This is a genomic window from Microbacterium sp. 22195 (assembly GCF_052056515.1).
Classification (GTDB): Bacteria; Actinomycetota; Actinomycetes; order Actinomycetales; family Microbacteriaceae; genus Microbacterium.
Genome location: NZ_JBQEPE010000001.1, coordinates 1,313,402 through 1,370,413, shown reverse-complemented (window position 1 = coordinate 1,370,413; position 57,012 = coordinate 1,313,402). Strand labels below are relative to the sequence as shown.

The 57,012-nt window shown below is 70.7% G+C and carries 47 protein-coding genes and 1 riboswitch (2 of these 48 only partly in view); of the genes, 21 read left to right on the top strand and 26 right to left on the bottom strand.

Annotated features, from left to right (window positions below; genetic code table 11):
* From ACTJJ4_RS06675 to ACTJJ4_RS06635, 9 genes are all read left to right on the top strand, one after another.
* Nucleotides 1-486, top strand: the 3' portion of a protein-coding gene (locus tag ACTJJ4_RS06675; RefSeq protein ID WP_440942550.1) for a methylated-DNA--[protein]-cysteine S-methyltransferase. It extends 18 nt beyond the left edge of the window; only the last 486 of its 504 coding nucleotides appear in the window; its start codon lies beyond the left edge, outside the window; it ends in the stop codon at nucleotides 484-486.
* Between the two features lie 102 nt (nucleotides 487-588).
* Entirely contained in the window at nucleotides 589-1,989 is a 1,401-nt protein-coding gene (locus tag ACTJJ4_RS06670) for a serine hydrolase domain-containing protein (RefSeq protein WP_440942549.1), read from the top strand.
* Nucleotides 1,986-3,026, top strand: a complete 1,041-nt coding sequence (locus ACTJJ4_RS06665; RefSeq protein ID WP_440942548.1) for a dipeptidase — start codon at nucleotides 1,986-1,988, stop codon at nucleotides 3,024-3,026. The genes ACTJJ4_RS06670 and ACTJJ4_RS06665 overlap by 4 nt, the downstream gene beginning before the upstream one ends.
* Nucleotides 3,027-3,166: 140 nt before the next feature.
* A complete protein-coding gene (locus ACTJJ4_RS06660; RefSeq protein ID WP_440942547.1) occupies nucleotides 3,167-5,221 on the top strand; it encodes a dipeptide ABC transporter ATP-binding protein in 2,055 nt (684 codons plus the stop codon).
* Nucleotides 5,221-6,168 (top strand): ABC transporter permease, encoded by a 948-nt coding sequence (locus ACTJJ4_RS06655; RefSeq protein ID WP_440942546.1) that lies wholly within the window; start codon nucleotides 5,221-5,223, stop codon nucleotides 6,166-6,168. The genes ACTJJ4_RS06660 and ACTJJ4_RS06655 overlap by 1 nt, the downstream gene beginning before the upstream one ends.
* Nucleotides 6,165-7,064 carry an ABC transporter permease gene (locus ACTJJ4_RS06650; protein ID WP_440942545.1) on the top strand — a complete coding sequence of 300 codons (900 nt, stop codon included), beginning with the start codon at nucleotides 6,165-6,167 and terminating at the stop codon, nucleotides 7,062-7,064. The genes ACTJJ4_RS06655 and ACTJJ4_RS06650 overlap by 4 nt, the downstream gene beginning before the upstream one ends.
* Before the next feature lie 186 nt (nucleotides 7,065-7,250).
* Nucleotides 7,251-9,107 carry an ABC transporter substrate-binding protein gene (locus tag ACTJJ4_RS06645; RefSeq protein WP_440942544.1) on the top strand — a complete coding sequence of 619 codons (1,857 nt, stop codon included), beginning with the start codon at nucleotides 7,251-7,253 and terminating at the stop codon, nucleotides 9,105-9,107.
* 10 nt (nucleotides 9,108-9,117) lie between these two features.
* Complete coding sequence (locus tag ACTJJ4_RS06640) at nucleotides 9,118-10,326, top strand: erythromycin esterase family protein (protein ID WP_440942543.1); 1,209 nt, start codon at nucleotides 9,118-9,120, stop codon at nucleotides 10,324-10,326.
* Nucleotides 10,323-12,404 (top strand): prolyl oligopeptidase family serine peptidase, encoded by a 2,082-nt coding sequence (locus ACTJJ4_RS06635; RefSeq protein WP_440942542.1) that lies wholly within the window; start codon nucleotides 10,323-10,325, stop codon nucleotides 12,402-12,404. Before ACTJJ4_RS06640 ends, ACTJJ4_RS06635 begins: the two co-directional genes overlap by 4 nt.
* On the opposite strand, the gene ACTJJ4_RS06630 is transcribed toward ACTJJ4_RS06635, so the two are convergent.
* Genes ACTJJ4_RS06630 through ACTJJ4_RS06615 form a run of 4 tightly spaced genes read right to left on the bottom strand, consistent with a single transcriptional unit; the run spans nucleotide 12,388 to nucleotide 17,159 of the window.
* Complete coding sequence (locus tag ACTJJ4_RS06630) at nucleotides 12,388-14,010, bottom strand: PucR family transcriptional regulator (protein WP_440942541.1); 1,623 nt, start codon at nucleotides 14,008-14,010, stop codon at nucleotides 12,388-12,390. The two genes, ACTJJ4_RS06635 and ACTJJ4_RS06630, sit on opposite strands and share 17 nt — an antisense overlap.
* A 43-nt stretch (nucleotides 14,011-14,053) precedes the next feature.
* Nucleotides 14,054-15,160 (bottom strand): o-succinylbenzoate synthase, encoded by a 1,107-nt coding sequence (gene menC / locus ACTJJ4_RS06625; protein ID WP_440942540.1) that lies wholly within the window; start codon nucleotides 15,158-15,160, stop codon nucleotides 14,054-14,056.
* Entirely contained in the window at nucleotides 15,157-16,020 is an 864-nt protein-coding gene (locus ACTJJ4_RS06620; RefSeq protein ID WP_440942539.1) for a GNAT family N-acetyltransferase, read from the bottom strand. The genes menC and ACTJJ4_RS06620 overlap by 4 nt, the downstream gene beginning before the upstream one ends.
* Nucleotides 16,017-17,159, bottom strand: coding sequence for a M20 family metallopeptidase (locus ACTJJ4_RS06615; RefSeq protein WP_440942538.1), 1,143 nt, complete (start codon nucleotides 17,157-17,159; stop codon nucleotides 16,017-16,019). The genes ACTJJ4_RS06620 and ACTJJ4_RS06615 overlap by 4 nt, the downstream gene beginning before the upstream one ends.
* Nucleotides 17,160-17,578: 419 nt before the next feature.
* Here ACTJJ4_RS06615 and ACTJJ4_RS06610 point away from each other — a divergent pair, with 419 nt between their 5' ends.
* The 3 genes from ACTJJ4_RS06610 to ACTJJ4_RS06600 all read left to right on the top strand — a co-directional run bounded on the left by ACTJJ4_RS06610 (nucleotide 17,579) and on the right by ACTJJ4_RS06600 (nucleotide 22,189).
* Entirely contained in the window at nucleotides 17,579-19,525 is a 1,947-nt protein-coding gene (locus ACTJJ4_RS06610) for an ABC transporter ATP-binding protein (RefSeq protein WP_440942537.1), read from the top strand.
* Nucleotides 19,522-21,330 (top strand): ABC transporter ATP-binding protein, encoded by a 1,809-nt coding sequence (locus ACTJJ4_RS06605; protein WP_440942536.1) that lies wholly within the window; start codon nucleotides 19,522-19,524, stop codon nucleotides 21,328-21,330. The genes ACTJJ4_RS06610 and ACTJJ4_RS06605 overlap by 4 nt, the downstream gene beginning before the upstream one ends.
* Before the next feature lie 67 nt (nucleotides 21,331-21,397).
* Nucleotides 21,398-22,189 carry a hypothetical protein gene (locus ACTJJ4_RS06600; protein ID WP_440942535.1) on the top strand — a complete coding sequence of 264 codons (792 nt, stop codon included), beginning with the start codon at nucleotides 21,398-21,400 and terminating at the stop codon, nucleotides 22,187-22,189.
* Nucleotides 22,190-22,410: 221 nt separating this feature from the next.
* Here the strand turns inward: ACTJJ4_RS06600 and ACTJJ4_RS06595 are convergent, their stop codons facing one another.
* Nucleotides 22,411-22,869 (bottom strand): GNAT family N-acetyltransferase, encoded by a 459-nt coding sequence (locus tag ACTJJ4_RS06595; protein WP_292700664.1) that lies wholly within the window; start codon nucleotides 22,867-22,869, stop codon nucleotides 22,411-22,413.
* A gap of 137 nt (nucleotides 22,870-23,006) precedes the next feature.
* Between ACTJJ4_RS06595 and ACTJJ4_RS06590 the strand changes: the two genes are divergently transcribed.
* Nucleotides 23,007-25,226 (top strand): NADP-dependent isocitrate dehydrogenase, encoded by a 2,220-nt coding sequence (locus ACTJJ4_RS06590; RefSeq protein WP_440942534.1) that lies wholly within the window; start codon nucleotides 23,007-23,009, stop codon nucleotides 25,224-25,226.
* Between the two features lie 137 nt (nucleotides 25,227-25,363).
* Here the strand turns inward: ACTJJ4_RS06590 and ACTJJ4_RS06585 are convergent, their stop codons facing one another.
* The gene (locus ACTJJ4_RS06585; protein ID WP_440942533.1) at nucleotides 25,364-26,815 is read right to left on the bottom strand and encodes a L,D-transpeptidase; all 1,452 of its coding nucleotides are present in this window, start codon (nucleotides 26,813-26,815) and stop codon (nucleotides 25,364-25,366) included.
* A 176-nt stretch (nucleotides 26,816-26,991) separates the two neighbouring features.
* Here ACTJJ4_RS06585 and ACTJJ4_RS06580 point away from each other — a divergent pair, with 176 nt between their 5' ends.
* The 3 genes from ACTJJ4_RS06580 to nagB are packed head-to-tail and all read left to right on the top strand — an operon-like array spanning nucleotide 26,992 to nucleotide 29,883.
* Nucleotides 26,992-28,164 carry an ROK family transcriptional regulator gene (locus ACTJJ4_RS06580; RefSeq protein WP_440942532.1) on the top strand — a complete coding sequence of 391 codons (1,173 nt, stop codon included), beginning with the start codon at nucleotides 26,992-26,994 and terminating at the stop codon, nucleotides 28,162-28,164.
* Nucleotides 28,161-29,111, top strand: a complete 951-nt coding sequence (locus ACTJJ4_RS06575) for an ROK family protein (protein WP_440942531.1) — start codon at nucleotides 28,161-28,163, stop codon at nucleotides 29,109-29,111. The genes ACTJJ4_RS06580 and ACTJJ4_RS06575 overlap by 4 nt, the downstream gene beginning before the upstream one ends.
* Nucleotides 29,104-29,883 (top strand): glucosamine-6-phosphate deaminase, encoded by a 780-nt coding sequence (nagB, locus tag ACTJJ4_RS06570; RefSeq protein ID WP_292700678.1) that lies wholly within the window; start codon nucleotides 29,104-29,106, stop codon nucleotides 29,881-29,883. Before ACTJJ4_RS06575 ends, nagB begins: the two co-directional genes overlap by 8 nt.
* A gap of 79 nt (nucleotides 29,884-29,962) precedes the next feature.
* On the opposite strand, the gene ACTJJ4_RS06565 is transcribed toward nagB, so the two are convergent.
* The 6 genes from ACTJJ4_RS06565 to ACTJJ4_RS06540 all read right to left on the bottom strand — a co-directional run bounded on the left by ACTJJ4_RS06565 (nucleotide 29,963) and on the right by ACTJJ4_RS06540 (nucleotide 37,035).
* A complete protein-coding gene (locus tag ACTJJ4_RS06565) occupies nucleotides 29,963-30,358 on the bottom strand; it encodes an NUDIX hydrolase (RefSeq protein WP_440942530.1) in 396 nt (131 codons plus the stop codon).
* A complete protein-coding gene (locus ACTJJ4_RS06560) occupies nucleotides 30,351-31,712 on the bottom strand; it encodes an FAD-binding oxidoreductase (RefSeq protein WP_440942529.1) in 1,362 nt (453 codons plus the stop codon). Before ACTJJ4_RS06560 ends, ACTJJ4_RS06565 begins: the two co-directional genes overlap by 8 nt.
* Nucleotides 31,709-32,080, bottom strand: coding sequence for a YrdB family protein (locus ACTJJ4_RS06555; RefSeq protein WP_440942528.1), 372 nt, complete (start codon nucleotides 32,078-32,080; stop codon nucleotides 31,709-31,711). Before ACTJJ4_RS06555 ends, ACTJJ4_RS06560 begins: the two co-directional genes overlap by 4 nt.
* A 10-nt stretch (nucleotides 32,081-32,090) precedes the next feature.
* Nucleotides 32,091-33,830 (bottom strand): sigma-70 family RNA polymerase sigma factor, encoded by a 1,740-nt coding sequence (locus ACTJJ4_RS06550; protein ID WP_440942833.1) that lies wholly within the window; start codon nucleotides 33,828-33,830, stop codon nucleotides 32,091-32,093.
* A 512-nt stretch (nucleotides 33,831-34,342) separates the two neighbouring features.
* Nucleotides 34,343-35,518 carry an N-acetylglucosamine-6-phosphate deacetylase gene (locus tag ACTJJ4_RS06545; protein ID WP_440942527.1) on the bottom strand — a complete coding sequence of 392 codons (1,176 nt, stop codon included), beginning with the start codon at nucleotides 35,516-35,518 and terminating at the stop codon, nucleotides 34,343-34,345.
* On the bottom strand, nucleotides 35,515-37,035 hold the full coding sequence (locus ACTJJ4_RS06540; RefSeq protein ID WP_440942526.1) for a family 20 glycosylhydrolase: 1,521 nt from the start codon (nucleotides 37,033-37,035) through the stop codon (nucleotides 35,515-35,517). The genes ACTJJ4_RS06545 and ACTJJ4_RS06540 overlap by 4 nt, the downstream gene beginning before the upstream one ends.
* Nucleotides 37,036-37,107: 72 nt before the next feature.
* Nucleotides 37,108-37,189, top strand: a riboswitch (ZMP/ZTP riboswitch).
* Nucleotides 37,190-37,226: 37 nt separating this feature from the next.
* On the opposite strand from ACTJJ4_RS06540, the gene glyA reads away from it, so the two are divergent.
* Entirely contained in the window at nucleotides 37,227-38,501 is a 1,275-nt protein-coding gene (glyA, locus tag ACTJJ4_RS06535) for a serine hydroxymethyltransferase (protein WP_440942525.1), read from the top strand.
* Entirely contained in the window at nucleotides 38,498-39,379 is an 882-nt protein-coding gene (locus ACTJJ4_RS06530; protein WP_440942524.1) for a bifunctional methylenetetrahydrofolate dehydrogenase/methenyltetrahydrofolate cyclohydrolase, read from the top strand. Before glyA ends, ACTJJ4_RS06530 begins: the two co-directional genes overlap by 4 nt.
* Nucleotides 39,380-39,481: 102 nt before the next feature.
* Here the strand turns inward: ACTJJ4_RS06530 and ACTJJ4_RS06525 are convergent, their stop codons facing one another.
* Complete coding sequence (locus tag ACTJJ4_RS06525; protein ID WP_440942523.1) at nucleotides 39,482-40,039, bottom strand: TetR/AcrR family transcriptional regulator; 558 nt, start codon at nucleotides 40,037-40,039, stop codon at nucleotides 39,482-39,484.
* Nucleotides 40,040-40,103: 64 nt separating this feature from the next.
* Here ACTJJ4_RS06525 and ACTJJ4_RS06520 point away from each other — a divergent pair, with 64 nt between their 5' ends.
* Nucleotides 40,104-40,580: a DUF4188 domain-containing protein gene (locus ACTJJ4_RS06520; RefSeq protein WP_440942522.1), complete on the top strand. Its 477-nt coding sequence runs from the start codon at nucleotides 40,104-40,106 to the stop codon at nucleotides 40,578-40,580.
* A 19-nt stretch (nucleotides 40,581-40,599) separates the two neighbouring features.
* On the opposite strand, the gene ACTJJ4_RS06515 is transcribed toward ACTJJ4_RS06520, so the two are convergent.
* From ACTJJ4_RS06515 to ACTJJ4_RS06480, 8 genes are all read right to left on the bottom strand, one after another.
* A complete protein-coding gene (locus ACTJJ4_RS06515; RefSeq protein ID WP_440942521.1) occupies nucleotides 40,600-41,331 on the bottom strand; it encodes a DUF6882 domain-containing protein in 732 nt (243 codons plus the stop codon).
* A gap of 30 nt (nucleotides 41,332-41,361) precedes the next feature.
* Nucleotides 41,362-42,591, bottom strand: a complete 1,230-nt coding sequence (locus tag ACTJJ4_RS06510; protein ID WP_440942520.1) for an MFS transporter — start codon at nucleotides 42,589-42,591, stop codon at nucleotides 41,362-41,364.
* Nucleotides 42,592-42,725: 134 nt separating this feature from the next.
* On the bottom strand, nucleotides 42,726-43,529 hold the full coding sequence (locus ACTJJ4_RS06505; RefSeq protein WP_440942519.1) for an HpcH/HpaI aldolase family protein: 804 nt from the start codon (nucleotides 43,527-43,529) through the stop codon (nucleotides 42,726-42,728).
* On the bottom strand, nucleotides 43,514-44,302 hold the full coding sequence (locus ACTJJ4_RS06500; RefSeq protein ID WP_440942518.1) for a fumarylacetoacetate hydrolase family protein: 789 nt from the start codon (nucleotides 44,300-44,302) through the stop codon (nucleotides 43,514-43,516). Before ACTJJ4_RS06500 ends, ACTJJ4_RS06505 begins: the two co-directional genes overlap by 16 nt.
* Nucleotides 44,299-45,480, bottom strand: a complete 1,182-nt coding sequence (gene hpaD / locus ACTJJ4_RS06495; protein ID WP_440942517.1) for a 3,4-dihydroxyphenylacetate 2,3-dioxygenase — start codon at nucleotides 45,478-45,480, stop codon at nucleotides 44,299-44,301. Before hpaD ends, ACTJJ4_RS06500 begins: the two co-directional genes overlap by 4 nt.
* A gap of 36 nt (nucleotides 45,481-45,516) precedes the next feature.
* Nucleotides 45,517-47,037, bottom strand: a complete 1,521-nt coding sequence (gene hpaE / locus ACTJJ4_RS06490) for a 5-carboxymethyl-2-hydroxymuconate semialdehyde dehydrogenase (RefSeq protein ID WP_440942516.1) — start codon at nucleotides 47,035-47,037, stop codon at nucleotides 45,517-45,519.
* Nucleotides 47,037-47,717: a GntR family transcriptional regulator gene (locus tag ACTJJ4_RS06485; RefSeq protein ID WP_440942515.1), complete on the bottom strand. Its 681-nt coding sequence runs from the start codon at nucleotides 47,715-47,717 to the stop codon at nucleotides 47,037-47,039. The genes hpaE and ACTJJ4_RS06485 overlap by 1 nt, the downstream gene beginning before the upstream one ends.
* Nucleotides 47,714-49,183, bottom strand: a complete 1,470-nt coding sequence (locus tag ACTJJ4_RS06480) for a fumarylacetoacetate hydrolase family protein (RefSeq protein ID WP_440942514.1) — start codon at nucleotides 49,181-49,183, stop codon at nucleotides 47,714-47,716. Before ACTJJ4_RS06480 ends, ACTJJ4_RS06485 begins: the two co-directional genes overlap by 4 nt.
* A gap of 129 nt (nucleotides 49,184-49,312) precedes the next feature.
* Here ACTJJ4_RS06480 and ACTJJ4_RS06475 point away from each other — a divergent pair, with 129 nt between their 5' ends.
* Entirely contained in the window at nucleotides 49,313-50,728 is a 1,416-nt protein-coding gene (locus ACTJJ4_RS06475) for an MFS transporter (protein WP_440942513.1), read from the top strand.
* A gap of 114 nt (nucleotides 50,729-50,842) precedes the next feature.
* Here ACTJJ4_RS06475 and ACTJJ4_RS06470 read toward each other — a convergent pair whose 3' ends face one another.
* The 4 genes from ACTJJ4_RS06470 to ACTJJ4_RS06455 form a co-directional block, all read right to left on the bottom strand.
* Entirely contained in the window at nucleotides 50,843-52,264 is a 1,422-nt protein-coding gene (locus ACTJJ4_RS06470; protein ID WP_440942512.1) for an aldehyde dehydrogenase family protein, read from the bottom strand.
* The gene (locus ACTJJ4_RS06465; protein WP_440942511.1) at nucleotides 52,248-53,276 is read right to left on the bottom strand and encodes a helix-turn-helix domain-containing protein; all 1,029 of its coding nucleotides are present in this window, start codon (nucleotides 53,274-53,276) and stop codon (nucleotides 52,248-52,250) included. The genes ACTJJ4_RS06470 and ACTJJ4_RS06465 overlap by 17 nt, the downstream gene beginning before the upstream one ends.
* 11 nt (nucleotides 53,277-53,287) lie before the next feature.
* A complete protein-coding gene (locus ACTJJ4_RS06460; protein WP_440942510.1) occupies nucleotides 53,288-54,619 on the bottom strand; it encodes an NAD(P)/FAD-dependent oxidoreductase in 1,332 nt (443 codons plus the stop codon).
* 79 nt (nucleotides 54,620-54,698) lie between these two features.
* Entirely contained in the window at nucleotides 54,699-55,247 is a 549-nt protein-coding gene (locus ACTJJ4_RS06455; protein WP_440942509.1) for a TetR/AcrR family transcriptional regulator, read from the bottom strand.
* Between the two features lie 135 nt (nucleotides 55,248-55,382).
* Here ACTJJ4_RS06455 and ACTJJ4_RS06450 point away from each other — a divergent pair, with 135 nt between their 5' ends.
* Nucleotides 55,383-56,879 carry an APC family permease gene (locus tag ACTJJ4_RS06450; RefSeq protein WP_440942508.1) on the top strand — a complete coding sequence of 499 codons (1,497 nt, stop codon included), beginning with the start codon at nucleotides 55,383-55,385 and terminating at the stop codon, nucleotides 56,877-56,879.
* Nucleotides 56,880-56,978: 99 nt separating this feature from the next.
* Here the strand turns inward: ACTJJ4_RS06450 and ACTJJ4_RS06445 are convergent, their stop codons facing one another.
* Nucleotides 56,979-57,012: the 3' end of an IclR family transcriptional regulator gene (locus ACTJJ4_RS06445; RefSeq protein ID WP_440942507.1), read on the bottom strand. Its footprint extends 707 nt past the window's final position; 34 of the gene's 741 nt are visible here — the last part of the coding sequence; the start codon falls outside the window, past its right edge — the gene reads right to left on this strand; it ends in the stop codon at nucleotides 56,979-56,981.

Here is a 57,012-nt window from a genome sequence, read left to right as displayed (position 1 = left end):
ACCATCGACACCCCGGACGGCGCCCTCACGATCCTCGCCGATGAGACGCAGCGCGTGCTCGCCTCCGGCTGGAGCGACGGCCACGCCGCGATCATCGGGCGGGTGCACGCCTCGTTGCGCCCCGACAGCATCGCGGAGGGGAGGACGGATGCCGCCGACGCCGCGCGGGCGTACTACGCCGGCGACCTGGATGCCATCACCACGGTCGCGGTGCATCAGCGCGGCACCGAGATGCAGCGGGTCGGCTGGGAGGCGCTGCGGCGCATCACCCCGGGGCAGCCGCTCACCTACACCGAGTTCGCCATCGAGCTCGGCAGCCCGCAGGCGGTGCGCGCCGCGGCGTCCGTCTGCGCCCGCAACGCGCCCGCCCTGTTCGTGCCCTGCCATCGAGTGCTGCGCTCGGACGGGAGCCTCGGCGGTTTCGCGTGGGGCCTCGACGTCAAGCGGAGCCTGCTCGAGCGAGAGGCCGCCGGCGCCGCTCGCTGAGCGATCTCGACAACTGGGACGGCCCGCAGTCGTCCTGCCGGACGAAACTCCGGCGGGACGACGCCCCTAGGCTCGAGACGTCTCAGTCATCGAGGAGGGCGCATGCCGGAGCTGGCACGGATCCGCGAGTGGGCCGAAGAGCGGTTGCCGGGGCTGCTCGCCGAGCATCGCGTGCCCGCGCTGTCGCTGGCCGTCGCCGCGGGAGACGAGACCTACGAGTACGCCACGGGCGTGCTCAGCACCACGACCGGTGTGACCGCCGACACCGACTCCGTCTTCCAGATCGGCTCCGTCACGAAGGTGCTGACCGCCACGCTCGCCATGCAGCTGGTCGAGGACGGGACCCTCGATCTCGATGCCCCCGTGCGCGATGTGCTTCCGGCGTTCCGCGTGACGGATGCCGCGGCATCCGAGGTGATCACGGTCCGCCACCTGCTGACCCACACCTCCGGGTTCGAGGGCGATGTGTTCGTCGACACCGGTGCCGGCGACGACTGCCTGGAGCGGTACGTCGAGGTTCTCGCCGGCACGCCCCAGCTGTTCGCGCCGGGGGAGATGTTCTCGTACAACAACGCGGGATTCTCGACGCTCGGGCGCATCATCGAGGTGCTCCGCGGCGAGCCCTACGAGCGCGTGCTGCGCCGGAGGCTGCTCGATCCGCTCGGCCTGCGGCACGCATCGGTCGATGCGGACGAGGCGATCCTGCACCGCGCCGCCGTCGGCCACCTCGTCTCCTCCGGGGGCGCGATCGAGCCGACCGCGGTGTGGTCGATGGAGCGCTCGGGCAGTCCGGCCGGATCGAGGCTCGCGATGACGGCGCGCGATCTGCTCGCCTTCGGACGCATGCACCTCGCGGGCGGCGCCGCCGACGACGGGACGCGCCTGCTCTCGGAGGAGTCGGTCTCGCTCATGCGCACCGAGCAGGTGCGGTTGCCCGACATCCACCAGGGCACCGGCTGGGGGCTCGGCTGGGAGCTGTTCGAACGTCCCGGGGCGACGGTCGTCGGGCACGACGGGAGCACGATCGGCCAGTCGGCACGACTGCGCCTGCTGCCCGCGGAGGGAGTCGCGATCGCCATCCTCGCCAACGGCGGCGAGACGCACGCCGTGTTCGCGCAGATCATCGACCGGATGCTGCTCGAGCTGGCGGGCCTGCCCCCGGAGCCGCCGCTCGCACCCACCGGCCCCGCCCCGCAGGACGCGACGCGCTTCCTGGGGCGCTACGAGTCGAGCACGGCCATCACCACCGTCAGCCGGACCGATGACGGCAGGGTGTGGCTGGACCGCGAACCGCGCGGCGTCGTGGCGGAGCTCGGCGATCAGCCCTTCCGCACCGAGCTGCTCGGCTGGCACGAGGACGTGCTCCTCCCCGTCGAGGCCGAGGGCGGAATCCGCCAGCCGGTCGCCTTCCTGGGCGACGACGGCACCGGCCGCGCATCGCACCTGCACACCGGACGTGCCGACAGAAGGACCGCCGGTGGGGAGACAGGATGGGAGGCATGATGAAGGATCTGCATCGCCGGGCCGTCGTCGCCGACGCGCACAACGACCTGCTCTGCGCCGTCGCGACCCGCCCGCCGGAGGAGTGGGCGTCGTTCTTCCGGACCCGCTGGCTGCCGCAGCTGCAGGCCGGCGGTGTCGATCTGCAGGTGCTCCCCGTGTTCATCGACGACCCGTACCGGCCCGAAGGCGCTCTGCGGCGCACACTGCGCATGATCGAGGCGGCGCACCGCCTGGCCGAGGGGAACGCGGATGCCGTCGCGCTCTGCCTCACCGGCGGGGACGTGGATCGCGCCATCGCCGGCGGACGCATCGCGCTCGTGCTCGCGCTGGAGGGGATGCCGGGCATCGGGGAGGACGTCGAGCTGCTGCAGACCGTGCACCGTCTCGGCGTGCGCATCGGTTCGATCGCGCACTTCGGACGGGCGGCGTTCGGCGACGGCAGCGGGGAGGACGCGGCCGGCAGCAGGCTCACCCGCGCGGGCGTGCGGGCCGTGGCGGAGATGGAGCGGCTCGGGATGCTGTTCGACGTCAGTCATCTGGGTGCCGGCGGCGTCGACCACGTGCTCGAGCTCGCCACGCGTCCGGTGATGGCCACCCACTCGTCCGCACGGGCGCTGCGCGACCATCACCGCAACCTCAGCGACGAGCAGATCCGCGGGATCGCCGCCACCGGCGGTGTCGTCTGCGTGAACTTCTTCGCACCCTTCCTGCACGAGAGCGAGTACACGCTCGACGTGCTCGTCGACCACCTCGAACACGTCGCCGCGGTGGCCGGCGTCGATCGGGTGGGACTCGGGCCGGACTTCGTGCGCGAGGTGCTCGACGACACCACACCGCCCTGCTGCGTGGTGGACACGGTCGAGGGCGTGCCCGCGAACGCGTACCTCCCCGGGCTCGAGGGCCCCGAGGGGCTGCCGCTCGTCACGGATGCCCTGCTGCGCCGCGGCTGGGCGGAGCCCGACGTCCTGGCCGTGCTCGGCGGCAATCTGCAGCGGCTGCTGCGCGTCGAACTCGGCGCCCCGGGCGACGGCGCCTGATTCGTCGAGCTCGACGAACGGACCCGACGTCGTTCGCAGGCGCGGACGAACGCGTCGCCTGCCCGTTGCCGCAGTATCGAAGAGTCGCAGCACCGGTCCGCACGTCCGGGGGCTGCAGGGAGTCGCAAGGGAGCGCGCGCATGCTGACGATTCGGGACCTGTCGGTCGAGATCACGCACGGCGACCGCATCGTGCGCCCCGTCACCGGCGTCGACCTCGAGCTGCATCGCGGCGAGACCCTCGGCATCGTCGGCGAGACGGGTTCCGGCAAGTCCATGACCGGGCTCGCGGTCATGGGCATGCTGCCCGGCGGCGGCCGCGTGGTGAGCGGATCCATCGACCTCGACGGCACGGAGCTCGTCGGCCTCGGCGAAGCCTCCTACCGGCGCATCCGCGGCAACGACATCTCCATGGTCTTCCAGGACTCGATGACCTCGCTCAACCCGACGCGCAGCATCGGCGACCAGGTCGCCGAGCCGCTGCAGCTGCACCGCGGCATGTCGCTGCGGGCCGCCCGCCGCAGCGCCGCCGAGATGCTCGCTCTGGTGGGCATCCCGCGCCCGCAGGAGCGCATGGGCGACTTCCCGCACCAGCTGTCCGGCGGCATGCGCCAGCGGGTGATGATCGCGATGGCGCTGATCTGCGAACCGCGCGTGCTCATCGCCGACGAGCCGACCACCGCGCTGGACGTGACGATCCAGGCCGAGATCCTGGAGCTGCTGGGCGAGCTGAAGCAGCAGCTCGGGATGGCCATGATCCTGGTCACGCACGACATGGGCGTGGTGGTCCGGCATGCCGACCGCGTCGGCGTCATGTACGGCGGCCGCCTGGTCGAGACCGGCCGCACGCCCGATCTGTTCCGCAGCACGCGGCATCAGTACACGCACGCGCTGCTGTCGTCCATCCCGACGCTCGCCCAGGACAAGGACGTCGAGCTGTTCAGCATCCCCGGATCGCCGCCGGATCCGGCCGACCCGCAGACCGGATGCCGTTTCGCCCCGCGCTGCGCGGCGGCGACCGAGCGGTGCCGGACCGAGACTCCTCAGCCGGTGGCCGGCCCCGGGGAAGGCCACCTGTTCGCCTGCTGGAACCCGGTGGACGAGAGGCAGGCGAAGCGCGAGGTCCGTCGCTTCGACGCATCGGAGCGCGCGGCATCCGAGAACGACGCGCAGCGGGTGCGCCTCAGCGTCGTCGACCTGCGCAAGGAGCATCCGGTCTCCGCGAAGGGCGTCTTCGGACGCCGCCGCTCGGTCAAGGCCGTCGCAGGCGTGAGCTTCGAGGTGCGCGCGGGAGAGGCGTTCGGGCTCGTCGGCGAGTCCGGCTGCGGCAAGTCCTCGCTCGGGCGGATGCTGGTCGCCCTCGACGCGCCCACCTCGGGCGAGGTGCTGCTGGACGGCCACCGGGTGTCGGGGCTCAGCCCGCGGCGGCTGGGTGCACGACGCGCGAAGCTGCAGATGATGTTCCAGGACTCGCATGCGTCGCTGGACCCCAAGATGCGCATCGACGCGATCCTGTGCGAGCCGATGGTCATCCAGGGCATCGGCACCGCGGAGGAGCGCACCGAGAAGGCCAGAGCCATGCTCGCCTGCGTCGGCCTCGGGGCCTCGATCCTGGAGCGCTATCCGCACGAGCTGTCCGGCGGCCAGCGTCAGCGCATCGGCCTGGCCCGCGCGCTGGCGCTGGACCCCGATGTGCTGGTCGCCGACGAGCCGGTCAGCGCCCTCGACGTGTCCATCCGCTCGCAGGTGCTGAACCTCATGCGGGGCATCCAGCGCGAGCGCGGCCTGTCCAGCGTCGTGATCTCGCACGACCTCGCCGTGGTCCGCTATCTCGTCGACCGGGTGGGCGTGATGTACCTGGGCGCGCTGGTCGAGGTCGGCGCGACCGATGAGGTCTACACACGGCCGGCTCACCCGTACACCGCCGGTCTGCTGGCCGCCGTGCCCGTCGCCGACCCCGACCTGGCCGACGCCCCCGTCGACCGCGTGCACGGCGAGCTGCCCAGCCCGCTGGACCCGCCGAGCGGATGCCGGTTCCGCACGCGGTGCCCGCTGGCCACCGACCTGTGCGCCCGCGTCGAGCCCGCGCTCGAGGACGTCGGCGGCGACCACGCTGTGGCCTGCCACTTCCCGCTGCAGCCGAAGCTCCGCGAGACGACGACGGCCGAGACCCTGACAGCAGGAGAGGTGCGCTGATGTGGTTCCTGCTGAGACGCGTGCTCGTGTCGCTCGTCGTGCTCCTGGGCATCTCCCTGGTCGTGTTCCTGATGCTGAACCTGATCTCCGACAGTCCCGGCCGTGCCGCCCTGGGGCAGCAGGCCTCGCAGGCCGCCGTCGACGCGTTCAACCGCGAGCACGGCTACGACCGGCCGGTGCTGATCCAGTACGTCGACTACCTGCTGCAGCTGCTGCGCGGTGACCTCGGCCGCTCCTACAAGCTCAACGAGGAGGTCGGCACGCTGCTGCTGCAGAACGCCCCGCGCAGCGCGATGCTGTCGCTGGCGGGACTCGTCCTCGCCCTCGTGATCGCCATCCCGCTGGGCATCCTGCAGGCGGTGCGCCGCGGCCGCTTCATCGATCGCGCCGCGACCTCGATCTCGTACCTGCTGTACGCGACCCCCTCGTTCCTGATCGCGCTGGTGCTGATCGGCGTCTTCAGCCAGACCGTCCCGCTGTTCCCCGCCGAGGCGTCCCAATCGAGCTCGCCCTGGGTGGTGTTCACCGATCCGCGCTCCATGGCCCTGCCGCTCATCACCCTCGCCATCACGAACGTCGTCGTGTTCGCGCAGTACCAGCGCTCCGCGGCGCTCGAGCAGCTGGGGATGGACTACATCCGCGTGGCGCGCGCCAAGGGGGCGTCCGAGCGCATCGTGCTCACCCGGCATCTGCTGCGCAACGCGATCACCCCGATCATCACGCTCGTCGGCGTGCTGATCCCCACGCTGCTCGCCGGGAACCTGATCGTCGAGGCGGTCTTCAACTACCCGGGACTCGGCCTGCTGTTCCTGAACAGCCTTCATCGAGAGGACTATCCGGTGCTGCTCGCATACACCCTCATCGGCGGGGCCCTGACCGTCGTCGGGAACCTCGTCGCGGATCTCGTCGTCGCCCGCGCCGACCGGCGGATCGAGCTGGGCCGATGAGCACCGCGCGCGCCGAGGTCGCCGCCGAGGAGCTGCCCGCCCTCGCGACCCGGAACCCGATCTCGCGCTCCGCGGTGCTGAGATCGCTGTGGCGCAGCCGGACCGGCCGCACGGGCGCCGTCCTGCTCGTAGCCCTGGTGCTTTTCTGCTACCTGGGGCCGCTCATCCACCCGACGAACCAGACCGACGTGGACCTGCTGAACGCGGCGCTGCCGCCCGGGGACGGCTTCCCGCTCGGCACCGACAGCAACGGCTTCGACGTGCTCGGCCGGCTCATGCTGGGTGGTCAGGTGTCGCTGCAGATCGGTCTGCTCGCCGCCGTGTTCGCCACCACCCTGGGCACGATCTACGGTGCGGTCGCGGGGCTCGCCGGCGGAGTGGTCGACGGCATCATGATGCGGGTCGTCGACGTGCTGCTGTCGATCCCGTTCCTGTTCTTCGTGCTGATCATCGCCGCGCGCTTCACGGCGACACCGCTGACGCTGAGCCTGGTCATCGGCGGGTTCTCCTGGCTGGTCGCCGCCCGGCTGATCCGCGGCGAGGTGCTGTCGCTGCGGGTGCGCGAGTTCGTCTCGGCGGCTCGGCTGATGGGCGCGAGCAACCGGCGCCTGATCTTCAGCCACCTCATCCCGAACACGTTCGGTGTGATCATCGTGAACCTCACCTTCCAGGTGGCGGACTCGATCATCGTGCTCGCGGCGCTGGGCTATCTGGGCTTCGGTCTGAGCTACCCGGTCACCGACTGGGGCAGCCAGCTCTCCAGCGGGGTGTCGTTCCTGGCGGCCGACTACTGGTGGCTGATCTACCCGGTCGGCGGGTTCATCGTGCTCACCGTGCTCGCGCTCAACCTGCTCGGCGACGCCCTCCGGGACGCCATCGAGCACCGCTCGCTCTGAACCCGGACCCGGTTCTGCGCCCTGTGTCGGACCCGACGGATCCCCGCTCGTGAATCTGTCGGGATCCCTGAACGGGGCGCGATGCGGATGCGCCACGCTCGGAGCATCGGACATCCGCATCACCCGACGGACCACTCCGACCCCCATCCCGAACATCCTGAACATCTCGAACAAGGAGCACAGCTCATGTCGCAGGTTCCGCGGAGGCGAGGACGCCTCCTTCTCGCGCTGGCCACGGCCGGCGTGCTGTTCATCACCGGCTGCACGGCATCCGGTGCGCCGGTCGAACCCGCCCAGTACGACAAGATCCCCGCCGAGAGCGGCACCCCCGTCGACGGCGGCGTGGTGACCATCGCCCTCACACCCGGCCTCACCCCCAACTACATCTACCCGTACCCGCCCGCCGCCACCGGCGGCACGGTGATCGGCTACGACCTGATGTGGCGGGCGCTGTACCGCACGAGCCTGGAGGGCGAGCCCTTCGACGCGGCGACCAGCCTGGCAGAGGAGCCGGTGATCAGCGACGACGGTCACACCGCGACGATCGCCCTGAAGGACCATTCGTGGTCCAACGGCAAGCCGGTCACCGCGGACGACGTCGTCTTCACCTTCGACCTTCTCAAGGCGGCCATCGCGGAGAGCCCGGCGAACTGGGCCTTCTACACGCCCGGCCAGTTCCCGGACGGCGTCACCGTCACCGCGGCGGACGCCCGCACCGCGGTGTTCTCGTTCGAGAAGCCGTACAACCCGTCGTACCTCGTCTCGCTGCTGCAGCTGCTCTACATCATGCCCTCGGCGGACTGGAGCATCGCCGCGACCGGCGGACCCGTGCTCGACTACACGCAGCCCGAGAACGCCACGGCGATCTACCACTACCTGACGGGCCAGTCCGAGGATCAGTCCACGTTCGTGACCAACCCGCTGTGGCAGATCGTGAACGGCCCGTACCAGCTGTCGGCATTCGAGCCGACCACGGGCTCGTTCTCGCTGACCCCGAACAAGAAGTACTCGGGACCGGGCGACTCGCGCATCGAGCGGGTGGACTTCAAGGCCTTCACCTCGCCCTCCGCGGTGTACAACCAGTTCGCCGCAGGCGAGCTGACCACAGGGCGGCTGGATGCCAGCTTCGCCTCGAAGATCGACGACCTGCGCAAGAAGGGCTACAACGTGTACGGCGCGCCGTCGCCGGCGCGCTTCGACGGTCTCGTGATCAACTTCGACAACAAGGTCGACAACTTCGACAAGATCATCGGCCAGCTGTACATCCGCCAGGCGATGCAGCACCTGATCGACCAGCCCGGGTACATCAAGAGCCGTGGCATCCACAGCGGCACCGCGACCGCGAACTACAGCACCGGCGGCCTGAACTCCGCCTACCCGCCCGAGTTCGGCGACAAGGCGACCTACCCCTACGACGTGAAGGCGGCCGAGAAGCTGCTCACCGACCACGGCTGGAAGGTGGACGCCGAGAAGGGGACCACCTGCGTGCGGCCCGGCACCGGCGACGACCAGTGCGGCGAGGGCATCCCGAAGGGGCAGAAGATCACCTTCACGATCGCGTCGGCCAACGACCCCGCCTTCGTCGGCGCCCGGGACCTGGCATTCGTGTCGCAGCTGAAGAAGGTCGGCATCGACGCGAAGGTCGTCACCAAGTCGCTGAACTACATGTACGAGAACTACGGCAACTCCTACGCACCCGACAACGCGGACAAGTGGGCGATGCAGGACTTCGGCGCCTTCGTGCAGACCTCGTACCCGACCAGCAACAACGCCTTCAACACCGGCGGGAGCTTCAACCTGGGCAGCTACAGCAACCCCGAGGCCGACAAGCTCATCGAGGCCAGCACCTTCGGCGCGGACCCGAAGGCGCTGAGCGCGGAGGTCACCATGCTGTCGAAGGATCTGCCTGTGCTCTTCTTCCCGACGCCGGACAACCTGATCGTCTGGAAGAAGGACCTCTCCGGCCCGCCGTCGACGTTCCGGTCCATGCTGAAGTTCGTCTACTCTCCCGAGCAGTGGTACTTCACCGAGAAGCAGAAGTAGGACGCCGTCGATGAGCGCGCAGATCGCGAAGCGGGTCAGGCCGATCCCGACGGTCGACTCCGCACGGCCCGGATTCCCGGCGCCCGAGGCGATCGGCGCGCTCATCGGCGATGCCAGGGTGATCGCGCTGGGCGAGGCCGCGCACAGCGTGGTCGAGTTCACCGCCCTCGGCGATGCGCTGCTGCGCACCCTGGTGCAGGACCACGGCGTCACGGCGTTCGTGATGGAGTCCGGCTTCGCCGAGGGGCTGCTGATCGACGACTGGATCCACGGCAGCCCGGGGGAGGTCGAGGACATCGCCCGCGCGGGCATCACCTACGGGTTCGGCGAATCCGACGGCATCCGCCGGCAGCTCACCTGGATGCGGGAGTGGAACGCGGCCGGCGGCGACGTGCGGTTCTACGGCATGGACCTGCCCGGCTCGTCGACCTCGCCGGGAACGGCCGTGCGCGCCTGCCTCGCGCGCATCGCGCCCGAGCCCGGCGACGAGGAGCTGCTGCGGCGCACCGACCTCGGCGGTCGCACCGATGCGGCGATCGCCTACGCGGAGATGCCGGACGATGCGCGGGCGGAGGTCATCGCCTCTCTGCGGGCCCTCGTGTCGCGCGTCCGCTCCCAGGATGACGAGATCGCCCTGCGGTGCGCGGCCTCGATCGACGCGTTCCTCGCCGAGCTCGACTGGGCGGGCGGCGCAGGACCCTATCCGCGTGAGACGTTCATGGCCGAGACCGTGACATGGATCGCGGAACGCGAGCCCCGCATCCTGGTCTACGCCCACGACACCCACGTGCGCCGTGCGCCTCTGGAAGGGCGCGACTGGATGGGGGCGCTGCTGGCCGACCGGCTCGGTGACGGTCTGCGAGTGATCGGAACGACCTACGGCACCGGCCCGGTCGTGGTCTTCACGCAGCGCTCGCCGCGTCCCTTCGACTGCGATGTCGAGCTGCGGGAGCGCGGCACGGAGCCCGGCACGATCGAGCGGGCGCTCGACACGATGGTCGCGGGAGGAGCCGCGGCACTGATCGACCTGCGCGGACTCGACGCGGATGCCTTCCCGGGGGTCGACGCGATGCTGGTCGGAGGAGGTCGCGAGGCCCTGCCCGATGTCCCCGGCTCCTTCGACGCGCTGATCCACTTCACGCGCGTGCACGCCGCACCGGGGGCGTTCGAACGGCTGAGGGCCGAGTTCGACGCGCCGAATGCGCAGGCGGACCGATGATCCCGTACCCGCCCGCCCGCCTCGACGACGTCGTGGAGCACGTCGCCGGCATCCCGATACCCGACCCGTACCGCTGGCTGGAGGGCGAGACGGAGGAGGTGCGCGCCTGGCAGCGGGCGCAGGCCGAGCTCGCGGCCGAGGTCATCGGGGCCACGGGGAAGACGGATGCCGCTCGCGCACTGATCGCCGAACATGAGCGCGGTGCCAGGCCCGGCCTCCCGCGGCATGGGGGCGGTCGCTGGTTCCGGGTGGAGGTGGACTCCGTCCTGGTCGCCTCCGAGCCCTACGGTGCGGGCCGGACGCTGGTGACCCTCTCGACGTTCGACGAGCCGGGCCGGCCGGCGGTGCTGGCCTGGTTCGCGCCGTCCCCGGACGGACGGGTGCTGGCGCTCGGCGTCTGCACCGACGGCAGCGAGCACAACAGCATCCGCCTCATCGACGTCGACACCGGCCGGATCCGTGACGACGCACCGGGCGAGATCCTGCACAGCGCCTGGGGCGGTGGCGTCTCCTGGCTGCCGGACGGCTCGGGGTTCCTCTTCCTCGCACTCGCCGGGTCGGCCGCCGACTTCCGTCAGGTCGTGTACCGGCGGATGCTGGGGGAGCACGGTTCCTCGGTGGTCGAGGACATCCCCGTGCCGGCGGGATCGCGGGAGTACACCCGCATCCAGTTCTCCCGCGACGGACGATGGGCGGTCGCCAGCCATCGGGTCGGCACTCCCATCCCGGTCGCCGTCCGCGACCTGACCTCGGGCGCCCCTTGGCGGCGCTTCATCCACGACTGCCCCGACATGATCGCCGGACACATCGTCGGCGATTCCTACGTCGCCGTGACCGACCACGGCTCGCCGCGGGGGAGGGTCGTGGCGATCGCCCTCGACGAGCCGCATCCCGACGACCCGAGCACGTGGCGCGTGCTGGTGCCGGAGAGCGACACGGTGCTCCGCTCGCTCACGCCGGTCGGCGGGCACCTGTACCTCAGCGGCTTCGCGGAGACGGCGGCGCGGATCCGCGTGCTGTCCACCGCCCGCGTCGACGACCGCGACCCGGGCGACCGCGGCGCCGGAATCCGGTGCGCGGATGCCGGCGAGGTGCCGCTGCCGGCCGACGGTGCGCTGGGCGCATCCTTCTTCCCCCTGACCGGCCTGAACCCCGACGACGGCAGCGGTGAGTTCCTCTTCGCGTTCTCGACGCTCACCACCTCGTGGAGCGTGCACCGGCATCGGCCGGGTGACGACCACGTCGACGAGCTGATCGCGCCGGCGGTGCGGGTGGCGGCATCCGTCGAGTACCGCTCGGCGACCTCCGCCGACGGCACGGCCGTGCCGTATCACGTGGTGCGGCCCGACGGACTGCCTGCCGGACCGGCACCCGCACTGATCTCGGCGTACGGGGCGGCCGGCATCCCGACCCTCCCCGGATATCAGCCCGACCTGGCCGCCTTCGTCGCGGCCGGCGGCACCCTCGTGCAGGCCCATCTGCGCGGCGGCGGCGAATTCGGGCGCGACTGGTTCCGCGCGGCGGACAGGGAGCGACGTCGTGTGCGCGACGCGGATCTGCTCGCGGTCGCCCGGGACCTGATCGCGCAGGGCATCAGCGAGCCGCGGATGCTGGCGCTCACCGGCGGCTCCGACGGCGGGCTCATGTGCGGCGTCGCCGTGACCGAGCATCCGCAGCTCTGGTGCGCGGTCCTTCCGCGCGCCCCTCTGCTCGACCTCATCGGCGGCATCCGCATCCCCTACCTCGAGTTCGTGATCCGCAAGGCCTGGGGCGATCCCGGCGTTCCCGCCGACATCGAGCGGCTGCGTCGCTCCTCGCCCTACGAACTGGTCTCGCCCGCCGCGTTCCCGCTGGTCTACGTGCAGGCGGGCGACACCGACCCGCGTTGCCCTCCGGCGCAGGCGCGCAAGTTCGTGGCACGGATGCAGGCCGCTCAGCGCGGCGAGCAGCCGATCCTGCTGCACGTGTTCGAGAACGCCGGACACGGTGCCGGCACCAGCGCGGCCGTGCTGCAGGCGCAGGACGCCGAATGGCTGGCCGTCCTGATGGCGGCGCTGGGACTCAGCGGTCGCGTCTGATGTCGATCAGGCGCAGCTGCAGCTGCACGGCGAACCGTGCGCTCGGGTCGTCGAGGTCGAGCCTGCCCACCTCCGCGACGCGGCGCAGCCGGTAGCGGAACGTGTTCTGGTGCACGAACATCGCCGCCGATGCGGCGGTCACGTCGCCCATCGCGTCCAGCCAGGCGCGGAGGGTGTCCACCAGGCTGGCCTGATGCGTCTCGTCGTAGGCCAGCAGGCGCGCCAGCGGACCGGAGGGGACGTCGCGCGCCGCGCCGGTGAGCTCGAGCAGCAGCGACTCGGCGTGCACGTCCTCCAGGCGGGCGACCTGCGTGTCCACGACGTCGGCGCGCAGCACGCGCATCGCGCGGTCGGCGCTGGAGCGCGATCGGGGGAGCTGCGAGATCTCCTGCACCACGCCGCCGATCGTGATGAACAGCCGCTGCGAGGAGCGCACCCGGGTGAGGAACTCGTTCGCCAGCCGGACCGCGCTCTCCTCGGCATCCGGCGTCGTCGCGACCACCGGGAGCACGCCGTAGGCGACGTCGCCGATGAGCCCCACGATCGATCGCGGCTGCGCGAACAGCAGGTGCACCGAGAAGGCGTCGGCGATGCGCTTGCGCTCCGCGGCGACCGCGGCGTGCGGCAGCTGGTCCGTCGCGGGCGCATGCAGCGACAGCGCCAGCACCATGACCGGCTCCTCGCGCAGGCCGAGCCGGTGCGCCGCCTCGGCGGCGCCGGGACCGCCGTCGAGCACGCTGCGCAGCTGGTCCGCGCGCAGGCGCCGTTCGGCATCCGCATCGGTGCGCTGCCACACGAGGTGCATCGCGACGAGCCGCGCGGAATCGCGGAGGGCGCGCATGCCCTCCTCGCTGAGGGGCGTGGGCGAGGCCACCCAGATGGTGCCGAGCATCTCGTCACCGGCGCGCACGGCCATGACCGTCCGGCTGCTGTCCGGATCGTCCAGCGGCGGCACCACGACGGGGGAGTCGCTGCGGTTGATCTCCTGCAGGACACCGGCCTCCTCGAGCAGGCGGGTGTAGTGCTGCGGCAGCTGACGTCCGCGCGTGACGGTCGGAGCGCTGCTCTCCGGGGCGTGCGAGAAGGCCAGCAGCTGCGCGTTGCGGTCCTCGATCGTCACCGGCGCCTCGAGCAGCGCCGCGATGGCGTTGGCCATCGCGAACAGATCACCGGCGAGGATGCCGCCGAAGGTGACCGGTCGTGCGTCGTCGGGGCCGCCAGGGGTCATCAGGGCCCGGAACAGGCCGGCCAGGTGCGCCCAGGTGGTGCCGCGGGACAGGGTGAACAGGACCACCCCGGTCTGCTGCGCCGCGGCCACGAGCTCTTCGTCGGCGGCGAACGGCGCACGCACCACCAGCCCTGCGGCGCCGCTCAGGCCCAGGCGCGTGATCACCTGCAGCACCTCGGCGCTGTTCTCCAGCCCGACCCCGAGCACGATCGCGTTGCGGGGAGCCTCGGGCTCGTCACGCGGATCGTGGATGGCTACCGCCTCGATGAAGCGGTCGGGGGACACCTCGCCGGCGACCACGTCGAGAAGCGTTCCGCCCAGCTCCTCCATGACGTGCACCAGGCTCGCCTGGGGCCGGTGGTTCATCGCGGGGCGCACGTCTGCGAGGCTAGCATCGGGGCCGCGGCCGGGTCGGCCGTGCTCATGACACCGGCACCCATTCGCGGGCGACCGTGTACCGGGCGAGCCTGTCCGGATCCGGCGTGACGCCGATGCCAGGACCGGTGGGCACCTCGAGGTGGCCGTCCACGAGGCGGAACGGCTCGGTGAGATCCTCGTCGAAGTACCGCTCGGACGCCGAGGTGTCGCCAGGCAGCGCGAACCCCGGCAGGGCGGCGAGGGCCACGTTGGCGGCCCGGCCGACGCCGGTCTCCAGCATCCCGCCGCACCAGACCGGCACACCGTGCGCGGCGCACACGTCGTGGATGCGCCGCGACTCCAGGTAGCCGCCCACCCGTCCGGCCTTGATGTTCACGATCCGGCACGCGCCCAGCTCGATGGCGGTCGCCGCCGCGCGGGCCGAGAGGATCGACTCGTCCAGGCAGATCGGGGTCGCCAGGCGCCGGGCGAGCGCCGCGTGGCCGAGCAGGTCGTCCATGGGCAGCGGCTGCTCCACCAGGGAGAGGTCGAAGGCGTCCAGGGCGAGCAGATGGTCGATGTCGGCCCGCTCGTAGGCGGCGTTCGCGTCCACCTGCAGCATGATGTCGCCGAAGCGCTCCCGCACGGCGCGGACCGGCTCCAGGTCCCAGCCCGGCTCGATCTTGAGCTTGATGCGCAGGTATCCGTCCGCGAGGTACCCCTCGACGGTGTCGAGCAGTTCGGGGATGGAGTCCGCGATCCCGACGGAGACGCCGCTGGGCACATGCGAGCGCACCGCGCCGAGCGCGTGCGAGAGGGATTCGCCGCGTTCGCGCAGGTCGGCGTCGAGGACCGCGGTCTCCAGCGCCGCCTTGGCCAGGCGGTTCTCCTTGAACCGCGACAGCGCAGGCGACACCCGATGCCCGTCCAGATCAGGCACTCCGGCGAGTGCGGGGATGAGGTGCCGGCGCAGCACATCGGCGGCGCCCAGCGTGTACTCGCCCGAATACAGCGGCGCCTCGCTGGCACCGCACTCGCCCCAGCCCTCCGCTTGGTCCGTGACGGCCCGCAGCAGCAGCGTCTCGCGTACCGCCTCGGTGCCGAAGGAGGTGCGGAACGCGCCCACGAGCGGCATCGCGATGTGCAGGATCTCCACGCCTCTGAGTCTCATGGCGTCTCCGTTCTGTCGAGGATGTACCAGCCCGTGCGGTCGAATCCGCGCACCACCGCGCCATCGGCAAGGAGCGCGCCCAGTGTCCTCCTGATGGCGAGTCGCCAGGCCGCGGACCGCGCGGGATCCTCGGCGCGCATCGCCTCGATGTCGGCCGGGACCGCGACGAGGACCGTGGCGGCGTCCGCATCCCCGAGCACCGGCCGGCCCTCGGCGTCGGCGCGCAGCGCGACGGCGGCATCCGGCACGTCCGAGGCGGCGCACGGCCGGGGGCGGCCCGCGGCCGCCTCGCACGCTCCGGGGCTCAGCAACGGCCACCGGGCCATGAGGCGGTCGGTGATGTCGTCGCGGTTGATGGCGTCGTCCATCGAGCCGTACAGGTCGGGGAGGTACTCGCCGGCGACGGCGCCGAGCTTGCCGAGATTGAAGTGCGCGTTGCGGCGGATCAGCGGGTCGAAGGTCCAGGTGATGGTCTCGGCGCCGTGCTCCAGCGCCCAGGCGCGCTGGTGCAGCTTCAGCGCGAACCCGATGCCCGTGCCGCGGGTGCGGGGGAGAGCGCCGGCGATGTGACTGTGCAGCCGGCGCTCGCCGGGAGGGGCGAAGAAGCCCAGGCAGGCGGCGGCGAGTCCCTGCGCATCGAAGGCGCCCGCGACGTAGCCGCCCGCCGTGCGCATCGCGGCCAGCATGTCGGCCGTGACCGGAGGGTTGGTGGCGCCCGTGCTCCAGACCTCTTCGATCAGCGCGCGGACGCGGGCGTGATCGTCGATGCGGTCGATCAGCTCGATCCGCATCCCCGTCGAGGCGGCCGCGGCGGCGGCATCCGTCTGCGCGGCCACGACGACGTCCGCCTCGGTGCTCACACCCGCTCCGGCTCGGTCCGGGCCGGAGCCGCGGCGGATTCGGGGGAGACGAGCAGGTCGGCGATGAGCGCGGTCAGCAGGCGCGTGCGACCGGGGAGCTCGGCCACCAGCACGTGCTCGTCCTCGGCGTGCGCGCCGCCGCCGACGGCTCCGAGACCGTCGAGCGTCGGAGTGCCGACACCGGCGGTGAAGTTGCCGTCGGATGCCCCGCCGACCGACATCGCCTGCAGGGGCGGCAGCCCGATGCGCGCGGCGACCCGCTCGGCACGCGCGAACAGCGCGGCGGATGCCTCGGGCTCGAGCGGCGGCCGGTTGATGCCGCCCTCGACGCGCACCGACGCGCCGGTGAGGCGGGGGCGCAGGGCGGTGATGGCGTCGTGCGTGCGGTGCTGCTCGGCCACCGATGCGGCGCGGACGTCGACGCTGAACGAGGCCCGGGCGGGAACCGTGTTCGACGTGGTCCCGCCGTTGGCCGTGGTCGGCGTCACGGTGGTGCCCCGGAGAGGATCGGACAGCGCCGCCACCGCCTGCACCTGGTGGGAGAGCTCGATGGTGGCGTTGACGCCGTTCTCCGGTTCCAGGCCGGCATGAGCCGCACGCCCGTGCACGTGCACCTCGTACCGGGAGACGCCCTTGCGCGCGGTCTTCAGCGCTCCGCCGGGGCCCGCGGCCTCCAGGATCAGTGCCGCCTCGCACCCGCGGGCCTCCTGCTCGATCAGCGCTCGCGAAGTGGGCGATCCGGGCTCCTCGTCGCCGGTCACCAGCACGGTCACGCCATCGCGATCGGGCAGCGCGGCGACCGCGTGCAGGGCCATGACGAGCCCCGCCTTCATGTCGAACGAGCCCGGCCCGCGCAGCTTGCCGTCCACGACTTCCGCCGGGTGCGCCTGAAGCGATCCCACCGGCCACACCGTGTCGTGATGACCGAGGACCAGCACCCGCGCCTCCGCGCCGAACCGCCACCGCAGGTGGGTGCACCCGTCGATCACCACGCGCTCGGGCGCCGCGCCCAGCAGCCGGGTGCCGAGCTCCGCGACGGCATCCGCGCTGCGTCCGACCGCCTCGAGGTCGTGCGAGGGCGACTCGCATCTCACGAGGCGCTGGACGTCCGCGATCAGATCGTCGGCGTTCTCCGGCATCGATGCTCCCTTGCTGTCGCCTGTGCGGTCCCGGAAATCCATCCTGCGGCCCGGCCGCCGCCTGGCGTCTGTCGGAATGACCGAATGCCGGTGCCTGCTTTGGTCGGGCTCGATGAGCGCGCCGAGACGGGAGCGTCGGAAGCCTCGGAAAGGGATTTCCTCTTGCCTTCAGCAGGGACACGGGCATAGGCTCGAAGGCTGTCGCGCCGATCGGTCCGACGAAGCCGAGCCTGAGGAGGACACCATGGAAACGACGACTGTCACGACGTTCATCGCCCTCGGCTCGCGCGCACCCCGCCTGCGCGACTGAACGCGGCCGGCGGCCCTCCGATACGGAGCAGCACCGCCCGCCCGCCACACCGGATGCCGAGCATCCGGCCCCCTGTCTTCGTCACCTGATCGCTACGCAACCGAGAGCCATGTCTGCCAACTCTTCTTCGTCGTCCCTGTCAACGTTCGCCGCACTCTGGCGACTGAAACCGTTCATCCGGCCGATCTTCGGTCGCCTCATCGGCGGTGCGGCCAGCGCGCTCGCCGCCGCCGTCATCGCCCTGATGATCCCGATCGTGCTCGAGCAGATCGTCAAGGGCCTGGGCGACGTCTCCGGCGCGCACCTGAACGGCGGTGTGATCGGGCTGATCGTCGCCGGCGCCTTCGGCGTGCTCGCCCTCGCACTCGGCGAGGCCGCCATGGTGTGGCTGCGCCGCTGGTTCGTGCTCACCCCCGCCACCGAGGTGGAGTACCGGATGCGGGCCGAGCTGTACTCGCGTCTGCAGAACCTGCCGGTCGCCTTCCACGACCGCTGGCAGTCCGGACAGCTGCTCAGCCGCATGATGCAGGACCTCAGCCTGATCCGCCGCTGGATCGCGTTCGGCCTGATCCTGCTGGTCGTCAACATCCTGACGATCATCATCGGCGCGCTGCTGCTGTTCCGCTGGCACTGGATGCTCGGAGCGATCTTCATCGCCACGGGCATCCCGCTGTGGGTCGCCGGCTATCTGTTCGAGAAGCGCTACGGCACGCTCGCGCGACGCAGTCAGGACCAGGCCGGTGACCTCGCCACCAGCGTGGAGGAGAGCGTCCACGGCATCCGCGTGCTGAAGGCCTTCGGCCGGGGCAAGCACGCGCTGACCCGGTTCAGCCGACAGGCCGAGACGCTGCGCGAGACCGAGCTGGGCAAGGCCCGCGCAGTCGGCCAGATCTGGTTCTGGCTCGACCTCATGCCGCAGCTCGCGTTCGGCCTGAGCCTGATCACCGGCATCTGGCTGATCTCGACCGGAGCCATCAACGTCGCCGAGCTGTTCGCGTTCTTCGCGATGGCCACCGTGCTGCGCTGGCCGATCGAATCGATCGGCTTCCTGTTCTCGTTCATGCTCGACGCTCGGACGGCGACGGACCGCGTGTTCGACATCTACCGCGAGACCAACACCATCACCGACCCCGAGAAGCCGGTGCACCTGGCGGAGCCGCGCGGCGCACTCGCCTTCGAAGGCGCCCGCTTCCGGTACCAGGATGCAGGCCCGTCCGAGCGCGACCTGCTCGACGGCATCGATCTGGTGCTCGAGCCGGGCGAGACCATGGCCCTGGTGGGCCTGACCGGGTCCGGCAAGACCACGCTCACCACGCTGCCCGCGCGTCTGTACGACGTGACAGGCGGCCGGGTCACGCTCGACGGCGTGGACATCCGCGACTTCGAGCTGGCCGAGCTGCGTCGGCACATCGCGATGGCCTTCGAGGACGCCACGCTGTTCTCGGCATCCGTCCGCGAGAACGTGCTGCTGGGCCGAGCCGACCTCGACCTGCACAGCGAGGAGGCCGACCGCGTGCTGCGCGAGGCGCTCGACGTGGCGCAGGCCGGGTTCGCGGACTCGCTGCCCGACGGGCTCGAGACGATCATCGGCGAGGAGGGGCTGAGCCTCTCCGGCGGTCAGCGACAGCGTCTGGCGCTGGCCCGTGCCGTCGCCGCCGCGCCCAAGGTCCTCGTCCTCGACGACCCGCTGTCGGCGCTCGACGTCGACACCGAGGCTCTCGTCGAGGAGGCCCTGCGGCACGTCCTGGCTGAGACCACGGCGCTGATCGTCGCGCACCGTCCGTCGACCGTCGCGCTCGCGGACAGGGTCGCGCTGCTCGAGAAGGGCCGGATCACGGCGGTCGGGAAGCACTCCGACCTGCTGCGCACGAGCGCGCACTACCGCCACGTGATCTCGAGCCTGGAGGCTGAGGAGGCCGCGCGCACCGGGACCATCCCGATCATCACCGAGGCCGTCGCAGAGGCGCACCGCGCGTCCGCCACGGCATCCGGCGACGACGAGACCGCGGTGCCCGCGGACGAAGCATCCGCCACCGAAGAGGAGGTGCAGGCATGACCATCACGGGAACCCGGGACGAGGACCGCTCGGACCTGACGAAGGAGGAGAGCCGTGCCATCCGGCAGCGCTCGCTGCGCCTGCTCGGCTCGCTGATCCGCCCGCTGCGCCTGCGCATCGTGGTCGCCGCGATCGTGCTGGTCGTCTCGACCGCGCTGCAGGTCGCGGGGCCGATCCTGATCGGCATCGCGCTCGACTCCGCGCTGCCGCAGCTGCTGAAGAACGCGGACTGGATGCCCGCGATCATGGTCACCGCGGTGTACCTGTTCGCCGGCATCGCCGGTTCCGCGCTGATCGGCTTCTACGTCGTGCTCGCGGCCCGCATCACGCAGGCCGTGCTTCTCGACCTGCGCAAGCGCATCTTCCTGCACACGCAGCGACTGAGCCTGGAGTTCCACGAGTCGTACACGTCGGGCCGGATCATCTCCCGGCAGACCAGCGATCTGGACTCGATCCGCGAGCTGCTGGACGGCGGGCTGAACAACCTCGTCTCGGGCGTGCTGTTCGGCATCTTCACCTTCATCGCGCTGGTGATCGCCGACTGGCAGGCCGGCGTCGTGCTGCTGCTGGCGGGTGTTCCCCTGGTGCTGCTGATGCGCTGGTTCTACCGCCGTTCGCAGCTCGTGTACCGCGAGTCGCGGGTGATCAGCGCCAAGGTGATCGTGCAGTTCGTGGAGACGATGACCGGCATCCGCGCGGTCAAGTCGTTCCGCAAGGAGCCGCGCAACGACGTCGCCTTCCGCAAGGTGGCGGGCGACTACCGCGACATCAACCGGCGCTCCATGGTGCTGTTCGGCACCTTCGAGCCCGGACTGATGGCGGTCTCGGCGCTGACGATCACCCTGGTGGTGCTGTGGGGCGGCATCCGCGTCGCCGACGGCGCCCTCGGCGTCGGCGTGCTGCTGGCGACCGTGCTGTACGTGCGCAACTTCTTCGCGCCCATGCAGGAGATCGCGATGTTCCTGAACTCCTACCAGTCCGCCACGGCGGCGCTGGAGAAGGTGTCGGGCGTGCTCGAGGAGGTGCCGACCGTCCCGGACCCGCAGAAGCCGATCGACCTGTGGGAGGCGCGGGGCGCGATCCGCTTCGACGACGTGACCTTCGGGTACAACGGCGACAAGACCATCCTGCCGAGCTTCTCGCTCGACATCCCCGCGGGGCAGACCATCGCACTGGTGGGCACGACGGGAGCGGGGAAGTCGACGCTCGCCAAGCTCGTGTCGCGGTTCTACGATCCGAGCGAGGGCGAGGTCACGCTGGACGGCGTCGACCTGCGGATGCTGCATCCCAAGGACCTGCGCCGTGCGATCGTCATGGTCACGCAGGAGGCGTACCTGTTCAGCGGGACCGTGGCGGACAACATCGCCCTCGGCAAGCCGGACGCGACGTTGGACGAGATCCGTGCGGCGGCCCGCGCCGTGGGTGCGGACGAGTTCATCACCTCGCTGCCGGACGGCTACGACACCGACGTGAACAAGCGCGGTGGGCGCGTCTCGGCGGGGCAGCGGCAGCTGATCTCGTTCGCGCGCGCGTTCCTCGCCGATCCGGCGGTGCTGATCCTCGACGAGGCCACCGCATCGCTGGACATCCCGTCGGAGCGGCTCATCCAGGACGCCCTGCAGACGCTGCTGGCGGACAGGACGGCGATCATCATCGCGCACCGCCTGTCGACCGTCGCGATCGCCGATCGCGTGCTGGTGATGGAGCACGGGAAGATCATCGAGGACGACACCCCGGATGCCCTGATCGCGGGCACCGGCAAGTTCGCCCAGCTGCACGCCGCCTGGCAGGAGACTCTGGTCTGACATGCCTCCCCGACAGCCCGTCCGTCCCGCCCTTCGGCGCGGCCGGGCGGGCTGTTAGGTTGAAGGAGTGGATCCGATCTGGGCTGCGGCGGCCGAGCTGTGGTGGATCGCGCCGACCGCTGCAGCCGGCGCAGGGGCGATCGGGTTCGCGACGGTGCGGAGGCGGCAGACGGTGAACGGCAAGCGACTCGGGTACGACGCGGCCCGGCTCGAGCTGCGACAGGCGCAGCAGGACGCCAGGGACGCCGCCGTGTCCGCGCGCGTCGCCCGGGCGGAAGCGGCTCGTATCGCCGCCGATCGCGCGGCTTCGCGCACGGATGCCGTGGCCGTGGCATCCGCTCGCCGCGCGCTGCGCGAGGCGCAGCTGGCGTCGAAGGCCGCGATGGCCCGCGTACGCGCCGCGCGCGCACGCGTCTCGGCCGAGCGCTCGTCGCTGGCCTCGGCGGCGGATCTTCCCCTGGACCGGCTGCGCGCTCGCCACGACGCTGTGCTCGCCCGGTGGATGGCCTACGAGACGGATCCCGGTCTGGCGCTGGCGTACCCCGCGATGAGCGACGGACGTCAGCCGCACACGGCCGCCTTCCTCGCCGCCGTCGAACGGGCGCGCGATCGGCGGCCGACGTCCGAGGGCGCGCGCATCACAGCATCCGACTTCTCCGACTACCGTCGCGCCGTCGACGATCTGGAGCGCGCCTTCGACGTCGCCGAGCGCTCCGCGCGCGGAGAGAAGGTGCAGCCCGACCTGCCGGATGCGCTCTGGGATGCGGCCCGCGGGTTCGCGGAGAAGTCGACCGAGATGCTGAACCGCACCACCGACCTGCTCGGCGACTGGACCGCTCGGCGTCGGCGCGACCGCTGAGCCCGGCCCTGGCCGCTGTCTGCTCGGTGTCGTTCTGAAGGAGGTTCGCGCTTCTGAAGGATGCCTGCGGCCCTGACGTCCTTCAGAGGTGGAGACGTCCTTCAGAAATGACGGGTGCGAGGCACCGAAGCGCGGCGGAGCGGATGCCGTGCGGGAGCGCTCTCAAGGGGAGCGGCGACGGGGTCTCGGTGGGGGAGGGGATCCGAGGCCCCGCCGCCGGTTCAGTCCGTGACGCGGATCTGCGCGATGACCTCGGAGTACTCGGTCTCGCCGACCGGCTCGAAGCCCACGCGGCGGAAGAACGCCTCGGGGCCGCCCTCACCGGCCTCGTAGATCACGTTCACGTGATCGACGCCGCGCTTGCGGGCCTCGTCGATCAGAGTCTTGACGGCGAAGCGCCCGACACCGCGACCCTGGTCGTCGGCGTCCACGTTGATGCGCCACAGCACGCTGCGGAAGTGCTCCTCGGGGGCATCCGCGTCGAAGCTCGCGCTGACGAAGCCCACCACCTCGTCTCCGTCGAGCACCACGCGCTGCCAGGAGGTCTGGGGGTTCACCACGGTGGCGGCGATCCCGTAGGAGACCGGTGCCAGGAACTGCTCCTGGCCGGGCTTGAGGGACAGGTTGTTGACGGCGACGATCGTCGCCGCGGACAGTTCGACCACACGCAGTTCCGACATGGAACCCAGGCTAGCCCCTCCGCGGGCTTCTGTCGCGGAAACCGCGGCCCCGGTGTCGGAACCCTGAAGGGGTGCCGGGAAGCGGACTCGGGTATCTTGGTATCGAGATAAAATCTGCCCTCGCGAACGGAGATCCGGTGACCGACGACGCCATCATCTACACCTACACGGACGAGGCGCCGGCTCTGGCGACCGCGTCCTTCCTGCCGATCATCAAGGCCTACACCGGTCAGGCCGGCATCGAGGTGGAGACCCGCGACATCTCGCTCGCCGGCCGCATCCTCGCCGCCTTCCCGCAGAAGCTCACCCCCGAGCAGCAGGTGGGCGACGCCCTCGCCGAGCTGGGCGGTCTGGCCACGCTCCCCGAGGCCAACATCATCAAGCTGCCGAACATCTCGGCGTCCATCCCGCAGCTGAAGGCGGCCATCGCCGAGCTGCAGGAGAAGGGCTTCGACGTCCCGGACTACCCGGACGAGCCCCAGTCCCTTGAAGAGCGCGACGTCCGCGCCCGCTACGACAGGATCAAGGGCTCGGCGGTCAACCCCGTGCTCCGCGAGGGCAACAGCGACCGCCGCGCGCCCCTGGCCGTGAAGAACTACGCCAAGAAGCACCCGCATCGCAACAAGCCGTTCGCGGAGGGCTCCAAGACGCGCGTCGCGACCATGGGCCACGACGACTTCAAGCACAACGAGCGCTCCTGGGTCGCGGCCCACGACGACGTGCTCAGCTTCCAGCACATCGCCGCAGACGGCACCATCACCGTGCTCAAGGAGGGGCTGAAGGTCCTGCCGCGCGAGATCATCGACGCGACGTTCCTCTCCGCCGCCGACCTGGACGCCTTCCTCGCGGAGACGCTCGAGCAGGCCAAGGCCGACGACGTGCTGTATTCGGTGCACCTGAAGGCCACCATGATGAAGGTCAGCGACCCGATCATCTTCGGTCACGTCGTGAAGGCGTTCTTCAAGGACGTGTTCGCGCAGTACGGCGACAAGCTCGCCGAGGCCGGTCTGAGCGCCAACAACGGCCTCGGATCGATCCTCTCGGGTCTCGCCGACATCGCGGGCGGCGACGAGATCGCCGCGGCGTTCGACAAGGCCATCGCCGAGGGGCCGCGTCTGTCGTACGTGAACTCCGACAAGGGCATCACCAACCTCCACGTCCCGAGCGACGTGATCGTCGACGCCTCCATGCCCGCCCTGGTCCGCAACGGCGGCAAGCTGTGGGGCAAGGACGGCGGCGAGGCCGACACCATCGCGGTCATCCCGGACTCCTCGTACGCGGGCGTGTACCAGGCCGTGATCGACGACGTCATCGCGAACGGCCCGCTGGACCCCGCCACGATCGGCACCGTGCCGAACGTGGGTCTGATGGCCCAGGCCGCCGAGGAGTACGGCAGCCACGACAAGACCTTCGAGATCGCCTCGGCGGGCGTCGTGCAGATCCTCGACAGCGACGGCACCGTGCTGATCTCGCACGAGGTCGGCGCCGGCGACATCTGGCGCGCCACGCAGACCAAGCACATCCCCGTGATGGACTGGGTCAAGCTCGCCGTGACCCGCGCCCGCGCCACCGGTGCCCCCGCGGTGTTCTGGCTCGACGCCAACCGCTCGCACGACGCGCAGATCATCGCCAAGGTGCACCAGGGTCTCGCGACCCTCGACACCAAGGGCCTGACGATCACGATCCTCGCCCCGGAGGACGCCACGCGCTACACGCTGGCGCGCCTGCGCAAGGGCGAGGACACGATCTCGGTCACCGGCAACGTGCTGCGCGACTACCTGACCGACCTGTTCCCGATCCTCGAGGTCGGCACGTCGGCGAAGATGCTGAGCATCGTCCCGCTGCTCGCCGGCGGCGGCCTGTTCGAGACCGGTGCGGGCGGCTCCGCGCCGAAGCACGTGCAGCAGCTGGTCGAGGAGGACTACCTGCGCTGGGACTCGCTGGGCGAGTTCTTCGCGCTGGCGGCGTCGCTCGAGCACTTCGCGGACCGCACGGGCAACGAGAAGGCCCGCGTGCTGGCCGAGACCCTGGATGCCGCGACCGGTACCTTCCTCGAGCAGGATCGCTCGCCGGGGCGTGCGCTGGGCACCATCGACAACCGCGGCAGCCACTTCTACCTGGGCCTGTACTGGGCGCAGGAGCTGGCGAAGCAGACGAAGGACGCCGAGCTGGCGGCTGCGTTCGCGCCCGTCGCGGCGACGCTGGCCGAGAACGAGCAGAAGATCGTCGACGAGCTGAACGCCGTGCAGGGCAAGCACGCCGACATCGGCGGCTACTACCGCCCCGACGTCGCCAAGGTCGCAGCGGTCATGCGTCCCTCGGCCACGCTCAACGCCGTCATCGACGCGCTGGTCTGATCAGGCCTTCAGAACGGGCGGATGCTGCACGAGCATCCGCCCGTTCTGCGTCTGCGGACGCGGAGATCCGGTGGACCGGAGACAAGAGGGGAGCGGATGCCGATGGCATCCGCTCCCCGTCTCCGATTCAGATCAGCTCAGGCATGAACCCAGACCTCGAGGCCCTTCGGGGTCATGTCGTAGACCTGCTTGGCGATGCTCGGCGGCATGTTCACGCAGCCGTGGCTCATGCGGTTGCCGAAGTTGTTGTGCCAGTAGGCGCCGTGGAAGGCGATGTTCGGGGCGAACCAGGTGTTCCACGGCACGTCCTTGGTGCAGTACACGGCGCCCTCGAAGCAGCCCATGTCCTGCTTGGCGGTGTGCGCGAACACCGTGAAGTGCCCCAGCGGGGTCGGCGTGCCGGGCAGGCCGGAGGAGATCTTCCACGTCTGGACGAGCTTCTCGTTCTCGTACAGGTAGGTCTTCTGCTCGCTGATGTCGACCTCGAGGCGGCGGAAGACGGTGGTCGTCTCGAACGGCGTCGCGTTCACCGGCAGTGCGAAGTTCGCCTTGCCGTCGCCCAGCTGCGTGGCGAAGGCGGACGCGATGCCCGCGGTGTCTCCGAGCGTGCGGCCGTCCTGACCGGCGGTGAGGGCGCTGAGCACCTTGCCCTTGGAATCGACGATGTTCGTCGCGTTCACGGGCGCGCGGTTCACGAGGGCGGGAAGTCCGGCGACGGCCGTCTGGATGGCCGACTGGTCGGCGGTGATCTTCAGCTTGCCGTCGACGTCGTCGATCTTGAGCCAGCTCGCCGCGACGTCGGGTGCGATGGGCACGGTGCGCTCGTCGCCGACGTAGAAGCCGATCGTGGCCAGCATCCCGTTGAGCTTCTCGGCGGTCGCCGTGGCCGTCTTCTCGTCGACGGCGGGGGCGACCTCGGTCGCGTCGCCGGAGAACGAGAACGACGTGCTGCCCTTGGCGGATGCCGCGGTGAACGCGGCCGCCAGGTCGGGCACGGAGATGCCGGTGCCGCTCTTGGAGGGAGTGACCGTGTACGCGGCGGACGCCGCATCGAAGGACACGCTGGAGTCGACCGGATCGACGTAGCTGGCCGGGACGGCGGCGCGCAGCGCGTGGTCGGCGGCCTGCGGGTCGAGCTTCACCTCGGGGGCGATCGCCTTGCCCATCCAGGTGCTGATGTTCCACAGGGGCCGGTCGGCGAACGCCTGGTCGGCGAGCGCCTTGGCGTCGACGCTCGCTCCGAGGTCGCTGCCCGTCAGCGTGGTTCCGTCTCCGGCGCCGGTCAGCTCGATCTCGGTCGCGGCGACGCGGTTGCTCACGGCCTCGGCGGCCATGCCGGGGGTCATGCCGCCGACGGGGACGCCGGCGATCGTGGTGCCGGGAGCGATGAGGATCAGGGAGGCGCCGGCGGCGGCGAGCAGAAGGGCTCCCGCGCCGAGACCCAGCCACAGGCCCAGGCGGCGCTTCTTGCGGGCGGGCTCGGTGGGCGCCCATTCCATCGGCGGCTCACCGTCGACGGGAGGCAGCACTTCGGTCGGTGCGGCCTGCGGGATCGCGCCCGTATCGGGTCCGGAGATCAGATCGGTCACGGACTCACCCCCCATTTGGATAGACGTGACTGACTCTTCATGGTACGGGACCGACGCTGGCCGCGGTGTGGCGGTCGGGGCCGCAAGTGGACATCTGCAGTAACGTTTCGGTAACCTGCGCGCTGCGTACCGCCGCCTCTTGCGCTCGACCATGTTCGTAAGGTGTACTAACAAACATGGAATCGTCACACGGACAGCGGGTCGCGCTCGGTGAGGAGCTCGTCGCCTTCGGCGCGGGACGACGCCTGCGCAGCTCGGCCAAGGTGCTGCCAGAGCAGGCGCGCGCGCACAACCGCTCCCTGGTGCTGCAGACGCTGTACCACCGCGGCGCGATGAGCCGAGCGGATCTGGCCCGTGAGACGGGGTTGACCCGGGTGACGATCTCCGATCTGGTCGCGGAGTCCATCGCCGACGGCATCATCCACGAGATCGGCGTCCGCGAGGCGGCGGGCCCGGGGAAGCCCCCGATCGAGATCGACATCGATCGTGAGGGTCACCAGGTCATCGGCATCGATCTGTCCGGCGCATCCGAGTTCACCGGTGCCGTGCTCGATCTCGGCGGCCGCACGCTCGTCGGCCATTCGACGCCGCTTCCCGAGGAACCCGACGCGGAGCACACCTACCAGGCGGTGCTGGACCTGGCGCGGCGGCTCACGGCGTCCGCGACCCAGCCCGTGCTCGGCGTCGGCATCGGGAGCCCCGGCGTCGTGCGCTCGGACGGACTGATCATCAACGCGTCGAACCTCGCCTGGCAGGACTTCCCGCTCGAGCGGCGGCTCACCGAGGACCTCGGTCTGCCGGTCATGGTCGGCAACGACGCGAACGCCGCCATCCTCGCGGAGTACACGTTCGGCGACGCGCGCTCCGACCTCATGCTCATCCGCATCGACCGCGGCGTCGGCGCGGGAGTGATCACCGGCGGGCGTCCGCTGGTCGGTGCCCGCTTCGCGGCGGGCGAGATCGGACACGTCGTGGTCGGCACCGACGGCGGCCCGCTGTGCTCGTGCGGGCGGATCGGATGCCTGGAGGCGTGGGTGAACGTCCCCCGCCTGCTCGCGGAGACCGCCGCCGCACCGGAGCGCCGCGGCGAGATCCTGGCCGACGCGGGTACCCGCCTGGGCATGGCGATCGCACTGATCGTGGCGGCGCTCGACCTGGCCGAGGTGGTCATCGCCGGCCCCGCCGACCTGTTCGACGGCGTCTTCCTGGACGCCGCGACCCGTGCGCTGCACGACCGCACGCTGGAGGGCGTGTTCGCCGACGTGCCCATCCGCCTCAGCGACCAGAACGACATCGTGGTCCGCGGCGCGGCCGTCACGGTGCTCGCCGCCCAGCTGGGCGTTTCGTGAGCGCGGCCGTGCGCATCGGCCTGGACGTGGGCGGCACGAAGATCGCCGGGATCGCGCTGGACGCCGACGGCGTCGCCCTCGGGAACGTGCGCATCCCGACCGGATGGGGCGGGAACGCCGTCATCGACGGCATCCTGCATGCTGTCAGCGCCCTGCGGGCGCAGCTGCCCGCGGGCCGGACGGTGAGCTCGATCGGCGTCGGGATCCCCGGACTGGTGGATGCCGAGCGCGGACGCGTGCTGCACGCAGTGAACCTCGGCGTCGAGGAACTGGACGTGGCGAGCCGTGTGCGCGAGGCGACCGGTGTGCCCAGCCAGGTCGAGAACGACGTGAAGGCGGCCGCGCTGGGGGCGGCCGCGCTGCGCGGCGACACCCGCCCGATGGCCTATCTGAACCTCGGCACCGGTGTCGCCGCGGGAATCGTGATCGACGGGCGCATCTGGCGCGGCGCGCGGGGGACCGCCGGCGAGGTCGGGCATCTCGTGGTCGACCCGCGCGGACGGGTGTGCGGATGCGGGCAGCGCGGCTGCATCGAGACGCTGTGCGGCGGCGGCGCCCTGGCGCGGGCCTGGGAGAGGGGCGGAGACCTCCCCGTCAAGGACATCCTGGACGCCGCGGATGCCGGGGACGCCACGGCATCCGCCCTCCGGCTCGATCTGCAGCGCGGTGCCGCGGCCGCCGTGCGCGCCCTGGTGCTCACCGCCGATGTGGAGACCGTCGTCATCGGCGGCGGCCTCAGCGCACTCGCCGACCGCATCGGCCCGGGCATCCGTGCGACTCTGCAGGAGGAGGCGGCGGCGTCGCCGTTCCTGCGGTCACTGCGGCTCGATGAGAGAATCGAGATGCTTCCGGCGGACTCGCCGGTGGCGGCCATCGGCGCCGCCCTGCTGGGATCCGCATCCGCGGGTACCGACGTCCGAGACAAGGAGACAGTCACTCATGGCTGAAGTCGTCATCACCGCGAGCAAGGAGGCCGCCGGAGCGCTGGTCGCCGACGAGATCGTGCACCTCATCGACACCGTCGCCGAGCCCGTGCTGGGACTGGCCACCGGGTCGACTCCGCTGCCGGTCTACCAGGCACTGCGCGAGCGGCTCGCGGGGCATGACGTGTCCCACGTGCGCGGCTTCGCCCTGGACGAGTACGTCGGCATCGATCCCGCGCATCCGGAGAGCTACCGCTCGGTCATCACCCGTGAGGTCATCGAGCCGCTCGGCCTCGACCCCGAGCTGATCCACGTCCCCAACGGGGCCGTCGAGACGATCGAGCACGCGGGCGACGACTACGACGCCGCCATCGTCGCCGCGGGCGGCGTGGACCTGCAGATCCTCGGCATCGGCACCGACGGTCACATCGGCTTCAACGAGCCGGGCTCGTCCTTCGCGTCCACCACCCGCATCAAGACGCTCACCGAGCAGACCCGGCAGGACAACGCGCGCTTCTTCGACTCGATCCACGACGTGCCGCAGCACTGCATCACGCAGGGGCTCGGGACGATCCTGCGCGCGCGTCACCTCGTGCTGCTCGCGTTCGGCGAGGGCAAGGCGGATGCGGTGGCCGCCGCGCTCGAGGGGCCGGTCAGCGCCATGATTCCGGCATCCGCCATCCAGCTGCACCCGCACGTGACCGTGGTGGTCGACGAGGCGGCCGCGTCGAAGCTGCAGCTGGCCGACTACTACCGCTACACCTACGCGAACAAGCCGGCCTGGCAGGGACTCTGATCCCTGCGCGCTCGGCTCGCCGCGAGGCGGCGGGCCGGGCGTCCGGGTGCGCCCGTACTCGGGATGAGCCTGCCCGGTGTCAGCGCCAGGCGAACGCGAGCAGGTGCTCCTCGCTGAGCGGTGCCAGCGGCACGCTCGTGCGGTCACCCGGCTCCAGCCAGCGCAGCTCGGCGAGCTCGGCCTGCACGACGACGTCCTCGGGCTCCGCGCGCATCGCGAAGGCATCCGCGATCACGCGGTGACCCGGTTCGTTGGCCGCCGCCGAGACGAAGGTGCCCAGCGGTTCGAGGTCGGACTCCTCGACGTGCAGCGAGAGCTCCTCGTCGAGTTCGCGGATCAGCGTCTGCGCTGCGGACTCGCCGGGCTCGGGCTTGCCACCCGGCTGCATGAAGCGCGTGGTGCCCTGTTTGCGGACCACGAGCACGCGACCCGCGCGGTCGACGATCACGGCGGCGCTGACGCGGATGTCAGGCATCGGAGAACACCTTCCCTGGGTTCAGGATCCCCTGCGGATCGAAGACGCGCATGATGTCGCGCTGGATCCGCCACTGGTCCTCGCCCAGCTCCTCGGCCAGCCAGCGGCTCTTGAGCATCCCGATCCCGTGCTCCCCGGTCAGCGTGCCGCCGAGGCGGATCGCGGCCCGGAACAGCTCACCGGCGGCCTCCCAGATGTGATCGGGGACCTCGTCGCCGTCGAAGATGAAGTTCGGATGCAGGTTGCCGTCGCCGGCGTGCGCGACGGTCGGTATCACGACGCCGTACTCCTGCTCGATGCGGGCGATCTCGTCGAACATCGCGGGCATCGCGCTGCGCGGCACGGCGACGTCCTCGATGAGCGTGGTGCCGAGTGCGGCCAGCGCCGGGTGCGTGGAGCGGCGGATGGCGAGCAGGCGCTCTCCCTCCACGGGGTCATTGGTCTCCACCACCGCGCCGCCGGCGGCTCGGAGCACCGCCACGATGCGCGCGGCCTCCTCGCGGGCGGCCGGCCCGTCGGTCTGGATGGTGAGCTGCGCGGTGCCGGCGTCGGAGACGGGCAGACCCAGAAGAGCGTGCACGGCCGCGAGCATGCGGGCGTCCATGAGCTCCATGATCGCCGGCTGCGCACCGGAGGCGGTGACCGCGGCCGATGCAGCGGCGGCGTCACGGACCGAGTCGAAGGTCGCGGTGATCGTGCAGGTGCCGCCCTCCACGAGCCGGCGCAGCTTGAGAGTCGCGCCGACGATCACGCCGAGCCGACCCTCCGAGCCGATCACCAGCGAGGTGAGGTCCAGGCCGGTGACGCCCTTCACCGTGCGGTGGCCGAGGCGCAGGAGCCGCCCGTCGGCCAGCACGAGGTCCACGCCCAGCACCGCGTCGCGGACGACGCCGTACTTCGCGCAGAGCAGCCCGCCGGCGCCCGTGGCGATGTTGCCGCCCACGGTCGAGATCTCGCGGCTGGCGGGATCCGGCGCCCACCACACGTCGTGCTCCGCGAGCTGCGCGTTCAGCGTCGCGTTGAGGATGCCCGGCTCGACGACCGCGAGCAGGTCGTCGGGGCGCACCTCGATGATGCGGTCCATCTCCGCAGTGGACAGCACGATCTGGCCGGGCCCGGCGTTCGCGGCGCCGGCGAGGCCGGTGCCCGCGCCGCGCACGACCACGGGCGTGGCGGTCGCCGACGCGATGCGCAGGGTGCGCTGGACGTCGTCGACCGTGCGGGCGCGGACGACGGCGAGCGGCCGTCCGGGGGAGCGGTGGCCGCTGCGGTCCGCGCGCGCCTGCTCGAGGGAATCGTCGGAGGTGTCGACGATGTCGCCGAGGTCCTGCCGCAGCAGCTCGAGGACGCTCATGCCAGGGTTCGGCGTCCGGCGATCACACCCGCGGTGACGGCGACGACCGCGAAGGCGAGCCCCATCCAGGCGTGGCCCAGCGACCACCACGCGAGCGTCACGGCGACGTAGATGAGGAGCTCGACCAGGGCACGGAGGAACGGATGCAGGTGGAGCACCGCCCGGGGCGACAGGAACAGAGCCCACACCAGGAGCGTGACGACGGGAGCGCCGATGCCGACCACGATGTTCCAGGGCAGGGGCCACGAACCGAAGCCCCACAGCGCGAAGGTGACGAGCGCGGCCAGCAGCACGGCCACGCGGATGAGGTCCAGTGCGGTGAGGGGGCGGCGGCTCACGCCGGGGACGACGACGGGATCCTGCGACATGCCCTCAAGTCTATTCGGCGGGCGGCGTCGGAGCCGCCGTGGCCGGGGCGTCGGGCGCGGCCGGATCCTCGGAGCCGGCGGGGGCGCCCGCCGTGAGCGCGCACAGGCCGGACGGAGGCCGGAAGGTGCCGAGCTCCGAGAGCTTGATCAGGCTCACCTCGCCCTCGAGAGCTCCGTCGACGTAGGCGTAGGACAGGGATGCGTCCGCGCACAGCTCGCTCCACGTCGGCTGAAGACGCAGTTCTGCGCCGCCGTCGTCCGAGAGGGTCAGCAACTGCGTGTCATCGCCCAGCACGGTCCGCACGGTCTGGCCGGCCACGCCGGACACCGGAACGGAGTAGTAGACGGTGCGTTCGGGGATGTTCGCCGTGAAGGTCGCCTCGCCAAGCGTCGGCGCACCCTCCGGCGGCGTCGGGGTGCCACCGGGCTCCTCGGTGCCCGGGTCCACCGGGTCCGTTCCGCCGTCTCCCGGATCGACCGGAGCGGTGCCGTCACCCGGGCCAGGAGTCGGCGTCGGCGTCGGCTTCGCGATGGCGGGCTCCGTGACGTCCGCGTGCTGCGGAGGCGCGGGAGGCTGGGCGTCGGCCTTGACCTCGGCGTCGTCCTTGGGAGCCGGGGGCTGCTCCTCAACGTCGATCACCATCGGGGTGTCGGCGGACATCGTCGAGTCGGGCACGACCTCGGAGGAGATCGACGAGGGCTCGGACTCGGAGGCGCTGGGCTGGGAGGTGGCGGGTGCTCCGCTGAGCATCCCGGGCACCACCGCCGCGGCGGCGACCACTCCCGCGATGACGAGCGCGGCCGAGCCTGCGCCCACCAGCGCGCCGATGCCCGGCATCGAGCCGGAGGCGCTGGACGCACCGGATCCCCCGGCGCTGCCGGATCCGGCGGCACCCGAGGTGACTGCGCTGCCCGCGGCGACCCCGCCGCCCGTGGTGCCGACGACGACCGCGCCCTCGACGACGCTCGACGGCATGGCGGCCAGGGCGACGAGCGGCGTTCCGCCGCCCTGCAGGGCGGCGAGATAGGCGGATGCTCCGGTGACTCCCAGGACGAGTGGGAGCAGGACGAGTGCGAGACGGCTGGACACGTCCTTCGCCTCGGCTGCGACGATCATGCAGCGGGCGCAGCCCTCGAGGTGATCGTCGATGCGCTGCTGGGCGCGGGCGCCCAGGTTGCCGCGCGAGTAGGCGCCGAGATGCTCGATGGTCCACTGGCAGTCGGAGCCCTCGCCGACGCTGCGCAGGTGCGCCTGGATCCAGGCCTCTCGCAGACCCTCGCGAGCGCGGAACGTCAGCTGCGACACGGCGCCGGCGCTCATTCCGAGCAGCGCGCCGATCGCGGCCGGCTTCATCTGCTCGATCTCGGAGTACCAGAGCACCTCCTGCCACCGCGAGGGGAGCGAGCGGAACGCCTGCGCGGTCAGCCCGCGGTCCAGCTCCTCGTTCGCGGCGCTGTCGGTGCTGGCAGGATCGGCAACCGTCTCGAGCTCGTCGATCGCCGTCTCGCGGCGTGCCCGGCCCCATGCGGCGGCGGTGTTGCGGATGCTCGTGAAGAGGTATGCGCGGAACGACCCGTTGGGGCCGCCGCCCTTGAGGATGGCCTGGTAGATGCGGGAGTACGACTCCTGCACCAGATCGTCGGGGTCGATCGAGGAGGTGACCGAGCGGGCGACCGTCATCCCGGATCGGTAATGACGTCGCCAGAGTTCGCCGAACGCCTCGGCGTCACCCGAACGGGTGCGCAGCACGAGGTCGGCGTCAGCCGCTGCTGACCTTGCTGGACTCTGGTCTTCCACGTCTTCCTTCGTCTTGTTCCTGGGAACGCTCTCATACCCAGCTGAGGCGCCTTCACAAGAAGAGACGCGTGGGAGGGGATTTCATCACGCGTCTTCTCCATTCTGACCCGAAAACGTTCCTGAGGCCACCCCCGTCCGAATCCTGTGGAGAGCGCTCCCACGAAGATCCGCGAAAAAACTTCTGGAAATCGCGTAATGAACCGTGGCCGGTTGCATCTCTTCTCGTAGAGCATGCCTGACACGCCACCGGGGGGCGGGGTGTCAGGTGACATCGGCGCACGGGGTATCGCGCCGGGTCGAGACCGGCTCGGAATCCTCGGGGGAGGAGATTCCGGCCGGTCGGCTCGGGGGAGGTGAGGCCGCTGCACTGGGGAAAAGGCAGCGGCCTCCCGCATGTCCGGGCGCTTCTCGGCGGCCAGCCGGGCCGTGCGGCGGGCACCGCGGGGCGGATCGCCCGTCGCGGGTCAGCGGGACGCCGCGGCCCCGACCCACACTCCGCGGACCGTGAAGCCGCCGTCCAGCAGCACGGCATCCGCCGCATGACCTGGCTGCAGCCTGCCGAGCGAACCGCCGAATCCGACGGCGCCGGCCGGAGTCGCGGTCAGCGCGCGCACGGCCTCGCCGAGGGGTACGCCCGCCTCGACCGCGCGCCGCAGCGCGACGTCCTGCGTGAGGGTGGAGCCGGCGATCGAGCCGGTGTCGTCGGCGCGCGCCATGCCGTCCTTCACGGTGACCTTGACCGCGCCCAGGTCGTAGTGTCCGTCGGCGCTGCCCGCCGCGGCCATCGCATCGGTGATCAGCGCCACCCTGCCCGGCGCGGCGTCGAACAGCAGCTTGATCACGTGCGGGTCGAGGTGGAAGTTGTCGGCGATGCCCTCCAGGACGACCCGGTGGTCGGCCGCCGCGACGAGGATCGGTCCCGGCGCGCGGTGGTGGATGCCGTTCATGGCGTTGAAGGCGTGCGTGAGGATCGTGGCACCCGCCTCGAACGCCTGGCGCGCGATCTCGGCATCCGCGTCCGTGTGACCGACGGCGACGGCGGCGCCGGATGCCACGATCTGGCGCACCGCGTCGAGCCCGCCAGGAAGCTCGGGGGCGAGGGTCACCTGGCGCACCGTCCCGCACCCGGCCTCCAGCAGGCGGGCGACGTCGGCGGGCTCCGGTGCGCGCAGCAGTGACGGCTCGTGCGCCCCCTGATGCCCTGGGTCCAGGAACGGGCCCTCCAGGTGGCTGCCGAGGATCTCGGGGTCCGACTCGGTGAGATCGGCGATGACCGACACCTGGCGCGCGAGGTCGTCGATGGATGCCGTGACCAGCGAGATGACGGCGCGCGTGGTGCCGTGGGTCCGGTGCATGTCGCGCCCGGTGCGGATGGCGTCCGCGCCGTCGTCGTAGGCGGCGCCCGCTCCGCCGTGTCCGTGGATGTCGATGAAGCCTGGGGTGAGGATCGCATCCGCTCCGGCGACCGCGCTCGCGTCGATCACGTCGTCGGCGTCCGTCCAGTCCGCGCCCGTGCCGCGTGCGACGACCAGGCCGTCCTCGAACCGCACCCAGCCGTTCTCGGTGGTGCTGCCGTCGCCGTCGACGATCCGCGCGGAGTGGATCACGCGCGAGCCGCGGAAGTCTGTGGTCGGGGTCATCGGTCGCTCCAGTCGATCTCGGGCACGGGGTGGAATCGGATGCCGTCGGCGCGCCAGGCCGGCGCCTGCGCTGCCAGTCTCTCGCGGAAGTCGTTCCAGTCGCGAGTGCGATCGGAGGTGCTCCAGGCGATCTCGGCGATGGCCGCGATGCGCGGGAACATCAGCTGATCGGCCTCGTCGAGGCTCTCCACCGTCTCGGTCCACAGCGGGGCCTCGATGCCGGCGACGGCATCCGCGGGGATGTCGAGAAGCGCGGCCGGCTGCCAATCGTAGGCGCGGTGCAGGTCCACGGTCCCCGCCCATGCGAGCCCGAGCGGGAAGTCGTAGTCGTACTTCATGTCGAGGTAAGCGGCGTCCGACGGGGAGAGGATCACGCGCCCGCCGCGCTCCACGAAATGCGCGGTGTGCTCGGCGTGGGAGGGGTCCGGCGCGAGCAGGCCCCAGTACTGGCCCACCGTGCCACGGGCGATCTCGGCGGCGCCGGCCTCGTGCCAGGCGACGGGCGTCTTGCCGAGTTCCTGCACGATCCCGGTCGCGCGCTCGATGAAGTACGCGAAGTCCGCGGGGGAGGTGCCCAGCGACTCGTCTCCGCCGATGTGCAGATACGGGCCGGGCGTGAGCTCGGCCAGCTCGGCGAGCACGTCACGGACGAAGTCGTAGGTGCGCTCCTCGTGGATGCGCAGACTGGAATGGCCGACCCCCCAGCCGGTGTAGGGCACGCCCGCCTCGGGGAGGGCGTGGCCCAGTCGCTTCGCGTCGTCGAGCAGATGCTCGTTCATGACCGGCGCCTCGACGAGTTCGGGATAGGCGATTCCGATGGCATGGGTGTGGCCGGGCATGTCGATCTCGGGGACGACCGTGATGCCGCGGGACGCCGCGTACGACACGATCGTGCGGTAGTCGTCCTTGCTGTAGCAGCCGCCGCCGGCGAGCCGACCGTCCCCGGTCGCGCTCGCCGTGGAGGAGAGCTGCGAGAGCAGCGGCCAGGAGTCGATGTGGATGCGCCAGCCCTGGTCGTCGCTGAGGTGCAGGTGCAGGTGGTTGAACTTCAGCTCGGCGATCCGGTCGATCACCCTCTCGACCTCCTCGACCGGGAAGAAGTGCCGGGCGACGTCGAGCATGACGCCGCGGTACGCGAAGCGCGGGGCGTCGGCGATGGTCGCGCGGCGCCAGGCCCACCGGCCGTCCCCGTCGTCCGCCAGCAGCTGCATCAGGGTGCGGATGCCTTGCAGCAGCCCGCTCGCGGAGCCGGTCAGCTCGACGATCTCGCCGACCGTCAGCGCATACGTCTCGGCCGCGGCATCCGGATCGATCCGCACCACGATGTCGCCGGGACGCGGCTCCTCGTCGACTCGCACCGGGAGGATGCCGGTGCGGGCGCGGATCGCGGATGCGAGCTGATCGGCCGTGGCGTCGTCGCCGATGATGCGCAGGGGATCCGCCAACGGCATCCGCCCCTCGCCGATGACGACGGAGACCGGTGCCGGGACCAGCGGGAGGAGATCAGGAAGGACCATGAACAAAACCTAGCGCGCCGACCGTCACACGGGCGAGGACCGTGGGCCGCGGACATCGCCATCCGCTAAGCTTTCTTGCGTCGCGACTGGCGTCTGGGTGGGTCACCACCGGGGAGCGGCTCTGAGGATTCGACCGCGCGCCTGGGCCGATGAGGAACACACCCCTTACCCCGTGTGAACAGGAGACCGCCATGACCGACCGCTACTTCGACGCCCCGCTCGCCGAGGTCGACCCCGAGATCGCCGAGGTGCTCGAGCGCGAGCTGAACCGCCAGCGCACGTACCTCGAGATGATCGCCTCCGAGAACTTCGTGCCCGTCTCCGTGCTGCAGTCCCAGGGCTCGGTGCTGACCAACAAGTACGCCGAGGGCTACCCGGGTCGTCGCTACTACGGCGGCTGCGAAGAGGTCGACGTCGCCGAGGAGCTGGCGATCGCCCGTGCCAAGGCGCTGTTCGGCTCCGAGTTCGCGAACGTGCAGCCGCACTCCGGCGCCTCCGCGAACGCCGCCGTGCTGCACGCCATCGCGCGCCCCGGCGACACGCTGCTCGGTCTCTCCCTCGACCAGGGCGGCCACCTCACGCACGGCATGAAGATCAACTTCTCCGGCCGTCTGTACAACATCGTCGCGTACGGCGTGAACCCCGAGACCTCCACCATCGACATGGACGAGGTGCGCGCGCTCGCCCTCGAGCACAAGCCGAAGGTGATCATCGCCGGCTGGTCCGCCTACCCGCGCACCCTCGACTTCGCCGCGTTCCGTGCGATCGCCGACGAGGTGGGCGCCCTGCTCTGGGTCGACATGGCGCACTTCGCCGGCCTCGTGGCCGCCGGGCTGCACCCCAACCCGGTGCCCCACGCCCACGTCGTCTCGTCGACCGTGCACAAGACCATCGGCGGTCCGCGCTCGGGCTTCATCCTGACCAACGACGCCGACATCGCCAAGAAGATCAACTCGGCCGTGTTCCCGGGCCAGCAGGGCGGCCCGCTGATGCACGTGATCGCCGCCAAGGCGACCGCGTTCAAGCTCGCCGTGACCCCCGAGTTCAAGGAGCGTCAGGAGCGCGTACTGCGCGGCGCCGCGATCATCGCCGAGCGCCTCACCCAGCAGGACGTCAAGGACGCCGGCATCGCCGTGCGCTCCGGGGGCACCGACGTGCACCTGGTGCTCGTCGACCTGCGCGACGCCGAGATCGACGGCAAGCAGGCCGAGGATCTGCTGCACGAGATCCACATCACCGTGAACCGCAACGCCGTCCCGAACGACCCGCGTCCGCCGATGGTGACCTCGGGTCTGCGCATCGGCACGCCGGCGCTGGCGACCCGCGGCTTCGGCGACGCCGAGTTCACCGAGGTGGCCGACATCATCGCCCTCGCGCTGCAGCCCGGTGCCGACATCGAGGCGCTGCGCACGCGCGTGGACGCCCTCGCCACGGCCTTCCCGCTGTACCCGGGCCTGCAGCAGTGACCGCGAAGGTCCTCGACGGCAAGACCGCTGCGGCGGCGATCAAGGCCGAGCTCACCGAGCGCGTGGCCGCGCTGCGCGAACGCGGCGTCGTCCCGGGCATCGCCACGGTCCTGGTGGGTGCCGATCCGGCATCCCAGCTGTACGTCGGCATGAAGCACAAGCAGTCCGAGGCGATCGGGATGAACTCGATCCAGCGCGAGCTGCCCGCCGATGCCACTCAGGAGCAGGTCGAGGCGCTGATCGACGAGCTCAACGCCGACCCCGCCTGCCACGGCTACATCGTGCAGCTGCCGCTCCCGAAGCACCTCGACACCGACGCGATCCTGGAACGGATCGACCCGGCCAAGGATGCCGACGGACTGCACCCGACCAATCTCGGCCGGCTGGTGCTGAACGTCAACGGCCCGATCCACACGCCGCTGCCGTGCACCCCGCGTGGTGTGATCGAACTGCTGCTGCGCAACGACTACGACCTGAGCGGCAAGCACGTGGTGGTCGTCGGGCGCGGTGTCACCATCGGCCGTCCGATGGGGCTGCTGCTGACGCGTCGCGAGATCAACGCCACGGTCACGCAGGTGCACACCGGTACGCCGGACATGACGCCGTACCTGCGCGAGGCCGACGTGATCGTCGCCGGTGCCGGCGTGAAGCACCTGATCAGGGCATCCGACGTGAAGCCCGGTGCTGCGGTGCTCGACGTGGGCGTCACGAGGGAGACGGATGCCGAGACCGGCAAGTCGAAGGTCTACGGCGACGTGCACCCGGACGTCGCCGAGGTCGCCGGCTTCATCTCGCCGAACCCCGGCGGCGTCGGTCCGATGACGGTGGCGCTGCTCATGACGAACGTGGTAGAGGCCGCCGAACGCACCCTGGCCTGATCCAGGTCCGCCGACACCCCCGCTTCCCGCCGAGACCCCCAGCTGCAGACGCCTGCAACTGGGGGTCTCGACGCTGTCTGGGGGTCTCGCGGCGTGGCGGGACTATGCGAGCGAGCGCTCCACGACATCGAGCAGTCCGGCGTAGACCGCATCCCAGTCCACGCCGGGGGGAGCGGCCTGCGCGAGCTCGAGCGCCACGGCGCCGTGCACCTGCGACCAGATGATCACGGCGTCGCGCTGCGCGGCTTCGGCGGCGCCGGGCCGGATTCCGGAGACGGTGCGCACGAGCGGGGTGAGCGACTGCAGGGCCACGGCCTCGACCGCTGCGTGCTCCGCGGGCATCCGATCGCCGAACATCAGCCGGAACAGCGCGGGATGGGCGAGTGCCCAGGCGCGATACGCCTCGCCGAGCGCCCGGATCCCGTGCGGCTCCGCGGCGAGCTGCGCGTCGCCGAAGGAGCGGAACGCGTGCTCGATGACGGCGGCGAGCAGCTCGCTCTTGCCGCCGAAAAGGGTGTAGACCGCTGACGTCGACGTTCCCGCCGCGCGTGCGACCTCGCGCAGAGCGACGCGGTCGGCGCCGTCGCGGTCGATGATCTCGGCGGTGGTCTCCAGCAGGCGCGTGCGCAGGTCGTCGTCGTGGACGGTGGGTCTTGCCATGGTCACGATCGTAGCGTAACGTCGTTTCATAACAACGTTACACAACCTTCGACGGGGAGAGATCATGACCGCTCAGGTGGAACCGGGGCGCTTCACGGCGGCATCCGACCGCACGGACATCACGGTGTTCCTGATCGGCATGCGGGCGAATCGCTGGTGGCGCGTCGGCAGCGTGATGCGCACCGCCTCGCGGATGGCGCCGATGCTGAAGCATCTGATGCAGCATCCGGATGCCGGGCTGCTCGGCTTCCATCAGTGGCTCGGGCGCACCACCGTGCTGCTGTCGTACTGGGAGAGCCCGGAGCATCTGCAGCGCTTCGCGTCGGACCGCGACGCACCGCACCTGGCCGCGTGGCGCGAGTTCGTCCGCAGGTCGCAGGGGTCCGGTGACGTCGGTGTCTGGCACGAGACCTATCAGGTGCCGTTCGCCGACCTCGAGGTCGTGTACAACGACATGCCGCCGTTCGGGCTCGCGGCCGCGACCACGCGCGTGCCCCTCGGGGCGGGGAGCCGCACGGCCAGGCAGCGCCTCGGTCGCTGAGGGCGACCGGGCGGCCGGATCAGGAGGTCGGCGCGGTGCCGCCCAGCGAGCCCTCGATGCCCGTGATGCGCGCGTACTCGTCGAAGCGGAAGGTCGCCGAGCCGGTGGCATCCGTCAGCGTCGCGGCCGAGAACGTCTCATCCGCCCACTCCAGCCGCCATCCCGCGAGGCGGCCGAGGTCCCACACCGATGCGCGCGGGTCGGCGAGCGTGAGGCCGGAGAGGATGCGGGGGAGCGCCGCGACCGCAGCGGCGACCGTGAGCGGCTCGATCGGGACGTCCAGCAGCAGCACGGCGCGGGCGCCACCGGCCGGAGCCGAGTAGTACGGCGAGAGCCCCGTGATCTCCACGGCCGCTCCCGCGATCACGTGAGCCAGGTCGGCCACCCACGCCTGGATGTCGTCGCCGGTGTCGGCCGGGAATGCCACCTCGCCCTGCGTCAGCTCGGGGATGCCGTGCTCGGCTCCGTACGCGCGGAGCTTCTCGGTGACTCCGGAGCGGTCGCCCTGCGGCATGGCCCAGGACCACATCAGCGATCGCGGACCCGGGGCGATCGAGGCGAGCAGGTGCGGAGTCGCCGTCAAGGTGCGGTCGGGCTGCGCGGTCGCCGCGAACGTGAAGGTGCCGGCAGCCAGGTCGACGTCCCAGCGGTGCTCGCCGAGTGCGTCGGTCGCGGTCATCAGCTGGTCCTGGCGCAGGGCGGTGAACAGTGCGGCGCGGTCGGCGAGTGCCCGCAGGGTCTCGAAGGTCATGCGTCCAGTCTCGCACCGGATGCCATGAGTTCAGTGCGAGACGGTCGCCGCCTCGACGCGGCCCATCCGCCACACGCTCGGCACGAACGCGGTGCCCACGGCGATGATCGCGTAGATGATGCCCGAGGTGACCAGCACCACGGCCGGGTCGGCGCGGGTGATCAGCCATCCGTACACGAGCGTGCCGATCGGCATGACCACGAAGCTGCCCAGCATGTCGTAGCTGGAGACGCGGCTGAGCTTCTCGGTGGGGATGTTCTCCATCATCGCCACGCTCCACCCGGTGCTGAAGACCTCGGCGCCGGCGCCCGCGATCAGGGCCGCGATCGCCACGAGCACGACCGTCGGGTGCACGCCCAGCATGGTCAGCGGGATCGCGAACAGGCTGATGCCGATCATCCCCATCCGCAGTGGGCGCTTGAGCGGGAACCACATCAGGATCAAGGTCATCAGCAGCACGCCGACGCCCTCGGCGCTGACCACCCACCCCCAGCCGGCGATGCCGAGCCGGTCGTCGTTCTTGGCGACGTACGGACCGACGACGCCCCACGCACCGACGTGGATCGCGTTCATGATCATGAACGCGAGCACGACCGCGTACAGCCAGGACCGGCTCCAGAACTCGGTCCAGCCGATGCGCAGGTCGGCGAACAGCGAGAAGCGCCCGTCGCCGACGGGCGGCGGCAGCTTCACCATCGCCAGGATCGGGATGGCCGAGAGCCAGCCGATCAGCTGCACGACCATCGCCCAGGCGGGACCCGCGGTCGTGACCAGGATGCCGGCGATCACCGGTCCGCCGATCGTGACGGCGGAGCGCACGAACGAGAGCATGGCGTTGGCCTGCTGCAGGGTCTCCGGCCGGGTGAGCTGCGGGATGATGCCCTGCATAGCCGGGAGCACGAAAGCGGTCGACGCGCCGTTGACCGCGGCGAGGGCCACCATCACGGGGATGGTGGCGGTGTGCGTGAACAGCAGATACGCGATCGCGCCGATCGAGAGCAGGTCCAGCACATAGCAGGCCTGGATCACCAGTGCACGGGGGAGCCGGTCGGCCACGACCCCGCCGAACAGCACGAACACGACGTTCGCGACCGTGAAGGCCGTCAGCACCAGCGACAGGCTGACCGGGTCGTTGTCGATCTCGAGCACCGCGAACGCCAGCGCGATCGACGACATGGAGCCGGTGATCATCGTGATCGCCCTGGCGAGGAAGAACCACCGGAAGTTGCGGTCGCCCATCGCCGCCAGGCCGCGGTTCACGGGGCGGTCCGGGGCGTCAGCATCCGTTCATCCAACCACAGCCGCCACAACTCCGGAGAACCGGCGGGTTCCACCGCCGGATCCGGCCCTTCGGGCGGGTTCGGCGATGAATCTCCGGAGTTGTGGCCGGGCGGTCAGTACGAGTCGGTGCCCGGCTCGTCGGATGCCGGGATGAACCTGGCGGCGAGGGCCTCGGAGCCCCGCGCGAGGATCGTCACATCCGCGCTCGCCGAGAGGAAGTCGGCGCCGGCCGCGAGGTAGGCGTCGGCACCTGCCGGGTCGAACGCGTTCACGCCGGCCTTCTTGCCCGCGGCATGCGCGGCCTCGAACACGCGGTGCACGCTGGCGACGACGTCCGGATGCCCCTGCTGGCCGGGCAGCCCCATCGAGGCCGACAGGTCGGCCGGACCCACCAGCACGCCGTCGACGCCGTCGACGGCGGCGATCTCGGAGGCGCGCTCCACGGCATCCGCCGATTCGATCTGCACGATCAGCGAGATCGTCTGCGAGGCGTTCGGCACGTATCCGCCCACCCGGCCCCAGCGCGCGCTGCGCGCGAGCGCGGAACCGACACCGCGGATGCCCTCCGGCGGGTAGCGCACGGCGGCGACGGCCGCGCGCGCCTCCTCGGCGGAGGCCACCATGGGCACGAGCAGGTTCTGCGCACCGGCATCCAGCACCTGCTTGATGACGACCGGGTCGTTGAAGGGCACCCGCACCACGGTGGTCGGGGGGTACGCGGCGATCACCTGCAGCTGCTGCTGCACGGTGGTGAGGGTGTTGGGCCCGTGCTCCATGTCGATCAGCAGCCAGTCGACGCCCGAGCCGGCGCAGATCTCGGCGATGAGCGGGGAACCGGTGCTCAGCCACATGCCGATCAGCGGGCGGTCGGCCTCGGCGAGCCGGTCGCGGAAGGTCGGGTCTAGACGAAGCGGCATTCGATGGTCCCCATCTCGCGGTAGTCGCACAGCACGGTGTCGCCGCGCTGCACCCACATGGGCCGCGTGAACGATCCAGCCAGGATGAGCTCCCCGGCCTCCAGCCGCTGACCGTGCTGGTGGAACTTGTTCGCCAGCCAGGCGACGCCGGTGGCCGGATGCCCCAGCACGCCCGCGGCGACCCCGGTCTCCTCGATCTCGCCGTTGCGGGAGAGCACTCCCGGCACCCAGCGCAGGTCGATCTCGTCGGGGTGCATGCGCACGTCGCCCAGCACCATCGCGCCGTAGGCGGCGTTGTCGCTGATCGTGTCGACGATCGTGCGGCCCTCCAGCTCGATGTGGGAGTTCAGCACCTCCAGCGCCGGCACCGCGTAGTCGATCGCGGCGAGGGCGTCCTCGAGCGTGCAGTCCGGCCCTTCGAGGGGCGCCTTCAGGGCGAAGGCGAGCTCCACCTCGATGCGCACGTTCGAGAAGTGGTCGTACGGGATCTCCGATCCGGTGGCGTACACCGTGTCGTCGAACATCACGCCGTAGTCCGGCTCGGTGATCCCGGTCGCCTGCTGCATGGCCTTCGAGGTCAGGCCGATCTTGCGGCCCACGAGCGTGCGGCCGGCAGCCAGCTGCGCGTCGCGCCAGACGCCCTGGATCGCATAGGAGTCCTCGATCGTGGCATCCGGATACCGGGCGGTGATGCGCGGCATGATGCCGCGGGTGCGCTCGGCCTCGGCCAGCTCCGCGGCCAGCGCGGTGATCGTCTCGGCGGGGAGAGTCACAGCTGATGACCCAGCTTGTACTCGCCCTGCTTCCACTCCGGCATCTCGGCCTCGTCGTCGGGACGCGTGTACGAGAAGCCGTCGGCGCCGATGGTGACGGCCATCTCGCTGCTGTCGGTGCGGGCGCGCACCGGCTGCGGGTTGCCGTCCAGGTCGAGCACGAGCGAGGCATCCGTGTACCAGCTCGGCACCACCGGGTTGCCCCACCAGTCGCGGCGCTGGTTGTCGTGCACGTCCCAGGTGATGACCGGGTTGTCGGGGTCGCCGGTGTAGTAGTCCTGCGTGTACACCTCCACGCGGTGCCCGTCGGGGTCGCGCAGATAGAGGTAGAACGCGTTGCTGACGCCGTGGCGGCCGGGGCCGCGCTCGATGGCGTCGGAGCGGCGCAGGGCGCCGAGCTTGTCGCAGATGGCCAGGATGTTGTGCTTCTCGTGCGTCGCGAAGCACACGTGGTGCATGCGCGGTCCGTCACCGCCGGTCATGGCGGTGTCGTGCACGGTGGGCTTGCGGCGCATCCACGCGGCGTAGACGGTGCCCTCCTCGTCTTGGATGTCCTCCGTGACGCGGAAGCCGAGGTCCTGCATGTACTTCACGGCGCGGGGCACGTCGGGGGTGACCTGGTTGAAGTGGTCCAGCCGCACGAGCTCGCCCGGCTTGTGCAGGTCGTAGCGCCACGACAGCCGCTCGACGTGATCGGTCGCGTGGAAGAACTCGTACGGGAAGCCGAGCGGGTCGACCACGCGCACCGAGTCGCCGATGCCCTTCGTGAAGCCGGACGGCGCGCGGCGCACGTCGCAGCCCAGCTCGGTGTAGAAGGCGACCGCGCGGTCGAGGTCCTCGGGGGTGCGCACGCGGTACGAGAAGGCGGCGACCGCGGCGACCTCGCCCTTGCGCAGCACGAGGTTGTGGTGGATGAACTCCTCGGTGGAGCGCAGATAGATCGCCTGGTCGTCCTCCTCGGTCACGTACAGGCCGAGCACGTCGACGTAGAACTCGCGGGATGCCGCGAGGTCGGTCACCACCAGCTCCATGTACGCGCAGCGCAGCACGTCCGGCGGGGTGCTCGTCGGCGTCGGCGTCGGGTTCTCGCAGATGATCTCCGTGTCCAGGCTCACGTAGAAGCCGGAGGAGGTGAGGGTCTTGCCGGGGTGGGCGGCAGATGCCGGGTTGTTGCTCATGTCAGCGTCCTTGCTCTTCTGAAATCGGGCGGCGGGTCAGCGCGGGTCCGGGTCGTCCAGGTCCTGCTTGCCGAAGGCCGGGTTGTGCGGGGCGCCGAGGGTGATGTGCACGCTCTGCTGGTCGGTGTAGAAGTCGATCGAGCGGTAGCCGCCCTCGTGGCCGAGGCCGGATGCCTTCACGCCGCCGAACGGGGTGCGCAGGTCGCGCACGTTGTTCGAGTTCAGCCAGACCATGCCGGCCTCGACGGCGCCCGCGAAGTTGTGCGCGCGCTTGAGGTCGTTGGTCCAGATGTAGGCGGCGAGACCGTACTTGGTGTTGTTCGCCAGGGACAGCGCCTCCTCGTCGGTGTCGAAGGGCGTGATCGCGACGACCGGTCCGAAGATCTCCTCCTGGAAGATCCGGGCATCCGGAGAGACGTCGGCGAAGGCGGTCGGGGCGACGTAGTTGCCGGTGGGGAAGCCCTCCGGGCGGCCGCCGCCGGCGATCAGACGACCCTCGGTCTTGCCGATCTCGACGTAGCTCATCACCTTCTCGTAGTGCTCAGGGTGCACGAGCGCGCCGACCTCGGTGGTCGGGTCGTGGGGGAGACCCACCTTCACGCGCTTGGCCATGGTGGCGAAGCGCTCGACGAACTCGTCGTAGATCGCGCGCTCGACGATGATGCGCGAGCCCGCCGTGCAGCGCTCGCCGTTCAGGGAGTACACGCCGAAGACGCAGGCGTCGACCGCGGTGTCGAGATCGGCATCCGCGAAGACGACCGCGGGGCTCTTGCCACCGAGCTCCATCGACAGGCCCTTCAGGAACGGCGCCGAGTTGCCGAAGATGATCTGCCCGGTGCGGCTCTCGCCCGTGAACGAGATCAGCGGGACGTCCGGATGCTTCACCAGGGCGTCACCGGCGTCCTCACCGAGTCCGTTGACGAGGTTGAACACGCCCTTCGGGAGGCCCGCCTCCTCGAAGATGCCCGCCCACAGCGACGCCGACAGCGGCGTGAACTCGGCCGGCTTGAGCACGACCGTGTTGCCGGTGGCCAGGGCGGGGCCGAGCTTCCAGGACTCCAGCATGAATGGCGTGTTCCACGGCGTGATGAGCCCCGCGACGCCGATCGGCTTGCGGTTGACGTAGTTCATCTGCTTGCCGGGGACCTTGAAGGCATCATCGGCCTGCGCGACGATCAGGTCGGCGAAGAAGCGGAAGTTCTCGGCGGCGCGGCGGGCTTGGCCCAGTGCCTGCGTGATGGGCAGACCCGAGTCGAACGACTCCAGCTCGGCCAGGCGCGCGTCGCGCGACTCGACGATGTCGGCGATGCGGTGCAGCACCCGCGAGCGCTCGCGCGGAAGCATCCGCGGCCACGGACCCTCGGTGAACGCACGACGGGCTGCGGCGACCGCGCGATCGATGTCGGCCTTCTTACCGGCCGCGGCGTGCACGTAGGTCTCGTTCGTGACGGGGTTGAGCACCTCGAAGGTGTCGCCGTCGAGGGAATCGACGAACTCGCCGTCGATGTAGTGCTGGATCTTCGCGGGCAGGTCGGCCGGGGTGTACACGTCGGTCATCATCGTCCTTCTTCGGTGGGGTGGGAGTGGCGGGCGGCCAGGAACGCGTCCATGGTGCGCCAGCGGTGGTCTCGGGCGGCGAGCTCGATCTCGAGCGGGTCGGCGCCGCCGCGGATCAGCTCGAGGATGCGGGTGTGCTCGTCCACCGAGTGCCGGGCGCGGCCGGGGACGAACGCGAACGAGGAGTCGCGGATGCCGGAGAGCCGGCTCCATCCGCGGTGCACCAGGTCGAGGATGTGCGGGTTCGGGCAGGGTTCGTAGAGCACCGAGTGGAACGCCTGGTTCAGCGAGGTGAACGTGTGCGCGTCGAAGTGGCCCAGCAGGTGCAGCATCCGGTCGTTGACGGCCTCGGCGCGATCGAGCGCATCGGCGTCGAGCAGGGGAGCCGACAGCGCGGTGGCGGCGCCCTCGACGATGCCCAGGGTCTGCATGGTGTGCGCGTACTCGCTCTCGTCGATGAGCGAGACGTGCGCGCCGATGTTGCGCTCGAAGGTGACCAGCCCCTCGGCCTCGAGGCGGCGGATCGCCTCGCGCACCGGGACCACGCTCATGCCGAGCTCGTCGGCGATCGGGCCGAGCACCAGGCGGTACCCGGGACCGAAGGCGTGCGAGGAGATGCGGGAGCGGATCCAGGCGTACGCCTGCTCCGACTTGCTGCCCTCGCGGACCAGGGCGGTCATGATCCGGTGCCCGACCTCTCGGCGTACCGCGCGCGCCACTCGGCGTTCATCGGGAACAGCCCGTCGACCGGATGCCCGGCGGCCACCTGATCGGCGATCCAGGCGTCCTCGTCCTCCTGGGCCAGAGCCGCATCGGCGACCTCCTCCGCGAGCTCGAAGGGGATCACGATCACGCCGTCGCCGTCGCCGACGATCACGTCGCCGGGCTGCACGGCGGCGCCGCCGCAGGCGATCGTGACGTCGAACTCCCACGGCACGTGGCGGCGGCCCAGCACGGACGGATGGGCGCCCTTCGAGAACACCGGCAGGCCGATCTCGGTGACGGCGTCGAAGTCGCGCACTCCGCCGTCGGTGACGACGCCCGCGGCTCCGCGGGTCTTGGCGCGCAGAGCCAGGATGTCGCCGAGAGTTCCGGTGCCGGCATCGCCGCGGGCCTCGATCACGATGATCTCGCCCTCGCCGACCGCGTCGAACGCGCGCTTCTGCGCGTTGTATCCGCCGCCGTGGCTCCGGAACAGGTCTTCGCGCGCCGGGATGAAGCGCAGTGTCTTGGCGGTGCCGACGATCTTGCTGCCGGCGATGTTGGCGGACACCCCGTCGATGAAGCAGGAGTGCAGGCCGCGCTTGCGCAGCTGGCTGGACAGGCCCGCCGTCGGGGCCGCTGCGAGCTTGGCGCGCAGCTCGGGGGTGAGACCGGACGGCGCGGGTTCGGTGCCGGTCTCGGGAAGCCCCGCCGCCTCGCGAGAGCCCCAGGCCTCGGTGCGCTGCAGATCGTCGACGGCGGGCAGCGAGCCGAGGGCGGGGTCGAAGGCGACCTCGCCCTGCGTCACCGTGGTGACCAGGCGACCGGACGACGGCGCACCAGGGGCATCCGGAGCATCCACCTCGATCTCCACGACGTCACCCGGGACGATCACGCTGGATCCCGCGGGCGTGCCGGCGAGGATCACGTCACCCGGCTCGAGGGTGAAGTGCTGCGAGAGGTCGGCGACCAGCTGGGGGAGCGGGAAGAGCAGGCCCGTCGTGCTGTCGTCCTGGCGCAGCTCGCCGTTGACCCAGGCGCGCACGCGCAGGTTCCCCGGGTCGACGGATGCCGCGTCGATCAGCTCGGGGCCGAGCGGGGTGTATCCGTCGCCGCCCTTGGACCGGACGTTGGAGCCCTTGTCGTTGGCGCGCAGGTCGTACAGGCCCAGGTCGTTGGATGCGGTGACGGATGCCACGTGCGACCAGGCGTCCTCGATGGACACCCGGCGAGCGGGGGTGCCGATGACGAGGGCGATCTCGCCCTCGAAGGCGAGCAGTTCGGTGCCGGCGGGGCGCTCCACGGTCCCGCCGCTGACGCCGACGGAGCTCGCGGGCTTGAAGAAGTAGGAGGGCGCTGCGGGGCGGCGGCCGCGCTGGTCGGCGCGCGAGACGTAGTTCAGGTGGATCGCGATGATCTTTCCCGGTCGGGTGATCGCCGTCATGGATGCGCCTCCTCGCGTTCGCGCACAGGGGGAGTGCCTTGTGCGTCGTATGCGAAATCGTATATCATCGTCGCATCCTGGGGCAAGCATCAACTGGATTCCCCGGCAGTCACCTCGAAGGAGAGAGACATGAGCGGCAAGTCAGAGGACGGGTTCACCCCGACCGGAACCATCGCGAGCGCCGCGGACCGCCGTCGCGTCGTCGTCGCCACCGTGGTCGGCACCACCGTCGAGTGGTACGACTTCTTCATCTACGCGTTCGCCGCCGCGACCGTGTTCGCGGCGCTGTTCTTCGAGCCGATGGGCAAGGACTTCGCGCAGATCGTGTCGTTCTTCAGCGTCGGCGTCAGCTTCCTGTTCCGTCCGCTGGGCGCGTTCCTGGCGGGGCACTTCGGAGACAAGATCGGCCGTCGCCCCATGCTGGTGCTCACGCTCCTGCTGATGGGCGGTGCGACCACGCTCGTCGGCGTGCTGCCCACGCACGCGCTGATCGGCGTGTGGGCGCCGATCCTGCTGATCGTGCTGCGCGTGATCCAGGGAATCTCGGCCGGTGGCGAGTGGGGCGGCGCCGTGCTGATGGCCGTCGAGCACGCGCCCAAGCACAAGCGCGGGCTGTTCGGAGCATCCCCGCAGATCGGAGTGCCGATCGGGCTGCTGCTGGCATCCATGGTGCTCGCGCTGACCGAGACGATCTTCCCCGGCCCGACGCCCGGTTCGGACGTGGCGCTCGCCGACACCGCCTTCGGGCAGATCGGCTGGCGCATCCCCTTCCTGCTGTCGGTCGTGCTGATCGGCGTCGGCTACTGGGTGCGCCGCCGCGTCTCGGAGAGCCCGGTGTTCCAGGAGATCGCCGAGCGCAAGGAGGAGACGCGGATGCCGATCATCCAGCTGCTGCGCCACCACCTGCCGCTGGTGATCGTGGCGGCTCTGGTCTTCGCGGGCAACAACGCCGTCGGCTACATGACCACCGGCGGATACGTGCAGCATTACGCCACCGATCCCGCCGGACCGATCGCACTGCCCACCGGACCGGTGTTCTGGGTCGTCGCGCTCTCCGGCGTCAGCTGGCTGGTCTTCACCTGGCTGGCGGGCTGGCTCTCCGACAAGCTGGGCAGGCGCACGACCTACATCATCGGCTGGGTCCTGCAGCTGATCGGCGTCTTCCTGCTGTTCTTCCTGACCAACCTCGGCACGATCGGCTCGCTCGCGGCGGCTCTCGTGATCCTCACCATCGGACTCGGATTCACGTACGGGCCGCAGGCCGCGCTGTACTCGGAGCTGTTCCCTGCGTCGATCCGGTTCTCCGGCGTCTCGATCTCGTACGCGATCGGCGCCATCGTGGGCGGCGCGTTCTCGCCCTTGATCGCGCAGGCGATCTTCCAGAACACGCACTCGACGACCGGCATCACCTGGTACCTGGCCGGCATGACGGTGATCGGCCTGGTCGCCACGCTGCTGCTGCGCGACCGCACCGGCATCCCGCTGGGGCCGGAGAACGAGGCCGAGCAGGCGAAGTCCCCGATCTATGGGATGTCCAAGGCCTGAGGCGCGCCTCGGCCGCGGCGCAGCTTCGCAGAAATGCACAGCTCCGCAGAGTTTCGAGGAAACCCTGCGGAGCTGTGCTGAACTGCGGCGCTGTGGACGGCCGGGCCGCCGAGCTCAGCCGTTGATGACCTGGGGCACCGAGACCGACTTCAGGCCCTCGGCGCCGAACTCCAGGCCGTAGCCCGATTGCTTCACGCCGCCGAACGGGATCATCGGGTGCACACCGCCGTGCGAGTTGATCCACACGGTGCCGGCCTGCAGGCGCATCGCGATCTCGCGGGCCTTCGCGCGGTCGGCCGACCAGACCGAGGCGCCCAGCCCCACGTCCACGCCGTTGGCCAGGGCGATCGCCTCGTCGAGGTCGTGGTACCTGATGATCGGAAGGCCCGGACCGAACTGCTCCTCGACCACGAGCGGGTTCGCCGGGTCGATGTCCGCGATGAGCGTGGTCGGATAGAAGTTGCCCACGGCGTCCCGGTCCGGGTCGCCGCCCAGCACGACCCACGCGCCGGAGCCCTTGGCGGCCTCGACGAGCCGATCGACGACGTCGAACTGCATGCGGTTCTGCAGCGGACCCAGCACGTTCTGCTCGTCGACGCCCACGCCCATCGGCATGGCGGCGGCGACCTCCGCCAGCGCCGCGACCACGTCGTCGTAGACGTCCGCGTGCACGTACAGCCGCTTCATCGCCGCACAGGTCTGCCCGGTGTTGATGAATGCGCCCCAGAACAGGTCCTGCGCGATGGCGGCGGGGTCCACGTCGGGCAGCACGATGCCGGCGTCGTTGCCGCCGAGCTCGAGTGTGAGCCGGGTGAGGTTGTCGGCCGAGCTCTGCACGATCCGCTTTCCCGTCGACGTGGAGCCGGTGAACATGATCTTGCCGAACGCCGGACTGGTGGTCATCGCGGCACCCAGCGCGCCGTCGCCGACGACGGTGTTCAGGATGCCGTCCGGCAGCACCGAGTTCATCACAGCTGTGAGCGCGAGTCCGCTGAGCGGGGTGTGCTCCGAGGGCTTGGCCACCACCGCGTTGCCCATGCGCAGCGACGGCGCGATCTGCCAGACCGCGATCATCATCGGCCAGTTCCACGGGGTGATGGCAGCCACCAGACCGATCGGACGGCGGTGCAGCTCGGCGTAGGCGTCGCCGTCGTCGACCACCACCTCGACGGGCAGCGGCGTCGCTGCGGTCGCGCGCAGCCAGGCCGCGCACGCGCCCACCTCGAAGCGGGCGTTCGGGCCGTTCAGCGGCTTGCCCTGTTCGCGCGAGAGCAGCTCGGCGAGCTGCTCGGCCGCGGCCTCGACGGCATCCGCGACGCGGTTCAGGGCTGCGCTGCGCTCTTCGTCGGACAGGGCGGCCCATCCGGGCTGCGCCGATCGAGCCCGTTCGATCGCCTGATCGAGGTCGGTCTCGTCGTGGATCGGGACCCGCGCGATCAGCTCGCCCGTGGCGGGGTCGTGCACCTCGCGTGACGGACCTCCGTCGGCGGCGATGGTGGCGAGCAGGCTCTGGTAGGTGTCAAAGGCGGTGGACATTGCGGTGCTCCTCGGTCGTGATGGGAGTGGTGGAGGTGAGGGCTGATCGGGTCTGGCTGGGTGAGCATCCGAACTCCGCGCGATACGCGCGGCTGAAGTTCGCGGCATCCGCGAAGCCGCAGGCGGAGGCGATGCTCATGATCGAGCGGTCCTGGAAGGCGGCATCCGCGAGTCTGATCCGGCACATCTCCAGCCGGCGTCGGCGCACCCGCCCGGCGACCGTCTGGCTGTTCTCCTGGAACAGGGCGTGCAGCGACCGCTGGGAGATGAAATGCCGGGAGGCGATCGTGGCGGGGTCGAGTGCGGGGTCGCCCAGGTGCAGATCGATGAAGTCGAGGATGTCGGCGAACAGGCGCGCCCGCGGATCGACGTCCGCGCCGCTGAGGGCCAGCTCCTGCGAGAGCAGGGTGGCGATCAGGTCGACTGTGCTGCGCGCGATCCGCCCGCCCGACGACCCTGCGAGGATCTCCGGATGCTGGGCGAGACCGTGCAGGTAGGGGAGCACGAGTGCCCCCGCGCCGCCCGGGCCGCCGCCGAGGGATGCGGCGGTCAGAGCGCGCACGGCGTCCAGCGGCAGTCCGAGGTCCGCCGCCGGCAGCATCACCACCAGGTTGCGGAACGGGCCGTCGAAGGCGAGCGTGTAGGGTCGCTCGGTGTCGTAGATCGCCAGCATCCCGGGGCGCATCAGCACCTCGCGGCCGTCCTGGACCAGCATCCCGCTCCCGGCCGTCAGCATGCCCACCTTGAAGCAGTGCCGCGGGCGCGCCGCGATCCGGGCGGGGGTGCGCTCGACGACGTGCTCGTCGGCGTCGACGACCGCGACGTGCACCCCTCCGGCATCGGAATGGCGGATGCTGCCGCGGAACGATCCCGGATGGTCGGACGAGACCTGCAGCGGCACGAAGGAATCGTTCACCGCGGCACGGAACCGGGTGAAGTCCCACGCGACGTCAGCCCGCCCGGCTCCGATGCTCGCCGCGCCGGCCTGCACCTCGGCGACCGGCGTCCTCAAGGCCCGCATCGTCAGTCCCGCCGGAACTCGTCGATCAGGCCGCGGGCAGTGGTGATGCCGGTCTCGATGGCGCCGTCGACGACGACGCCGTTCCAGCCCTTCGCCCAGTCTGCGCCTGCGAAGCGCAGGCGCGTGCCGGTGTCGCGGAACAGGCTCCAGCCCTCCAGGAACTGGCCCGAGCGCGGCGTGGCCCAGGTCTGTCCCGACCAGGGGTCGGCGACCCAGTCGTGCCCGGTGCACTCGAGCACCTCGAGGTCGGGGCGCCAGCGTCGCACGATCTCCTGCACCTGCGCAGCATCGGTGAGGTCGATCTGTGAGTGGTCGGGACCGAAGCCCACCAGGATCGTGCTGTCCTCGTCGAAGTACTCGCTGCGCACCAGTGCGATCGGATTGCCGGTGGGGGCGTAGGCGATCAGCGAGTGCTTCCCCCGGATGCGGATCCAGATCTTGAAGCCGGTGCAGTTGAAGCCGTCGTCGACGACCTGCTGGGCGGGCGCGGGGAGTGCGGGGGAGAAGGCGATGCCGCCCAGCGCGCCGAGCGGGGCTGTGATGATCACGGCATCCGCTTGGACATCGGTCCCGTCGGCGAGCGTGAGGCGAGCGCCGTCGGCGTCGTGGGCGACGGCGGTCACCGCGGTGCTGAGCCGGATCGGCGCACGCAGATCGGCGGCGATCGCGCGGTAGATGCCCTGCATGCCGTCGTCGAGCTTGAAGCGCAGGGTCTGCTCGTCGAGCAGTGAGAGACGGTGATCGCTGAGCGCCGCCCAGTGCTTGGCCATCAGCGGGGACGCCGTCGCGGTGCGACCGTTGTAGCCGGCCGACCAGTACGCGTCGGCGAGGTCGATCTCCTCCTGGGTGAAGTCCCCGCCTCGCAGCGCGTCGAGCACGCTGCCCTGGTCCGCGGCACGGAAGCGCTCGACGAGCTGCGCGTCGCCGGAGTCGAGCACGCCCAGCGGCTCGTGCGGGTAGGGGAAGAAGTCGCGGGACCCCTCGAAGATGCGCTCCTGCGGGCGGGCGAGTCTCGCGTCGAGCTCGGCCTCTGTGCCGTGGTGCACCTCGCCGTCGCTGAGCCAGTACGCGTCGTCGGCGATCGGGCTGGGGTGGATGCCCTGCCCGTAGCGCGTGATCTCGGTCCACACGAACGGCTGCATCCAGTGCACCCACGTCGCGCCCATCTCCAGGTGGTGCCCGAGCCGCTCATCGGTCCAGGCGCGCCCGCCGATGCGGTCGCGCGCCTCGTAGATCTCGACGTCGATGCCCGCTGCTTCGAGCTCGCGCGCCGCGACGAGCCCGGCGAATCCGGCTCCGACGATCGCGACGCGGTGAGGGGTGGTGCCAGCCATGAAAAACCGCCTTTGGTCCTGAGGTGTGGACCTGAGCGTATGACTATCCAAATGGATAGTCAAGCGGATCGTTCGCGGATCAGGCGGTGCGGGCCGCCTCGGTGATCAGCCGGCGGATGCGGGCGAGCACCCGATCGATGTCCTCTCCTCCGCCCAGCGTGAGCTGCTTGAGCACGATGCCGTCGAGCGCGAACCAGATCGCGTCGATCAGCTCCTCGTCCTGCACGCCCAGCTCGGTCAGGCGCCGGCGGTTGGCGAGCCGGTAGGTCTCGTAGTAGCGCTCCACGTGCTCGTGCAGCTCGGGACGGCGCCGCGATTCCAGCAGAAGCTCGTACTGGAACGCCTGCGCGTCAGTGCTGCGCGCCGCCAGGGATTCGATGCCGGCCGCGAACTCCGCAGCATCCGCCGGTGCCTCATCCATGCTCGTCTCGCGCAGGCTCTCCGCGATGGCGAACTCGAGCGCGGCGGCGATCAGCTGGTCCCGTGAGCCGAAGTGGTGGCGCACCAGACCGTGCGAGACCCCGGCTCGTGCCGCCACCTCGCGGTAGGTGAGCGCGCGGAGGCCGCTGTCGGCGACGACGGATACGGTGGCGCGCAGCAGTGCTTCGCGCCCGGGAGAGCTGGTCACACCAGTACCCTAGGTGGTTCCGGGCGATGCCTGCGCGAGCGGACAACACGGATGCGCACGATGACAACATCCGCGGAACCGTGCGGATGACGATGGACGCAACCACCCGAAGCACTCACGAACGCAGGAGTTCCCATGAGCGCCCATCTCGCACAGACCTCGCCCACCTCCACGAGTCGGGGTCGACTCGGCGTCCCGTCCATCACGGTGATGATCATCGCGGCCTCGGCTCCGCTGACGGTCGTCGCAGGCGGCGTGACCACCGCCTACTCGGTCACCGGGTCTACCGCGGTGCCGATCGGCTATGTGCTGCTGGGTGCTGTGCTCGCCGTGTTCGCGATCGGCTACGCGGCGATGAGCCGCTTCATCACGAACGCCGGCGCGTTCTACTCCTACGCCGCGCGCGGCCTCGGTCGACCTGTCGGAGTGGGTGGGTCGCTGATCGCGCTGGTGTCATACAACTGCATGCAGATCGGCATCTACGGCATGTTCGGGTTCCAGGTGTCGATGCTGCTGAACGAGAAGCTCGGCATCGACGTGCCGTGGTGGGTTCCGGTGCTGGTGTGCATCGCCGTCGTGGCCGTGATGGGTGTCAACCGGGTGGACCTGTCGGCCAAGGTGCTGGGCGTGATCGTGAGCCTGGAGTTCCTGGCCGTGCTGGTGTTCGACGTCGTCGCGCTCGCCCAGCCGGCCGAGGGCTTCACCGCGCAGCCGATCTCTCCGACCGAGCTGTTCACGCCGGGCATAGGCGCAGTCCTGGTGTTCGGCATCGCCGCCTTCATGGGCTTCGAGTCCGCTGCGATCTACGGCGAGGAGGCGAAGGATCCCAAGCGCACGGTCGCCCGCGCGACGTTCAGCGCGGTGCTGATCATCGGCGGCTTCTACGCGCTGTCGTCCTGGGCGCTCGCGCTCGCCGTCGGTCCGTCGAAGATCACCTCGGGCGGGATCACGGCCGAAGAGGCCGGCCCTCCGCTGTTCTTCGGCTTCGTCGCCGAGCACATCGGGGTGCTCTTCGTGGACATCACCTCGGTGCTGTTCATCACCAGCCTGTTCGCCGCGCTCGTCTCGTTCCACAACGCGGTCGCCCGTTATCTGTTCTCGCTCGGCAGGGAGCGGGTGCTTCCGGTGCGGCTGTCGGCTGTGCGCAACGGCGCCCCGTGGGCGGGCTCGATCGCCCAGACCGCGCTGGCGGTCGTCGTGATCATGATCTTCGCGATCGCAGGCGCCGGCTCCGGGCTGGGCCCGCTGTTCCCCGTGGTGACGCTGTTCTCCTGGCTGACCAACACCGGTGCACTGGGCCTCGTGCTGCTGATGGCGGTCGTCGCCTTCGCCGTGGTCGGCTACTTCCGGCGGAACCATCGTGACGTCGGCATCGGCTCGCGCCTGATCGCCCCTGTCGTCTCGGGGTTCGTGCTGATGATCGTGCTGATCCTGATCCTCGCGAACTTCAACGTGCTGCTTGATCAGGCGGAGCCGACGCTCGCGACCTTCCTGCTCCCGGCGCTGGTGATCGCCCCAGGCCTGGTCGGCATCGCCTGGGGGATCTGGCTGAAGCGCGCCAGGCCCGAGGTCTACGCCGGCATCGGCCGCGGCACCGGCGACACGCAGGTGGTGCAGGTGGTGACGGACTGAGCGCCTCCTCCGCAGATCTGCACGACTCCGCAGGGTTCGCCGGAATCCCCGCGGAGTCGTGCATCTCCGCCGCGGAACGGATGCCGGTGGGCAGACCGCTCAGCCGCCCAGGGCCTCGCGGATCGCTGTGGCC

Excerpts from the sequence above, each read along its gene's own strand:
- ACTJJ4_RS06670 (WP_440942549.1), top strand. The coding sequence starts at position 589 with ATGCCGGAGCTGGCACGGATCCGCGAGTGGGCCGAAGAGCGGTTGCCG.
- ACTJJ4_RS06665 (WP_440942548.1), top strand. The coding sequence starts at position 1,986 with ATGATGAAGGATCTGCATCGCCGGGCCGTCGTCGCCGACGCGCACAAC.
- ACTJJ4_RS06660 (WP_440942547.1), top strand. The coding sequence starts at position 3,167 with ATGCTGACGATTCGGGACCTGTCGGTCGAGATCACGCACGGCGACCGC.
- ACTJJ4_RS06655 (WP_440942546.1), top strand. The coding sequence starts at position 5,221 with ATGTGGTTCCTGCTGAGACGCGTGCTCGTGTCGCTCGTCGTGCTCCTG.
- ACTJJ4_RS06650 (WP_440942545.1), top strand. The coding sequence starts at position 6,165 with ATGAGCACCGCGCGCGCCGAGGTCGCCGCCGAGGAGCTGCCCGCCCTC.
- ACTJJ4_RS06645 (WP_440942544.1), top strand. The coding sequence starts at position 7,251 with ATGTCGCAGGTTCCGCGGAGGCGAGGACGCCTCCTTCTCGCGCTGGCC.
- ACTJJ4_RS06640 (WP_440942543.1), top strand. The coding sequence starts at position 9,118 with ATGAGCGCGCAGATCGCGAAGCGGGTCAGGCCGATCCCGACGGTCGAC.
- ACTJJ4_RS06635 (WP_440942542.1), top strand. The coding sequence starts at position 10,323 with ATGATCCCGTACCCGCCCGCCCGCCTCGACGACGTCGTGGAGCACGTC.
- menC (WP_440942540.1), bottom strand. The coding sequence starts at position 15,160 with ATGAGACTCAGAGGCGTGGAGATCCTGCACATCGCGATGCCGCTCGTG.
- ACTJJ4_RS06615 (WP_440942538.1), bottom strand. The coding sequence starts at position 17,159 with ATGCCGGAGAACGCCGACGATCTGATCGCGGACGTCCAGCGCCTCGTG.
- ACTJJ4_RS06610 (WP_440942537.1), top strand. The coding sequence starts at position 17,579 with ATGTCTGCCAACTCTTCTTCGTCGTCCCTGTCAACGTTCGCCGCACTC.
- ACTJJ4_RS06605 (WP_440942536.1), top strand. The coding sequence starts at position 19,522 with ATGACCATCACGGGAACCCGGGACGAGGACCGCTCGGACCTGACGAAG.
- ACTJJ4_RS06595 (WP_292700664.1), bottom strand. The coding sequence starts at position 22,869 with ATGTCGGAACTGCGTGTGGTCGAACTGTCCGCGGCGACGATCGTCGCC.
- ACTJJ4_RS06580 (WP_440942532.1), top strand. The coding sequence starts at position 26,992 with ATGGAATCGTCACACGGACAGCGGGTCGCGCTCGGTGAGGAGCTCGTC.
- nagB (WP_292700678.1), top strand. The coding sequence starts at position 29,104 with ATGGCTGAAGTCGTCATCACCGCGAGCAAGGAGGCCGCCGGAGCGCTG.
- ACTJJ4_RS06565 (WP_440942530.1), bottom strand. The coding sequence starts at position 30,358 with ATGCCTGACATCCGCGTCAGCGCCGCCGTGATCGTCGACCGCGCGGGT.
- ACTJJ4_RS06560 (WP_440942529.1), bottom strand. The coding sequence starts at position 31,712 with ATGAGCGTCCTCGAGCTGCTGCGGCAGGACCTCGGCGACATCGTCGAC.
- ACTJJ4_RS06555 (WP_440942528.1), bottom strand. The coding sequence starts at position 32,080 with ATGTCGCAGGATCCCGTCGTCGTCCCCGGCGTGAGCCGCCGCCCCCTC.
- ACTJJ4_RS06545 (WP_440942527.1), bottom strand. The coding sequence starts at position 35,518 with ATGACCCCGACCACAGACTTCCGCGGCTCGCGCGTGATCCACTCCGCG.
- ACTJJ4_RS06540 (WP_440942526.1), bottom strand. The coding sequence starts at position 37,035 with ATGGTCCTTCCTGATCTCCTCCCGCTGGTCCCGGCACCGGTCTCCGTC.
- glyA (WP_440942525.1), top strand. The coding sequence starts at position 37,227 with ATGACCGACCGCTACTTCGACGCCCCGCTCGCCGAGGTCGACCCCGAG.
- ACTJJ4_RS06525 (WP_440942523.1), bottom strand. The coding sequence starts at position 40,039 with ATGGCAAGACCCACCGTCCACGACGACGACCTGCGCACGCGCCTGCTG.
- ACTJJ4_RS06520 (WP_440942522.1), top strand. The coding sequence starts at position 40,104 with ATGACCGCTCAGGTGGAACCGGGGCGCTTCACGGCGGCATCCGACCGC.
- ACTJJ4_RS06515 (WP_440942521.1), bottom strand. The coding sequence starts at position 41,331 with ATGACCTTCGAGACCCTGCGGGCACTCGCCGACCGCGCCGCACTGTTC.
- ACTJJ4_RS06505 (WP_440942519.1), bottom strand. The coding sequence starts at position 43,529 with ATGCCGCTTCGTCTAGACCCGACCTTCCGCGACCGGCTCGCCGAGGCC.
- hpaD (WP_440942517.1), bottom strand. The coding sequence starts at position 45,480 with ATGAGCAACAACCCGGCATCTGCCGCCCACCCCGGCAAGACCCTCACC.
- hpaE (WP_440942516.1), bottom strand. The coding sequence starts at position 47,037 with ATGACCGACGTGTACACCCCGGCCGACCTGCCCGCGAAGATCCAGCAC.
- ACTJJ4_RS06485 (WP_440942515.1), bottom strand. The coding sequence starts at position 47,717 with ATGACCGCCCTGGTCCGCGAGGGCAGCAAGTCGGAGCAGGCGTACGCC.
- ACTJJ4_RS06480 (WP_440942514.1), bottom strand. The coding sequence starts at position 49,183 with ATGACGGCGATCACCCGACCGGGAAAGATCATCGCGATCCACCTGAAC.
- ACTJJ4_RS06475 (WP_440942513.1), top strand. The coding sequence starts at position 49,313 with ATGAGCGGCAAGTCAGAGGACGGGTTCACCCCGACCGGAACCATCGCG.
- ACTJJ4_RS06470 (WP_440942512.1), bottom strand. The coding sequence starts at position 52,264 with ATGTCCACCGCCTTTGACACCTACCAGAGCCTGCTCGCCACCATCGCC.
- ACTJJ4_RS06460 (WP_440942510.1), bottom strand. The coding sequence starts at position 54,619 with ATGGCTGGCACCACCCCTCACCGCGTCGCGATCGTCGGAGCCGGATTC.
- ACTJJ4_RS06450 (WP_440942508.1), top strand. The coding sequence starts at position 55,383 with ATGAGCGCCCATCTCGCACAGACCTCGCCCACCTCCACGAGTCGGGGT.